59 protein-coding genes, 2 pseudogenes and 1 other annotated feature (1 of these 62 running past the window's edge) are annotated in these 57,671 nt (G+C 45.9%); of the genes and pseudogenes, 44 read left to right on the plus strand and 17 right to left on the minus strand.

Annotation, left to right across the window (positions count from 1 at the left end; translation table 11 throughout):
- The 7 genes from J0K78_RS07330 to J0K78_RS07360 form a co-directional block, all read left to right on the plus strand.
- Positions 1-318 carry the 3' portion of an oxidoreductase gene (locus J0K78_RS07330; RefSeq protein ID WP_206946073.1) on the plus strand. Its footprint begins 519 nt before the window's first position, so only the last 318 of its 837 coding nucleotides appear in the window; the start codon falls outside the window, past its left edge; its stop codon occupies positions 316-318.
- Positions 319-516: 198 nt separating this feature from the next.
- Positions 517-663 carry a hypothetical protein gene (locus tag J0K78_RS07335; protein ID WP_206946074.1) on the plus strand — a complete coding sequence of 49 codons (147 nt, stop codon included), beginning with the start codon at positions 517-519 and terminating at the stop codon, positions 661-663.
- 106 nt (positions 664-769) lie between these two features.
- Entirely contained in the window at positions 770-1,396 is a 627-nt protein-coding gene (locus J0K78_RS07340) for an FMN-dependent NADH-azoreductase (RefSeq protein WP_206946075.1), read from the plus strand.
- A 405-nt stretch (positions 1,397-1,801) separates the two neighbouring features.
- Entirely contained in the window at positions 1,802-2,374 is a 573-nt protein-coding gene (locus J0K78_RS07345; RefSeq protein WP_206946076.1) for a hypothetical protein, read from the plus strand.
- Positions 2,375-2,439: 65 nt separating this feature from the next.
- Positions 2,440-2,664, plus strand: a binding site (T-box leader).
- 44 nt (positions 2,665-2,708) lie between these two features.
- Positions 2,709-3,965, plus strand: a complete 1,257-nt coding sequence (gene tyrS, locus J0K78_RS07350) for a tyrosine--tRNA ligase (protein WP_370551089.1) — start codon at positions 2,709-2,711, stop codon at positions 3,963-3,965.
- A 4-nt stretch (positions 3,966-3,969) separates the two neighbouring features.
- Complete coding sequence (locus J0K78_RS07355) at positions 3,970-4,590, plus strand: nucleotidyltransferase domain-containing protein (RefSeq protein ID WP_242517761.1); 621 nt, start codon at positions 3,970-3,972, stop codon at positions 4,588-4,590.
- Positions 4,591-4,849: 259 nt separating this feature from the next.
- Positions 4,850-5,053 (plus strand): tetratricopeptide repeat protein, encoded by a 204-nt coding sequence (locus tag J0K78_RS07360; protein WP_370551090.1) that lies wholly within the window; start codon positions 4,850-4,852, stop codon positions 5,051-5,053.
- Positions 5,054-5,108: 55 nt separating this feature from the next.
- On the opposite strand, the gene J0K78_RS20155 is transcribed toward J0K78_RS07360, so the two are convergent.
- The 3 genes and pseudogenes from J0K78_RS20155 to J0K78_RS07370 form a co-directional block, all read right to left on the minus strand.
- Positions 5,109-5,231 carry a hypothetical protein gene (locus J0K78_RS20155; RefSeq protein ID WP_255534784.1) on the minus strand — a complete coding sequence of 41 codons (123 nt, stop codon included), beginning with the start codon at positions 5,229-5,231 and terminating at the stop codon, positions 5,109-5,111.
- A gap of 33 nt (positions 5,232-5,264) precedes the next feature.
- Positions 5,265-5,363 (minus strand): annotated as a pseudogene (locus tag J0K78_RS20210) (DUF2243 domain-containing protein); the annotation flags it as partial.
- On the minus strand, positions 5,364-5,528 hold the full coding sequence (locus tag J0K78_RS07370) for a hypothetical protein (protein ID WP_206946078.1): 165 nt from the start codon (positions 5,526-5,528) through the stop codon (positions 5,364-5,366). It abuts the pseudogene before it with no gap.
- 94 nt (positions 5,529-5,622) lie between these two features.
- Here J0K78_RS07370 and J0K78_RS07375 point away from each other — a divergent pair, with 94 nt between their 5' ends.
- From J0K78_RS07375 to J0K78_RS07385, 3 genes are all read left to right on the plus strand, one after another.
- Positions 5,623-5,784 carry a hypothetical protein gene (locus tag J0K78_RS07375; protein ID WP_206946079.1) on the plus strand — a complete coding sequence of 54 codons (162 nt, stop codon included), beginning with the start codon at positions 5,623-5,625 and terminating at the stop codon, positions 5,782-5,784.
- A gap of 13 nt (positions 5,785-5,797) precedes the next feature.
- Positions 5,798-6,673 carry an aminoglycoside 6-adenylyltransferase gene (locus J0K78_RS07380; RefSeq protein ID WP_206946080.1) on the plus strand — a complete coding sequence of 292 codons (876 nt, stop codon included), beginning with the start codon at positions 5,798-5,800 and terminating at the stop codon, positions 6,671-6,673.
- Positions 6,674-6,761: 88 nt separating this feature from the next.
- Positions 6,762-7,145, plus strand: a complete 384-nt coding sequence (locus J0K78_RS07385) for a hypothetical protein (protein ID WP_206946081.1) — start codon at positions 6,762-6,764, stop codon at positions 7,143-7,145.
- A gap of 242 nt (positions 7,146-7,387) precedes the next feature.
- Here J0K78_RS07385 and J0K78_RS07390 read toward each other — a convergent pair whose 3' ends face one another.
- Positions 7,388-7,687 (minus strand): DMT family transporter, encoded by a 300-nt coding sequence (locus J0K78_RS07390; protein ID WP_206946082.1) that lies wholly within the window; start codon positions 7,685-7,687, stop codon positions 7,388-7,390.
- 2 nt (positions 7,688-7,689) lie between these two features.
- A complete protein-coding gene (locus J0K78_RS07395; RefSeq protein WP_242517762.1) occupies positions 7,690-8,022 on the minus strand; it encodes a DMT family transporter in 333 nt (110 codons plus the stop codon).
- Positions 8,023-8,160: 138 nt separating this feature from the next.
- Between J0K78_RS07395 and J0K78_RS07400 the strand changes: the two genes are divergently transcribed.
- Positions 8,161-8,997: a LysR family transcriptional regulator gene (locus J0K78_RS07400; protein WP_206946084.1), complete on the plus strand. Its 837-nt coding sequence runs from the start codon at positions 8,161-8,163 to the stop codon at positions 8,995-8,997.
- 42 nt (positions 8,998-9,039) lie between these two features.
- Here the strand turns inward: J0K78_RS07400 and J0K78_RS07405 are convergent, their stop codons facing one another.
- Positions 9,040-9,708, minus strand: coding sequence for an HAD hydrolase-like protein (locus J0K78_RS07405; protein ID WP_206946085.1), 669 nt, complete (start codon positions 9,706-9,708; stop codon positions 9,040-9,042).
- 145 nt (positions 9,709-9,853) lie between these two features.
- Between J0K78_RS07405 and J0K78_RS07410 the strand changes: the two genes are divergently transcribed.
- From J0K78_RS07410 to J0K78_RS07445, 8 genes are all read left to right on the plus strand, one after another.
- Positions 9,854-10,831 carry a LacI family DNA-binding transcriptional regulator gene (locus J0K78_RS07410; RefSeq protein ID WP_206946086.1) on the plus strand — a complete coding sequence of 326 codons (978 nt, stop codon included), beginning with the start codon at positions 9,854-9,856 and terminating at the stop codon, positions 10,829-10,831.
- Positions 10,832-10,836: 5 nt separating this feature from the next.
- Positions 10,837-11,727, plus strand: a complete 891-nt coding sequence (gene rbsK, locus J0K78_RS07415) for a ribokinase (RefSeq protein ID WP_206946087.1) — start codon at positions 10,837-10,839, stop codon at positions 11,725-11,727.
- Entirely contained in the window at positions 11,724-12,110 is a 387-nt protein-coding gene (rbsD, locus tag J0K78_RS07420; RefSeq protein WP_206946088.1) for a D-ribose pyranase, read from the plus strand. Before rbsK ends, rbsD begins: the two co-directional genes overlap by 4 nt.
- A gap of 14 nt (positions 12,111-12,124) precedes the next feature.
- Entirely contained in the window at positions 12,125-13,615 is a 1,491-nt protein-coding gene (locus tag J0K78_RS07425) for a sugar ABC transporter ATP-binding protein (protein ID WP_206946089.1), read from the plus strand.
- Positions 13,608-14,564: a ribose ABC transporter permease RbsC gene (gene rbsC / locus J0K78_RS07430; protein ID WP_160914904.1), complete on the plus strand. Its 957-nt coding sequence runs from the start codon at positions 13,608-13,610 to the stop codon at positions 14,562-14,564. Before J0K78_RS07425 ends, rbsC begins: the two co-directional genes overlap by 8 nt.
- A gap of 10 nt (positions 14,565-14,574) precedes the next feature.
- A complete protein-coding gene (gene rbsB, locus J0K78_RS07435; protein ID WP_206946090.1) occupies positions 14,575-15,513 on the plus strand; it encodes a ribose ABC transporter substrate-binding protein RbsB in 939 nt (312 codons plus the stop codon).
- 147 nt (positions 15,514-15,660) lie between these two features.
- Positions 15,661-16,479, plus strand: a complete 819-nt coding sequence (locus tag J0K78_RS07440) for an MBL fold metallo-hydrolase (RefSeq protein WP_206946091.1) — start codon at positions 15,661-15,663, stop codon at positions 16,477-16,479.
- Between the two features lie 50 nt (positions 16,480-16,529).
- On the plus strand, positions 16,530-16,910 hold the full coding sequence (locus J0K78_RS07445; protein ID WP_206946092.1) for a VOC family protein: 381 nt from the start codon (positions 16,530-16,532) through the stop codon (positions 16,908-16,910).
- A 134-nt stretch (positions 16,911-17,044) separates the two neighbouring features.
- Here J0K78_RS07445 and J0K78_RS07450 read toward each other — a convergent pair whose 3' ends face one another.
- The 5 genes from J0K78_RS07450 to J0K78_RS07470 all read right to left on the minus strand — a co-directional run bounded on the left by J0K78_RS07450 (position 17,045) and on the right by J0K78_RS07470 (position 19,618).
- Complete coding sequence (locus tag J0K78_RS07450) at positions 17,045-17,416, minus strand: hypothetical protein (protein ID WP_206946093.1); 372 nt, start codon at positions 17,414-17,416, stop codon at positions 17,045-17,047.
- Positions 17,391-17,945, minus strand: coding sequence for an acyl-CoA thioesterase (locus J0K78_RS07455; protein ID WP_206946094.1), 555 nt, complete (start codon positions 17,943-17,945; stop codon positions 17,391-17,393). The genes J0K78_RS07450 and J0K78_RS07455 overlap by 26 nt, the downstream gene beginning before the upstream one ends.
- 198 nt (positions 17,946-18,143) lie before the next feature.
- Positions 18,144-19,028, minus strand: a complete 885-nt coding sequence (gene cidR / locus J0K78_RS07460; protein ID WP_206946095.1) for a cidABC operon transcriptional activator CidR — start codon at positions 19,026-19,028, stop codon at positions 18,144-18,146.
- Between the two features lie 215 nt (positions 19,029-19,243).
- A complete protein-coding gene (locus J0K78_RS07465) occupies positions 19,244-19,426 on the minus strand; it encodes a hypothetical protein (RefSeq protein WP_206946096.1) in 183 nt (60 codons plus the stop codon).
- Between the two features lie 12 nt (positions 19,427-19,438).
- On the minus strand, positions 19,439-19,618 hold the full coding sequence (locus J0K78_RS07470; protein ID WP_206946097.1) for a hypothetical protein: 180 nt from the start codon (positions 19,616-19,618) through the stop codon (positions 19,439-19,441).
- 79 nt (positions 19,619-19,697) lie between these two features.
- Between J0K78_RS07470 and J0K78_RS07475 the strand changes: the two genes are divergently transcribed.
- From J0K78_RS07475 to J0K78_RS07500, 6 genes are all read left to right on the plus strand, one after another.
- Positions 19,698-20,081, plus strand: a complete 384-nt coding sequence (locus J0K78_RS07475) for a VOC family protein (RefSeq protein ID WP_206946098.1) — start codon at positions 19,698-19,700, stop codon at positions 20,079-20,081.
- Positions 20,065-20,574 carry a GNAT family N-acetyltransferase gene (locus J0K78_RS07480; RefSeq protein ID WP_206946099.1) on the plus strand — a complete coding sequence of 170 codons (510 nt, stop codon included), beginning with the start codon at positions 20,065-20,067 and terminating at the stop codon, positions 20,572-20,574. The genes J0K78_RS07475 and J0K78_RS07480 overlap by 17 nt, the downstream gene beginning before the upstream one ends.
- 125 nt (positions 20,575-20,699) lie before the next feature.
- On the plus strand, positions 20,700-21,563 hold the full coding sequence (locus tag J0K78_RS07485) for a serine/threonine-protein kinase (RefSeq protein ID WP_206946100.1): 864 nt from the start codon (positions 20,700-20,702) through the stop codon (positions 21,561-21,563).
- A 51-nt stretch (positions 21,564-21,614) separates the two neighbouring features.
- Positions 21,615-22,040, plus strand: a complete 426-nt coding sequence (gene fosB / locus J0K78_RS07490; RefSeq protein WP_206946101.1) for a metallothiol transferase FosB — start codon at positions 21,615-21,617, stop codon at positions 22,038-22,040.
- 29 nt (positions 22,041-22,069) lie between these two features.
- Positions 22,070-22,915, plus strand: coding sequence for a DUF2785 domain-containing protein (locus tag J0K78_RS07495; protein WP_206946102.1), 846 nt, complete (start codon positions 22,070-22,072; stop codon positions 22,913-22,915).
- A gap of 230 nt (positions 22,916-23,145) precedes the next feature.
- Complete coding sequence (locus J0K78_RS07500; RefSeq protein WP_370551091.1) at positions 23,146-23,658, plus strand: DinB family protein; 513 nt, start codon at positions 23,146-23,148, stop codon at positions 23,656-23,658.
- 155 nt (positions 23,659-23,813) lie between these two features.
- Here the strand turns inward: J0K78_RS07500 and J0K78_RS07505 are convergent, their stop codons facing one another.
- The 3 genes from J0K78_RS07505 to J0K78_RS07515 form a co-directional block, all read right to left on the minus strand.
- Positions 23,814-24,719, minus strand: coding sequence for an alpha/beta hydrolase (locus J0K78_RS07505; protein WP_242517763.1), 906 nt, complete (start codon positions 24,717-24,719; stop codon positions 23,814-23,816).
- A gap of 317 nt (positions 24,720-25,036) precedes the next feature.
- Positions 25,037-26,623 (minus strand): M4 family metallopeptidase, encoded by a 1,587-nt coding sequence (locus J0K78_RS07510; protein ID WP_206946103.1) that lies wholly within the window; start codon positions 26,621-26,623, stop codon positions 25,037-25,039.
- Between the two features lie 334 nt (positions 26,624-26,957).
- Positions 26,958-27,185 carry a hypothetical protein gene (locus J0K78_RS07515; RefSeq protein ID WP_206946104.1) on the minus strand — a complete coding sequence of 76 codons (228 nt, stop codon included), beginning with the start codon at positions 27,183-27,185 and terminating at the stop codon, positions 26,958-26,960.
- Positions 27,186-27,476: 291 nt separating this feature from the next.
- Between J0K78_RS07515 and J0K78_RS07520 the strand changes: the two genes are divergently transcribed.
- The 11 genes and pseudogenes from J0K78_RS07520 (at position 27,477) to J0K78_RS07570 (ending at position 48,937) form a co-directional block, all read left to right on the plus strand.
- Positions 27,477-28,115 (plus strand): GNAT family N-acetyltransferase, encoded by a 639-nt coding sequence (locus tag J0K78_RS07520; RefSeq protein ID WP_370551092.1) that lies wholly within the window; start codon positions 27,477-27,479, stop codon positions 28,113-28,115.
- Positions 28,112-29,059, plus strand: a complete 948-nt coding sequence (locus J0K78_RS07525; RefSeq protein WP_206946105.1) for an alpha/beta hydrolase — start codon at positions 28,112-28,114, stop codon at positions 29,057-29,059. The genes J0K78_RS07520 and J0K78_RS07525 overlap by 4 nt, the downstream gene beginning before the upstream one ends.
- A gap of 291 nt (positions 29,060-29,350) precedes the next feature.
- Positions 29,351-30,700 carry an aspartate aminotransferase family protein gene (locus J0K78_RS07530; protein ID WP_206946106.1) on the plus strand — a complete coding sequence of 450 codons (1,350 nt, stop codon included), beginning with the start codon at positions 29,351-29,353 and terminating at the stop codon, positions 30,698-30,700.
- A 4-nt stretch (positions 30,701-30,704) separates the two neighbouring features.
- A complete protein-coding gene (locus J0K78_RS07535) occupies positions 30,705-32,216 on the plus strand; it encodes a pyridoxal phosphate-dependent decarboxylase family protein (RefSeq protein WP_206946107.1) in 1,512 nt (503 codons plus the stop codon).
- Positions 32,213-33,967, plus strand: a complete 1,755-nt coding sequence (locus tag J0K78_RS07540; protein ID WP_206946108.1) for an IucA/IucC family protein — start codon at positions 32,213-32,215, stop codon at positions 33,965-33,967. Before J0K78_RS07535 ends, J0K78_RS07540 begins: the two co-directional genes overlap by 4 nt.
- A 22-nt stretch (positions 33,968-33,989) precedes the next feature.
- On the plus strand, positions 33,990-34,538 hold the full coding sequence (locus J0K78_RS07545) for a GNAT family N-acetyltransferase (protein WP_206946298.1): 549 nt from the start codon (positions 33,990-33,992) through the stop codon (positions 34,536-34,538).
- Positions 34,513-35,850, plus strand: a complete 1,338-nt coding sequence (locus J0K78_RS07550) for a lysine N(6)-hydroxylase/L-ornithine N(5)-oxygenase family protein (protein WP_206946109.1) — start codon at positions 34,513-34,515, stop codon at positions 35,848-35,850. The genes J0K78_RS07545 and J0K78_RS07550 overlap by 26 nt, the downstream gene beginning before the upstream one ends.
- Positions 35,851-35,866: 16 nt before the next feature.
- Positions 35,867-37,675, plus strand: a complete 1,809-nt coding sequence (locus J0K78_RS07555) for an IucA/IucC family protein (RefSeq protein WP_206946110.1) — start codon at positions 35,867-35,869, stop codon at positions 37,673-37,675.
- An 18-nt stretch (positions 37,676-37,693) separates the two neighbouring features.
- Entirely contained in the window at positions 37,694-38,902 is a 1,209-nt protein-coding gene (locus J0K78_RS07560) for an aspartate kinase (protein ID WP_206946111.1), read from the plus strand.
- 265 nt (positions 38,903-39,167) lie between these two features.
- Positions 39,168-39,473, plus strand: a pseudogene (locus J0K78_RS07565) (hypothetical protein); the annotation flags it as partial.
- Positions 39,474-39,556: 83 nt separating this feature from the next.
- Entirely contained in the window at positions 39,557-48,937 is a 9,381-nt protein-coding gene (locus tag J0K78_RS07570) for a carboxypeptidase regulatory-like domain-containing protein (protein WP_206946113.1), read from the plus strand.
- Between the two features lie 232 nt (positions 48,938-49,169).
- Here the strand turns inward: J0K78_RS07570 and J0K78_RS07575 are convergent, their stop codons facing one another.
- Complete coding sequence (locus J0K78_RS07575; RefSeq protein ID WP_206946114.1) at positions 49,170-49,907, minus strand: PAS domain-containing protein; 738 nt, start codon at positions 49,905-49,907, stop codon at positions 49,170-49,172.
- A 453-nt stretch (positions 49,908-50,360) separates the two neighbouring features.
- On the opposite strand from J0K78_RS07575, the gene J0K78_RS07580 reads away from it, so the two are divergent.
- Positions 50,361-51,293 carry a nucleoside hydrolase gene (locus tag J0K78_RS07580; RefSeq protein WP_206946115.1) on the plus strand — a complete coding sequence of 311 codons (933 nt, stop codon included), beginning with the start codon at positions 50,361-50,363 and terminating at the stop codon, positions 51,291-51,293.
- A gap of 78 nt (positions 51,294-51,371) precedes the next feature.
- Here the strand turns inward: J0K78_RS07580 and J0K78_RS07585 are convergent, their stop codons facing one another.
- Positions 51,372-51,770 carry a YndM family protein gene (locus J0K78_RS07585; RefSeq protein WP_206946299.1) on the minus strand — a complete coding sequence of 133 codons (399 nt, stop codon included), beginning with the start codon at positions 51,768-51,770 and terminating at the stop codon, positions 51,372-51,374.
- A 97-nt stretch (positions 51,771-51,867) separates the two neighbouring features.
- Positions 51,868-52,710, minus strand: coding sequence for an aldo/keto reductase (locus J0K78_RS07590; RefSeq protein ID WP_206946116.1), 843 nt, complete (start codon positions 52,708-52,710; stop codon positions 51,868-51,870).
- A gap of 263 nt (positions 52,711-52,973) precedes the next feature.
- Here J0K78_RS07590 and J0K78_RS07595 point away from each other — a divergent pair, with 263 nt between their 5' ends.
- From J0K78_RS07595 to J0K78_RS07625, 7 genes are all read left to right on the plus strand, one after another.
- Positions 52,974-54,140 (plus strand): lactate 2-monooxygenase, encoded by a 1,167-nt coding sequence (locus J0K78_RS07595; protein WP_206946117.1) that lies wholly within the window; start codon positions 52,974-52,976, stop codon positions 54,138-54,140.
- Positions 54,141-54,470: 330 nt separating this feature from the next.
- A complete protein-coding gene (locus J0K78_RS07600) occupies positions 54,471-54,953 on the plus strand; it encodes a DUF2975 domain-containing protein (RefSeq protein WP_206946118.1) in 483 nt (160 codons plus the stop codon).
- Positions 54,954-54,963: 10 nt separating this feature from the next.
- Positions 54,964-55,176 (plus strand): helix-turn-helix domain-containing protein, encoded by a 213-nt coding sequence (locus tag J0K78_RS07605; protein ID WP_160912412.1) that lies wholly within the window; start codon positions 54,964-54,966, stop codon positions 55,174-55,176.
- Positions 55,177-55,186: 10 nt separating this feature from the next.
- A complete protein-coding gene (locus J0K78_RS07610; RefSeq protein WP_206946119.1) occupies positions 55,187-56,020 on the plus strand; it encodes a DUF817 domain-containing protein in 834 nt (277 codons plus the stop codon).
- Positions 56,021-56,202: 182 nt separating this feature from the next.
- On the plus strand, positions 56,203-56,442 hold the full coding sequence (locus J0K78_RS07615) for a hypothetical protein (RefSeq protein ID WP_206946120.1): 240 nt from the start codon (positions 56,203-56,205) through the stop codon (positions 56,440-56,442).
- Between the two features lie 298 nt (positions 56,443-56,740).
- On the plus strand, positions 56,741-57,178 hold the full coding sequence (locus J0K78_RS07620) for a cell wall hydrolase (protein ID WP_206946121.1): 438 nt from the start codon (positions 56,741-56,743) through the stop codon (positions 57,176-57,178).
- Positions 57,179-57,451: 273 nt separating this feature from the next.
- A complete protein-coding gene (locus J0K78_RS07625) occupies positions 57,452-57,631 on the plus strand; it encodes a hypothetical protein (RefSeq protein ID WP_206946122.1) in 180 nt (59 codons plus the stop codon).
- Positions 57,632-57,671: the final 40 nt, after the last annotated feature.

The raw sequence follows: 57,671 nt of genomic DNA on the forward strand, positions 1-57,671 counted from the left end.
GTGGTCGTTATCCAGCCTGGCAGTATTGAGAGTGAATGGACAGGGATTATGCTTGAGAACCTGCAGAAAACTTCTGGAACATCTGCCTACCAGGATATGACCCGTTCATTCATGAGTATGACGAAAAAGATGACAGGAGCTTCTTCCTCACCAGTAGTGATTGCACAAACCGTTAAAAAAGCGATGGAAGCGCAAAAACCGAAAACACGCTATGCGGCCGGTAAATATGCTAAAGCCTATATGTTCCTTAGGAAAGTGGTGGCTGATCGGATGTTTGATTCCATTTTCCATTCCATGATGAAAAGGCAGAATGGATAGAAATGGAACTTTAAAAATGAATGAGAAAGACGATGAAAAGGGTGGGACATAAGCGTGTCATCCTTTTTCTTGTCTAAAAAGAAGGGGTTCTTATTACGAAAGCGAAGGTAGAATGGACAGAAGTTTTTTTAATAAATGGTGGAATAATGACATTTTGTAAGTGGATGCTAAGGAAAATGGCGTGAAGGAGGCGGGAGAATGAAAGACAACCCTTTTCATTACGATGGACGTTCCCTTGTGAACCATGAGGGAACAACTGACGAAGCTTTTGTCATGACAGATGAAGCACGCATGAACATAGCGGGAAATCCTTATCTGCATGAGGTTACTGAAGAACAGGATTAATGGAGAAGATAAGAATTCACCTTGAACAAGGTGAATTCTTTTTTTATAAGTAAAAATGGTCGTTTTTATACAAACTATACTATCTTGAATGGAAAGGGAGGATCCTATGGCAAAGGTTTTATACATTACCGCACACCCCCATGATGAAACGGCTTCTTACAGTATGAGAGTGGGCAAGGCATTCATCGACACCTACAAAGTAGCGAACAAAGGTGACGAAATCATTCATATTGACCTGTATAGAGAAGATATCCCGCAAATTGATGCGGACATTTTCAGTGGCTGGGGAAAATTACAGTCCGGAGACCATCTTTCTGATGAAGAAAAAAGGAAGGTCGAGCGTCTAGGGGAGTTGAGTGACCAGTTCATTTCCGCAGACAAATACGTTTTTGTCACACCGATGTGGAACTTCTCTTTTCCTCCTGTCATGAAGGCATATATCGATGCCGTGGCCGTAGCGGGCAAAGCATTTAAATATACAGAACAGGGCCCGGTCGGTTTATTGACAGATAAAAAAGCATTCCATATTCAGGCGTGTGGAGGGATTTATTCGGAGGGACCTGCAGCGGGCATGGAAATGGGCCATCGGTACTTGAACATTCTTATGCAATTTTTCGGTGTCCCATCCTTCGATGGCCTTTTTGTCGAAGGACATGCGGCGAATCCGGATCAGGCGGATGAAATCAGGGAACATGCGATAGCAAGAGCGAAAGATGCGGCCCGGACATTCTAAGGTTTAGATTCAGTCCAATTGTGCCCACACGAAAACACTTTTTGGACAAGTGTTGTTGTGTGGGCGTTTTTTATGTTCTGTATCAAATATGGTAGGGTGTATATAAAGAGATTGGTTAAAGGTGGAAAAGAGACATCTTGCAGTAGAATCTTGTTTGTTTACAATTCCGTATCGAAAGGATTCAACATGAGTTATTTGATCCGTTTATTTTTTTACATACTTTTACTATCATCTGCTTCTACATTGCTTTTCTTTTTAGTTACATCCATATGGGAGGCGGAAAATCCAGGAGTTCTTTTCCTCTTATCGGTTATTTGTGTACAGCTTCTGTACAGTCATCTAGATGGAACGGGAAAGAGATACGGGAGTGGTCGGAGTTAAAAGTGAAAGAAGGGAGAGGACGAGTTGCGTGGTTTCATTGGATTATTCATCGTATTCCTTCTTTACAGTATTCCTTTGCAGGTGTCTGCTACCAGTTATGAAGAACTTCCTCCTCAGGAGGTTATCGACCGGGCAGAAGTGATCGTCGTTGGTGGCTACGATTTTAAACATCGGACTGAAACGAGCGAATTTGTTTATGATGGTTACTCTTTTGACGTAGATACTGTAATCAAAGGGGAAATTGGACAAGAGATCACAGCCGGGATCGATCGCTTTGATGTCAGCTGGGCGGATGATTTTCAGAAGGAAGGTGGGAGGTTCATGCTTCTGCTGGAAAATATCCCTGAAGCGGACTTTCTCACACCTGTGGTTGCTGGAAACGGAATGGTTCAATTGATGGGGAACACAGTGAGAGGAGACAATGGGGACAAAGTTTTTTATAGGGAATTTCTGAATGAAAACCTGCGCGAGACAAAACAATCGCCTGGATCGGGAGACTCTAAATCCTTGACAAGCGTCCTTTTCCTCGTAGGTGCTTTCAATTTAGGTGGGGTGCTTTTATTAGACAGGAGAAACCACCCGGCAGGTTATCCATGAAAAAATATTCAGAAAAAACGTTGACATCTTCTTCCTTTCCGCGTAACATAATCCTAACTTTAATACCTACGGCAATGACAGAAATCCAGTAGTGAAAAGATCCCTGTCTTCAGAGAGTCGACGGTTGTTGCGAGTCGATACACATCTCTTCATGAATTACCTTCTGGAGCTTCTTTTACGAAAACTTACGTGAGTAGTGGAAGACGGTAAATCCGTTATCTTTTTAAGGGGAAGATGAGGCATTCATTTTCAACTTGGGTGGTAACGCGTGTAGAAGACACGTCCCATGAGGGGGCGTGTCTTTTTTGTATTCTAAAAAATGGAGGGCTGTAAGATGATGGAACAACTGAATGATGTGCAAAAAAGAGAGCTGGAAAAACAGTGGGAGGTCCTGTCTTATGGCGTATCCTCCATTATTCCGGAAGGTGAGTTCAAAGAGAAGATTGCAAAGTCGATTAAAAATAAGCAGCCCTTGAAAGTGAAGTTGGGGCTCGATCCGACAGCGCCGGATGTTCACCTCGGTCATACGGTCGTATTGAATAAGCTGAAACAGTTCCAGGAATTCGGTCACACGGTTCAGCTGATCATCGGAGATTTTACCGGGATGATTGGAGATCCGACGGGCAAGTCTATCGCCCGTACGGCTTTGACGGATGAAGAGGTGAAGCATAACGCGAGGACTTACTTCGAGCAGTTCGGCAAAGTGATCGATATGGAAAAAGTGGAACTCCACTACAACTCGAAGTGGCTCTCTCAAATAGGGTTCGCAGAAGTTTTGAAACTCGCGAGTACGGTGACGGTTGCGAGGATGCTCGAGCGTAATGACTTTCATAATCGATATAAAGAAAACAAGCCGATCCACCTTCACGAGTTTTTCTACCCCGTCATGCAAGGATATGATTCATTGGCTTTGGATTCAGACATCGAACTTGGGGGGACCGACCAGGAATTCAACGTGTTGTTCGGCCGGCAGGTGCAGGAGCATTTCGGCCGGGAAAAACAAGTCGTCCTGCTCATGCCTTTGATTGAGGGGCTCGACGGAGTAGAGAAAATGTCAAAGTCGAAAGGCAACTACATCGGTGTGAACGAACGTGCGGAGGATATTTTCGGAAAAACGATGTCGATTCCTGATGCGTTGATTACGAAGTATTTTGAGCTCGTGTCTCCGTTATCCATGAAAGAAGTCCAGGAAGTGAAACGGACCCTTGATGAAGGGACGCTTCACCCTCGCGATGCCAAAATGAAGCTTGCTGCCTCTTTGGTTGACATGCTTTATGGAAAAGAAGCGGCCCACCAAAGCCAACAACAGTTCATCAACGTTTTTCAGAAAAAAGCGATGCCGGATGTGATTCCCGAAGTGATGTGGGAAGGAGAAGAGGAAATACTCATTGTCGATCTCCTAAAGGAACTCGGACTACTACCTTCGAAAAGTGAGGGGAGAAGGATGATAAAAAATGGAGGTGTCCGGATCGACCAGGAAAAAGTGATGGATGCCCTTCAGACAGTCCAGGTGACAGACGGGTTGGTGGTTCAAGTAGGGAAGAGGAAGTTTGTGAAGCTGAGAAGATCTTCAAAGGAAAAGGGGATATGAAGGGATGGAACGTCAGCAATTTTTAAATAAAGCAACCGAACATATGAAAGAGACATATAAATGTCATACCGTAATCTTGTACGGTTCCTATCAGACTGGTGATTCTACGGAAGAAAGTGACGTCGATCTGATCGGTTTCTCCGATGAGCTGGAAACGCAGAATAAAGTGGAAACGTTCAGCGGCAAGCTTTTAGATGTATGGATCCACGGGACGGATGATATGAAAAAGCCGGCCGACTTTTTGAAAGTCCATCGAGCCGAAGTGCTTGTCGATGACCATGGTTTGGCACAGCCGTGGATGACAGAGATCGATTCCATTTTTAGCAAGGGACCGGCGTCTTTGCAGCCGAAGGAGAAGCAGTTTCTGAAAGATTGGCTGATCAAGATGAAGATACGCTCGAGAAAAGGGGATATGGAAGGTCGCTACCGCTTTCACTGGCTTGTGAAGGAAAGTCTTGAAATCTATTTCGAGATGATCGGACGCTGGTATCTCGGGCCGAAAAAGTCACTAAACTGGTTACGTGAACACGATATGGAAGGGTATCGGATTTACGATAAGCTGCTGGAAGGGCCGGGAGATCGCAGACGATTGGATGCGTGGATCGATCATTTGCAGAAGCTGTAGTCTATCGTCGGGATATCGGCTGAAATGAACATATATCAACTGAACTCACAAGATATCAATTAAAATCAAAATATATCAATTGAATCAAACATATATCAACGAAATCATCTATAGATCGCAGTCAGTAAAAAGAGGGCGGGGTTTTATGACGCAAATTCAAGTATGGTTGGATGATGGCCGGATCGAGAAAGCAAGAGTGGAAGCTTAGCACCGCTTAAAGTGGGAGGAGAACAACGCAGATTTACATTATTGGTACGCGGTGTCCCATGATGCACAGGGAATGGAGCGGGAAGCCATTCCCTTTTATGAAAAAGCTGTCTGCAAAGGCATCCAAGGCGACCTTAGAGCTCAGGCTTATATCCAGTTGGGAAGCAGTCTGCGGTGTATCGGAAAGTACCACGAAGCAAGGGAAGTGCTGGAAAAGGAAAGTCGATCCGCGCTTGGTCTGCAAGCGGTCCGATGACAGCTATACCGGCACATAATACTCCTATGGACCATAAAGGAAAACGCGAATAAGGTCATTTCTTCAGGTGAGGGAAACGGTTGGAGACAAAGCCGGCTCCTATATACAAAGGAATGACCAGCAGGAAAGGAATGACCTGAATCAAATCAAAAAGGAGTCCACCATGCGCTTCATGCATGGTGGACTCCTTTTTTTCAGTACGTTTTAAAAGGAACAGGCCGGCAGCGATCATAACCACAGCAGATAGATTCCAGACAAGGTCGTATGGGATAACATTTTCCACATAGCGGTTTTGGTGCAGGCCTATCAGTTAAAATAAACAAACGTATATGGCATTAAATAGGAAGTTTGAATACGAACTGCCGATTTCCCAGAAGTCGTCAGCCAATATGTGGTCAAGCCTTTCTGTGGATTCGCGAATGCTCAATAGAAGGTGTTGGTTTTCCAGGTTCTCCAGTTCTTCCTTTAATGACATAAGGATTCTCCTTTGTGTTAAAATTTTATATGGGAATATTATACTATTGAAAAGGCTGAAGAAACGATGATTTTGTGAAGGGAGGGAAAAGACGGTGAAAGATAGGATCATCCAGCAGGAAAATCCTTTATTGGTTTACTTGTTTTTCTCCATATTATCTTGGGTCTTCCTAAAGAAAGCAGCTTACCTGGAAATGAAGAGAATGGATTGGAAGGAACGATATGAGCGTTATATAGATCATAAATATGGACTGTAAAGGAGGAAAAGAAATGAGATCAGAAAAGGAAATGATGGATTTGATAATGTCTGTCGCGGAAAAGGATCAGCGAATTCGTGGCGTTTACATGAACGGTTCCCGGACAAATCCTACATTAGAAGAAGATCTGTTTCAGGATTATGACATCGTTTACGTCGTGACGGAAACCTCCTCTTTCCTGAAAGATGAGCAATGGGTGGAGGTCTTTGGTGAGAGACTGATGATGCAGGAGCCGGATAAAAATGATCAGGGTACGGATGGGGATTTTGCTGATTTCTACGGCTATTTGATGCTTTTTACGGATGGGAACCGTATTGATTTACATATAGAAACCATCACGCATATGCAGGCATACTACGGGAAGGACAAGCTGACCGTGCCATTGCTCGACAAGGACGATATTCTGCCAGTGATTCCGGATGCGACAGACGAGGATTATCACGTACGGAAGCCGACGGAGGAGGAGTATCACGCCTGCTGCAATAATTTCTGGTGGTGTCAGCAGAACGTCGCCAAAAGTCTGTGGCGTGATGAAATGCCTTATGCACAGTTCATGCTGGAGTGTATCATCCGCAGGGACTTGGATCAGATGGTTTCCTGGTGGATTGGCATAGAGACTGGATTTCAAGTCTCGCCAGGAAAAGCCGGGAACTATTATAAGAAGCTTTTGCCGGAAGATAAGTGGGAAATGTACACATCGACTTATGCAGACGGGGATTCAGAACATATTTGGGAAGCGCTGTTTGCTGCCGGGGAATTATTCCGTACACTTGCTAATGATGTAGCGGATGAGTTTGCTTACACATATAGACGGGATGAGGATGAAAACATGACGCGTTACTTGGAGCAAGTGAGAAAATTACCTTCATCGGCTGAGCGCATTTTTTAAAAGCTTGTTTGGAAGGAAGAAAAGCTCTCGGTATATCTATCTGCAAAGACCTTCTTAGAGATTATAGAATAAACAGGGGGGATGGAGTATGAAGTACAAGAGTTTTCCATTGTTCTTAATCCTAGCTTTCCTTTTGACAGGGTGTCTTGGGCAGAAAACTTTGCACTTTGAAGAAGAAAGCGAAGATTGGAAGGTAGAATACATAGCGGATGTAAAGTCCGAAGACAGTGAATCGACAGGTCTTCACATTACCTATGCAGGTGAAGGGGAAGCTCCGGAACATATCAATTACACCCTGGCTAGTCCTGCAGGTGGTAAAGAAGGAGAGTACGTTTTGTTGAATGATGGAAGGGTCCAGCAGATGGGCAATTTCTGTTCCGGGTGTGCGGTGACGAAGGAAGATCACGACATCCAGGTTACTATCGAGTGGGGAGAAAAGGAAGAGACACTGCATTTGGAGTACATAGAATAATGATAGAAATAAAAGGGTAAGTGGGGAAGTGGAGAATGCAGGAAGTTTCGTTATAGGGGAGATGATCGCACAAATTCTTTATCGGCGTGATGTTAGGGATCGCTGCGATCTTCCTTTCGATAAAAGGAAGAAAGAGTCAGCTGGACAGAGTGGAAGAAAAAGTGGATCGCATTCTTGAACGAAAAAAAGAATGACTTCCACCACAGTGGAGAGAGGGCCTTTGCAGGAACCCTTCTCTCCTTTTATTTAATAATCATCACGCCAAGAATAATGAGAATGATAAAGAGGAACTTTCTTCGGCTTGCTTTTTCATTGAAAAGTAGAATCCCAAAGATCGTGGTGGCCATGATGGAGACCCCGCTCCAAATGGCATAAGCAATGCCGACTTCGATTGTCTGGACACTCAGCGTGAGAAAATACAGGCAGGCTCCAATGAAAACGAAGGCTGTTATGCTGGGGATGATCCGCTTGAAACCGGAGGATAATTTCACAGAAATGTTGCCGATGGTCGCAAATACTAGAGAAAGTATCAAATAACCCATGGTTATACACTCCTTTCTTTACCTGGTACTGTCAATCCCACCATTCCTGCCAGGATCAACGTCAGTCCGAGAAGTTTGGACATCGTCACCGATTCCCCCAGCAAACCAACACCTAATAATGTGACAAGCAGCGTCCCACCGCCCGACCATAAGGCGTTGATCATCCCGATTTCATGATTTTTAGTAATAAATATATAGAAGGAAACGGCAAGAGCATAGCAGAAAATAACGACAAGGCTGGCTGTGAAATTCGTAAAGCCTTCCGAATATTTCATCGCCGTCGCCCCGGCAGCTTCAAACAAAATGGAAATTCCTAATAAAAGATAGGTTTTCATCATTCCGTCCTCCTTTTTTCTTTAATCTATTCTCAGAATAAAAGAAAAAAGATGAAGTAGGAACGATCGAATTTTCATACCATCATAACCTGAGGTTATAATGGAGATACCCTACAAAGATTGAAAGGAGGAAAGTGTGTGCTGCAGAAATTAAACGCCTTTATCGAAGTCGCCAAACAACAGAGTTTTACGAAAGCAGCGGAAGCTTTGTATATTTCTCAACCGGCACTGAGTAAGCAGATGAGAAGGTTGGAGGACGAACTGGGTTTTTCGCTATTTAACAGAGCTTCCTATGGTGTGGAGCTGACGGAGAAAGGAAAAGGAATGGTGGAGGAGCTGACTCCGCTATTCGGGCGTATTCATCAGACGGTGAAACAATATCAATCCCACGAAGATAAAATCCGTTTTGGTTCCACGCCTGTCCTTACCTCGTATTATCTGCCCAAGTATTACGAAAAGCTGGCAAGAGGAAATCTTCATGTGACTAAAATCAAAGATGATAGTGAAGAACTTCTTCCCCTGTTAGAAGAAGGTGACATTGATGCGGCCATTATACAGGATACATCTTCTTATAAAACACTGCGGTCTGCCTATCTGTTCACCGATCATTTTATAGCTGCGATTCCTGTTTCTTCTCCATTAGCAGAAAAACAGGAAGTCACGCTCGAGGAATGTTTGGAGGAATCGCAAATCATCCCGACAAAAGGCCCTCTATCTGAGAAGGTGCGGGCCGTTATGCGCGAGCATGATTTCACAGGTGAAGTAATAGAATCCCAGTATCACGCTATGGCGGGGTTGGTGGCGCTTGGAATGGGAATCGCTTATCTTCCGGAGATGATGGTCCAGCAAGTCGAATACCGCGGCGTCGTGTTTTTACCGATTCAAGACAATCCCTTTAAAAGGGAGATGTATCTTTACGCACGGTCGGAAGAGAATCTTGATTACTTGAACGGTCTATTTACAGATATCCAATAAAAAAACAGCACCTCTATGAGGCGCTGTTTTTTTATGTACGTGTCAAACGTGGAGATTTTCGATTTTACGAATCACTTCGTCCAGGGAAGAAAAGTCATCAATGACATGATCGGCTTCAGCGAGCTCTTGTTCTTGAGCAAAATCAAAACGACAGCCTATGGAAGACATGTCATTTTTCTTAGCTGCATGAATATCGGAGAGACGGTCTCCGACTACTGCTCCTTGTTTGATGTTGTACTTTTCCTGAATGGTACTCACTAAATCGGCTTTGTCGAGGGAGTCGATCTGCTCAATACTGAACGTTTCGGTCACCCAGCGGTCCAGACGATAATAGTTGACGATGGCATGCAAATAATCGGTCAGTCCATTGCTGGCTATGTAAAGGGAGTATCCTTCTTTATGCAACGCTTCCAGGGTTTCTTCGACCTGTGGGTAGAGCGCGCCTTTTCCTTTTTGAATGTTGAGGATGAGCTTTTCCAGAAAGTACACGTTCGTCTGTTCTCTTATTTCCTCCGAGTGGTGGGGGAGCAGGGTTTTCCAAACAGTTGGGAGAGGTACACCCATGATTTCTTTATACTTCTGAAGTGGTGTTTCTCCGCTCCATTCACCAGAATCTCTCAAGTGATCAAACGTTTCTTCCAGTGAAACTTCAAGAATCTTTTCTGTCTGGAACAAGGTTCCATCCATATCAAAAATGATCGCATGTGGCATATGTAAGAGCTCCTTTTCCTAGATTGTGAGTTTCATCATATCAGTTTTATGATCAAACATGTCCCATCTCCATAAAAAAGTTCTTGCAAACGATTACAAGGATGTGGTACTTTATCTGTAACCGGTTACACACAGAGGTGAACGTATGGTAACAATTAAAGATGTTGCACGTGAAGCAGGCGTTTCAGTGGCTACCGTTTCACGTGTGTTAAACGATAATGGCTATGTTGGAGCAGATACGAGAAAGAAAGTGATGGAAGCCATTGCTGAATTGAACTACAGTCCGAACGAAGTGGCGCGTTCTCTTTATAAAAGGGAGTCCCGTCTGATCGGTCTGCTTTTACCTGATATTACGAACCCGTTCTTTCCACAGCTGGCAAGAGGTGTGGAAGATGAACTGAGCCAGGCTGGATATCGGCTTCTGCTTGGGAATAGTGATGAAAATATTCAAAAGGAACTGGAATATATACAAACGTTCGTCCAGAATAATGTGGTCGGAATCATTACGGCAACCAATCATGTCGATTATCAAATTTATGAGGCTCTCGATCTGCCACTCGTCCTCCTGGACCGGGCATCGGAAAACTATCCAGCGGTTTACGCGGATGGAAGAGAGGGTGGTCGCCTGGCAGCGAAAACCCTTATTGAAAAAGGGGCAGAAAGGATTACGCTCGTGAAAGGACCGGCGAATATCAAGCCCGCCCAGGATCGCTTCCAAGGAGCGATTGAAGAGCTGAGTCAGGCGGATGTTGATTTTTCTGTACTGTCCACGACCTCCTATTCTTTTGAAGAGGCACAGGGTTGGGCAGAAGAACTGTTTGATAAGTTTTCAGATACAGATGGAATTATTGCGAGTAACGACATTGTCGGGATTGCGATCGTTCATGAAGCCCTGGAGCGTGGAAAGCGCATTCCGGAAGATGTACAAATCATCGGCTATGACGATATTCCGCAAAGCCGTTTGTCCTATCCGACTCTTTCCACGATCCGTCAGCCCGCCTATGAAATGGGAAGGGAAGCGGCAAAGCTGTTGATACGGACGATAAAGAAAGAACCAGGCGTTGAACAGACCATTCAAATGCCTGTGGAATTAGTAGAACGAAAGACGACACGAAAGGAATGAAACGTATGAGAAAACCTAAAATAGCTGTGATCGGCAGCTCGTCCATGGATTTAGTTGTGACATCCAAACGGCGGCCGGGCGCGGGCGAAACGGTTCTTGGTGAAACTTTTGAAACGGTACCTGGAGGCAAAGGGGCGAACCAGGCTGTTGCCGCCGCCCGTCTCGGAGCAGACGTGTATATGATCGGCAGAGTGGGAGAGGACGCCTACGGGGAAGCGATCTTAAATAATTTCAAATCGAATGGCGTTCAGACGGATTATGTGGAACCGGTTACATATGAAAGGAGTGGAACGGCTCACATTATTTTAGCGGAAGGAGACAACAGCATCGTTGTCGTCAAAGGAGCCAACGATCACGTCACTCCTGCCTATGTGAAAGAAAAGAGAGACTTTATTGAAACGTGTGACCTTGTGATGATCCAGCAGGAAGTCCCAGAAGAAACCGTGATTGAAACAGCCCAACTGTGCCAGGAGCTTGGCGTGCCCTTGCTATTGAACCCGGCACCAGCCAGGGAAATCCCTGATACGGTGGTGGAACAAGTAAGTTACCTTACGCCGAATGAACATGAAGCTGCCCTCCTTTTTCATGGAGAAGAACCAGCCACAGCATTAAAGAAACATCCGAATAAGGTGTTCATTACGGAAGGAGCAGCAGGCGTCCGCTATTTTGATGGAAAAGAAGAGGTGCTCGTTCCGTCTTTCCCTGTGAAACCCATAGACACCACGGGTGCAGGGGATACATTCAATGCAGCCTTCGGAACAGCAATAGCCGAAGGGATGGACTTGAAAGAAAGTCTGCGCTTCGCGAATCGAGCGGCTTCCCTATCCGTTACAGGGTTTGGAGCCCAAGGCGGCATGCCTGGGCGGGAAGAAGTAGAAAGGGGACTCACGGAATGAAAAGACACGGCATTTTGAACAGTCATCTATCCAAAGTTTTTGCAGATCTCGGGCACACCGATACCATCGTTGTTGCTGATGCGGGGCTTCCCGTGCCGGACGGAGTGAAAAAGATCGACCTCTCTTTAAAACAGGGGGTCCCTTCTTTTCTTGACGTCGTGGAGGTATTGAAAGAAGAAATGGTTGTCGAACGTGTCACCGTTGCAGAGGAAATGGAGCAGAACCCCTCTGTTCTTAAAGGGATGAACGAATGGTTTGGCGAAATGGATTCTCTCACTCATGAAGCACTCAAAGATCAGTTGAAACAGGCCAAAGCGGTGGTGCGGACAGGGGAGATCACCCCCTATGCAAATTGTATCCTTCACGCTGGAGTAACTTTTTAAAGAGGTGAGCAATCATGGAAATCCGTATGAACGAGATTCATAAAGCTTTCGGTAAGAATAAAGTCCTTGAAGGCGTTGATATTCACATAAAAGACGGAGAAGTTCATGCCCTGATGGGCGAAAACGGTGCAGGTAAATCTACGCTCATGAATATCCTGACAGGGCTTCATAAGAAGGACAAAGGTACAATCGAAATCGATGGCAAGGAAAAAACGTTTGCCAACCCAAAGGAAGCGGAAGAATTCGGCATTGCTTTCATCCACCAGGAGTTGAATGTGTGGCCGGATATGACGGTGCTTGAAAATTTATTCATCAATAAGGAACCGGTTACACATTTTGGTCTCATTCAAACGAATAAAATGAAAGCGATTGCGAACGAACAGTTTGATAAGCTGTCTATTTCGATCCCACTCCAAAAAGAAGCGGGCCAGTGTTCGGTCGGTGAACAGCAGATGATCGAGATTGCTAAAGCGCTCATGACAGATGCAAAAGTGATCATCATGGACGAGCCGACAGCCGCTTTGACAGACAGGGAAATAGAGAAACTTTTTGAAGTCATTCGCTCCTTGAAAAAATCCGGCGTATCCATCGTTTACATCTCTCACCGGATGGAGGAGATCTTTACAATCTGCGATACGATTACGGTCATGCGTGATGGGCAGACGGTGGATACCACACCAATCCCTGAAACGAATTTTGATGATGTTGTCCGGAAGATGGTCGGTCGTGAACTGACCGATCGTTTTCCTGCGAGAGAAGCAAAGCCTGGAGAAGCTGTGTTGGAAGTGAAAAATCTTACGAGGAAAGGCCTCTTTGAGGATGTAAGCTTTCGTGCCCGTTCAGGTGAAATCGTCGGTGTGGCGGGATTAATGGGTGCGGGGCGTACGGAAATTATGCGCACCATTTTCGGTTTGGATGGCAAGTATCAGGGTGACATTTTCATCAATGGAGAAAAGGTTACGGTGAAAAGCCCGAGTCAGGCAGTCAAGCTCGGCCTCGGTTTCATTACCGAAGACCGAAAAGAAGAGGGACTCGTTCTTGATTTCCCGATTCAGGACAACATTGCGCTTCCGAGTTTGTACAGTTTCACAGACAAAGGCCTCATTGGAGAAAAACGCGAACGCGAATTTGTCGATATGCTGATCAAAAGGCTGACGATAAAAACCGAATCTGCCAAAACAGAAGCAAAGAACTTATCCGGTGGAAACCAGCAAAAGGTTGTCATTGCCAAATGGATCGGGATCGGTCCGAAAGTTCTTATCTTGGATGAGCCCACTCGGGGTGTCGATGTTGGTGCGAAACGGGAGATTTATCAATTGATGAATGAACTGACAGACAGAGGAGTAGCCATCATCATGGTTTCTTCTGAGCTGCCGGAAGTATTGGGAATGAGTGATCGTGTGCTCGTCGTCCATGAAGGGACCATTGCTGGGGAACTTTCCAAAGACGAAGCCGATCAGGAAAAAATTATGACACTGGCAACAGGAGGTACAGTCAATGATTAATGCAATCAAAAAAACGAATCATGTCGGAAACGTGATGCAGAAGTTAGGGCCATTCGTTGGTTTACTTGTATTGATGGCGACAGTTTCTATTATTAACCCTAGTTTTCTTGAACCCTTGAACTTATTGAATCTATTAAGACAAGTCGCGATCAATGCTCTGATTGCCTATGGAATGACATTCGTCATCTTAACCGGGGGCATCGATTTATCCGTCGGATCGATTCTCGCCTTATCCAGTGCCTTGATGGCCGGAATGATGGTCTCAGGGGTGGATCCGATTTTAGCGATATTGATTGGATGTTTGCTTGGAGCACTCATGGGCGCGGTTAACGGTCTTCTTATTACCAAAGGGAAAATGGCTCCGTTCATCGCGACACTTGCAACGATGACGATGTTCCGCGGACTGACACTTGTTTATACGGATGGAAACCCGATTACAGGGCTTGGCGACAGCTATGCTTTCCAACTGTTTGGAAGAGGATATTTCCTTGGGATTCCGGTTCCAGCGATTACGATGCTGCTTGCTTTTGCTGTCCTATGGGTGATTTTGCATAAAACCCCATTCGGCCGTAAAACGTATGCCATTGGAGGAAACGAGAAGGCTGCCCTTATCTCAGGTATCAAAGTCTCTCGGATCAAAGTGATGGTCTATTCTCTTGCTGGTCTGCTTTCAGCGCTTGCCGGGGCTATCCTTACATCACGATTGAACTCGGCGCAGCCGACAGCGGGTACATCGTACGAACTAGATGCGATCGCTGCTGTTGTTCTTGGCGGGACAAGCCTTTCCGGCGGACGTGGTTTGATTATCGGCACATTGATTGGTGCCCTGATTATCGGGACATTGAACAACGGTTTGAACCTTCTCGGCGTGTCGTCCTTTTTCCAAATGGTGGTCAAAGGTGTCGTCATCATCATCGCCGTACTCATCGATCGAAAGAAAGCAGCATAGGAGGGGTAACATGAAAAAGCTAGTCGTATTACTGATGAGTTCATCCCTGGTATTCCTTGGTGCCTGCTCGCTGCAGCCACCGGAATGGGCGAAACCTAAAGGGGATAAAAATCCGGATGATATTAAAATCGGCCTGTCTGTATCTACGTTGAATAACCCATTCTTCGTTTCTATGAAAGAAGGGGTAGAAAATGAGGCCGCGGCTCAAGGGATGGATGTCGTAGTTGTAGATGCGCAAAATGATGCAGCTAAACAAATCAATGACGTGGAGGATTTGATCCAGCAAGGCGTCGATGTATTGCTGATCAACCCTACCGATTCTTCGGCTATTTCGACGGCCGTTCAGTCATCCAACAGCTTAGGCATTCCAGTCGTGACGCTTGACCGTTCGGCAGAAAAAGGGGAAGTCGCGACATTGGTCAGCTCAGATAACGAAAAAGGCGGCGAAATGGCAGGGGAGTATTTGGTTGAGCAGCTTGGTGAAGGTGCCAAAGTAGCTGAACTTGAAGGTGTCCCCGGCGCATCCGCGACACGTGAACGCGGCGCTGGTTTCCACAACATTGCCGATGAAAAACTGGATGTTGTAGCCAAACAAACGGCGAACTTTGACCGGACGGAAGGTTTGAATACGATGGAAAACATCATCCAGGGAAATCCGGACATTGAAGCTGTTTTCGCTCACAATGATGAAATGGCGCTCGGAGCCTATCAGGCCATACAAAGTTCAGGTCGGGATGTTCTGGTCGTCGGATTTGACGGGAACGATGATGCGATCACTAGTATTCAAAATGGAAACCTTTCGGCTACTGTTGCTCAGCAGCCAGAGGAAATTGGCAAGCTTGCCGTTCAGGCAGGGGCCGATGTGCTGCAAGGCGAGGAAGTTGAAGATACGATTCCGGTACCTTTGAAGCTCGTCACGCAGGAGTCGGATTTGGAAACAGAAGAATAAAGATAAGAAGAGAGACTCGTAATGAGTCTCTTTTTTTATACTCCGAAAGTTGTAGGAATTCTTCCATCCATGGCATGTGCTCTCTTTTCCATTTTCCAGCTAAGCTGAAGATAGAACAAAAGCGGAGCAATCCAAGGAGGAAGATTCATGGAGAAGTATATTTGCCAGACCTGTGGCGTTCAGTATTCAGAAAGTGAAGAAGTACCAGATCGATGTGAGGTATGCAGCGAAGAAAGGCAGTATGTAAACCCGGAGGGACAGACATGGACCACACATGAAGACCTCGTTCAGACAAAACGTTATCAAAACATCATTAGAGAAGAGGAAAAGGGACTGTACAGCATTACCACCACTCCAAGAGTAGGGATTGGTCAAACGGCCTACCTCATCCAAAAAGATGGACGGAATGTGCTTTGGGACTGCATCACTTACCTTGATCAAGAGACGGTGGATGTCATTCGCGGTCTCGGCGGCATTGATGCGATCGCCATTTCTCATCCGCACTACTATTCAAGGATGACCGATTGGGCAGAAACGTTTGATGCTCCCGTGTACCTTCACGCGGATGACGAGGAATGGGTCATGGAAGAAAGCCAGTCCCTTCATTTCTGGAACGGGGAATCTATGAAACTCTCAGAAAATCTTTCTCTTCATCGTTTAGGTGGACACTTTAAAGGGGGAGCGGTCCTGCACATCGAAAATGGTACGGAAGGGTTGCTGATGACTGGAGATATCATCCAGGTCGTTGCAGATAACCAGTGGGTGAGCTTCATGTACAGCTATCCGAACCTGATTCCCCTCCCGGTAGCAAAAGTCGCAGAAATAGCAGAGAAAGTTGATGGTCTTGCTTTCAACCGTATTTATAATGCTTTTCACAACATCGTAACAACAAGTGCGGATAAAGTGGTCCGAGATTCAGCCGAACGCTATATTCGTGCCATTCAAGGCACATTATTTACGACGTAAAAAGTGTTCGGCAGGTTTCAATGGTTTGAGACGAAAGGGAGTTTACTAGTATGAATGTTGATGAATTCGGTTTGATTTTGTTTGTAGAGCGTTTTGAACAGTGTGTAAGATTCTATCAGAAACTTTTACAATTACCTGTAAGAAGGAGTCAGGACACGCTCGTCTGTTTCGAACTGCAGACCGGTTATCTTATGGTCGAAAAGGGCGGGGTGGCTCAACCGGGGGAGAAAACGAGGGTCCATAATCCGACCGTCCTTCGTTTCGATGTGAAAGATCTCAGTAAACAAGTCTATCACCTAAAAAAACGCGGCATTCAATTTTTAGAAGAGCGACGTGTATTTGACTGGGGGACGATCGCGGTTTTACTTGATCCGGATGGAAACCGCATTGAAATAGGGGAAGTGAATGCAACGAGTGCATCCTATTCGTAAGTAACAGGAGTATATGGGATAGGGGTTCCAAAGGTTTGGCAGTCATGATTTGGGATAACCATGAAAGGGCCTCAGCCCCGTCCAGTTGCTGTTTAAGCTGAACGGGGCTAAGGGGCAAAAGATATCCACGTCGCTTATTTAATGAACGTGGACCCTTTTAACAGCTCCGGCTTAGCTCCCAGTATCAATAGGAAGAGTTTCGCATCTCCCACTTCTCTGTGTTGATGTAACACGTTTTTGACGACAGGGAAATCTTCGTGTTTTTTCAGCTTATCCACTTCTTTCTTATAAACAGAGAGGATCGATCCTTTGATGAAGGATGGATGCGTGGTGGTCAATTCTTCTTCCATCAACATGGCCCCCATGTAGCCATATTTAATTTGGAGCTGGCGTGTGAAGCTGACCACATGAGTTAACGTTTCATAGACGTCGGGGTAGCGGCGGCTGACTTCTTCCAACCCTTTTTTAGCTTCGTACAATTCATCCAAGCTGGCTAACTTCAACATGTGGATCCGCTCCTTCTTCCCATGGTTTTTCAAGGCCGATAATCTTCGTGAGCTGGGCGCTGTGTTCCCTGCGTATTCGTCTTGTTTTGGCACGATCTTCACCAGATTGATAGAGGAATTTCTCTTCCTCCGTCTCTGGAATCACTCTTGGAACTGTGATTGCTTTTTTATTTTCATCGAGAGCTACGAAAGTCAAGAATGCCGTCGCGGCCATGCGGCGGTGACCGGTAATCATGTCTTCGGCAATGACTTTGCAGAAGATCTCCATCGATTTGTTTCCTGTATAGGAGACAAATGATTCTACACAAACCGAATCGGTTTGATGGATCGGATGGAGGAAGTCGATGGAATCGGTCGATGCGGTGACGCATTCTTTCACCCGTGCATGGCGCCTTGCGGATATGGTGGCATTATTGTCCAACTTTTTCATGAGCACCCCGCCGAACAAGGTGTTGTAATTGTTTAAATCGTTGATCATCACTTGGTCCGTGTTAATGACTAGACTTTCTTTGGTACGTTTCGCTTCCATGAGTCTGCCTCCTGTTTTGTTTGTTTTCAACATCAAGATATGTCTTTGTGTTCGTTGATAATTTCAGTGTACGAGCGATGTCTTTATAAGTGAAATAGCAAATCGTCATGAGTTGTATAGCTTTTATCAATGGAAGTGTTTTCACAGATTGATTTCATGCATGAAAAAGACCAGCTTCCTAATGAAGCTGGTCCGCCTTTATTCTATACTCAATCGATCCTGCGTATAAGTGAGCCATTCTTTCGTGGCATACGATATGTACTGGGTTTTCGGCCAAATAATGGCGAGTTCCCATGCAATGATTGGCTGGGTGACCCTGAGTCGCTTTACATCTTGAGTAAGCAGACGGGCGACGCTTTTAGGCAGGATGGAAATGCCCAGATTGGAAGCGATCATTTTGCCGATAAAATCCCACTGCGAGCTTTCGGAAATGACTTTTGGTATAAACCCGGCTTCCTTACAGGAGGAAGTGATCCGGTCGTTTAACACGAAGTCTTTACTGAAGAGGATGAATGAATCGTCTTTGAGCTCCTCCAGCCGGATCTGCTTTCGTCCAGCCAGCGGGTGGGCAGGAGGGAGGATGACCTCAAGCTCTTCACTTAAAAGGAAGAAGTGGTCAAATTTATCCTCCTGTGTAGGCAGCACGGTAATGCCGACATCCAGTTCCTCCTTAAGGATATTCTCTTCGATTCTTTTCGCGCCATCCTCTACGAGTTGATAGGTAATGTGCGGGTGCCTGGCATGAAAGCCTCCGATAATGTTGATAATCTGTTCGGCGTCCATAATCGGGGGCAGCCCTACTCGAATATGGCCTTTTTTCAACCCCAGCAAATCATTGAGCTGAGTATTGAGGTTTTCGAATGCTTTATCAATGGTTTTCGCCTGCATAAGGATCAGCCGCCCGGCATCGGTAAGGATGACTTTTTTTCGTGTGCGTTCGAACAATTCCACACCAAGATCCTCTTCCAGGTTCTTGATCATTTTGCTGATGGTTGGCTGTGAGATGAATAAATGTTCAGCTGCTTTCGTAAAACTTTGAAAACGCGCGACCTCAATGAAGTATTGCAAATGGCGGATGTCCATGGTTATGTACTCCTTTATATACAAATCTTACGGGTTATGTACCATCATAAAGAGAGGGATGCATCTTATCAATAGAAACTTCTTTCGGAGGGGAGAGTTTGGGAGGGGCTCTCTGAAGCATGAGAGATTCAGGACTCAGGAGTGCCATGGACGTTCAATTGGAAATCATATACTATTAAACTATAATGAGGGAGGATGGCCATGGAGAGGGAAAATTAACTTTCCCGCCATTTCTTTGGCGGAGGATTCAGGTAAGCAACCCCGGAAATGAAACCCCATGAAGTCAGTCCTAAGATAAGGCTTAGGTTGGGTTCTCCAACAATTAAATAGCTGAAAACCAATGAAATGATCAAGTAACCTAAAGCGGTGATGAATCCCCATTTCAGTCTTCCCCACATAGCCATACCTCCTTATCCATGATTTCCCCTTTTGAAAAACCATTGCATCACGAAACGGGTAATGAATCCACATCCCAGAGCGATGAGAATGACGACAATCCATTGATTAGAAACAGACAAACCCAGTAAGAAACCTAAGAAAATAGCGGAACCAAGGGCGAGGCCAAGAATGATTTGTTGAGTTCGGGTCATTGAATCAGCTCCCATAAAGGTTTACTTCCTGTTATTACCTTTTTTATCAAACCGAAAACATGAAGAAAGGATGATGGATATGGAATTGACTCATGTACGATTACTGGTGGATGACTACCAAAAGTGTTTTTACTTTTACCGGGACAAGCTCGGCTTTGAAGTGACTTGGGGAGATGAGAACTCCAACTATGTCGATTTTGCATTCCAAGGGGTGACGCTTGGCGTCTTTCAACGGAAGCAGATGGTGGAAGCACTTGGAGATGATTATACAGAGAGTGGCACGAGAGACGACAGAGCGGCGCTCATTTTAAAAGTGGATGACGTAATGGAGACGTATCAGGAGTGGAAGGATAAAGTGACGTTTATTACCGAACCCGTGGAGCAGAAGGATTGGGGCATCAAGGTCGCGCACTTCAGGGACCCCGATGGTAACCTTCTGGAAATCTATGAATCCATCATGTGAGTGGGTGGAAACAGAAAGGTTATCCTTTCGAAAGTATGAGGACGGAGATTTTCCTTTCTTATTATCTATGGTAACGGACCCCGAAACGGTAAGCTATATCGGGAATGGGAAGGTGAAAAGCGACAAGGGAGCCGTGGAGTTTTTGCAGTGGATCTACCGTACATATAAAACTTCGCAAAATCATGGACTGCACGTGCTCGTCCGTAAGGCAGATGGTGTGAAAATCGGACATGCCGGGCTTGTGCCTCAATCCATGGCAGGAAAACAAGAGCTTGAAATCGGCTACTGGATATCCCGGCAGTATTGGGGCCATGGGTATGCGACAGAGGCGGCAGCCGCCCTCCTGAAGCAAGGAAAGAGGGAGCGGGACCGGTTGATTTCTATGATCCAGTCCGGAAATACCGCCTCTCAACGCGTGGCTGAAAAAATAGGAATGGTGAAAGAGAAGTCGGTCGTTCTGGGTGGTAAAGACGTCTGGATTTATACCGTTTAAGAAAAGAGCTTGAGAGGAGTTGTTGTTTTATGAAAAACAATAGAAGGCATGTCGGGGTCATTTCAAGGGAGAGCGTATCATAGCCCCTATAAACTACGTGGGATCCCTATTACAGGGAGGATTTTATGAAAATAAACAAGATAGGAGATGTGTCCTTTTCTTTGCAGGAGGACCATAATTTCAGTTGGTTAGAAGAGATGGGACACGTGTTTTGTGTCTTTGATGAACAGGATTCAGGAAACATCAGCTTCGGTGTGGAAAATGAAGAGGGGAAGTTCTTTATCAAATATGCCGGGGCAAAACCGATGGACTTCACAGGAGATCCGGATGATGCTGTTCGGCGTTTGAAAACAGCCGTCCCTGTTTATGAACAGTTGGAGCACCCGTCCTTGATCAAGCTTAAGGATCATTTTCCAATAAGGGAAGGGTATGCCGCTGTTTTTCATTGGGCAGAAGGGGAATGTCTCCATTCGCATTGGTCTCATGGCGGACCGGCGAAATATACAGATCCTACCTCTCCTTATTACCGTTTCAGAAAGCTTGATGTTATGAAGCGCTTGAAGGCGCTGGATACGATTTTTACTTTTCATGCCTTTGTCGAAGAACGAGGATTTGTGGCTGTGGACTTTTATGATGGCAGCATTCTTTATGATTTTAAAAACGATGTCACGACCATTTGTGATATCGATTTTTACCGAACATCCCCGAGCGTTAATGACATAGGGAAAGCATTTTGGGGAGCGGATCGGTCCAAGTCTCCGGAAGAATATGAGCTCGGGTCTGTGATTGATGAGCGGACGAATGTGTACACCATGGGAGCGATTGCGTTCGGAGTATTAGGAGGAGAGACCGATCACTCGTTTTCGAGATGGGAAGCTGGTGAGGGGCTTTATGAAGTGATTAAAAAAGCAGTGAGTGGAGATAGAGAAGCAAGATATAGGAACGTTCGAGCATTTATGGAAGCATGGAAAGCGGTAAAGGAAGCTTGAAAGGGTAACGGCTGCACGTTGAAACCAATCGCTTTCGAAGGAGGTGCTGCAATGGAAATCCAAGGCCTCAATCACTTTCTGTTCTCGGTATCTGACTTAGATACATCCATCACTTTCTATGAAAAAGTTTTTGGCGCCGAGTTACTGGTCAGAGGAAAGACGACCGCCTACTTCGATCTGAAGGGGATGTGGCTCGCATTAAATGAAGAGAAGGATATACCCAGACATGACGGGGCATCTTCTTATACGCACACGGCTTTTACGATCAAAGAGAGTGACTTTGATGACGCCTATGACGAATTGAAAAGCCTCGGAGTGAATATTCTTCCGGGGCGGGAGCGTGACGAGAGGGATAAACGATCGATTTATTTTATGGACCCAGATGGTCATAAGTTCGAATTTCATACAGGAACAAGGAAAGATCGGCTCGACTATTACAAAGAGGCTAAACCTCATATGACTTTTTATGATTCATAAGAGTACCTAGTCAGAAAAGGGGACGTTTGATGATCCATGTAAAAGCTGCACCTTTGAATGAAGAGCAATTGAAGAGGGTTTTATCGGGAGTGAAAGCGGGAGAGATTCCATGGACCGAGGTTCATGAACAGGAGGTCATCTCCTCGATGATGACTCACATCGGCTCGCTGGATGCTGAGCTTCGAGATGATTTGATTTTCTCTATCTTCGCTCAGTTGATTGTAGAAAAGAATCAGCTGAAAGCGGAGCTGATGGAAGAAATGATGGATCTGTGTCTGCAGGATCTGCTTTTCAAAGGGATTGGAGAAAAAGGAACAGACACCGTGTTCACCAGAGCTTTTACTTCATTACTGATGGCTCTGCTACTGTATCGGGATAAGGAAGATGACTTTTTGAACGCAACGAAAGTGGTCGAGGTGAAAGAAGCGTTTCTGCGTTACCTCTCGTTAGAGGAAGACTACAGGGGATATGTCAAAGTGAAAGGCTGGGCTCACAGTATGGCCCATGCGGCTGATGCCGTTGATGAACTTGTCAGAAACGAAAAAACGGACAGGGACGCATATCCTGAGCTTTTCCGCGCTTTATGGTCAAAGGCCCTCATCTATGATCATGCCTATATCCATGGGGAAGAGGAGCGGATCTTGACGCCGATCATGGAAATGTTGAACCGTGGATTGGCTATCACACTCGTGGAGGGTCACATGAAAGAGCTCTCCTTCGATTGGCACGAGCATAAAAACAGCGCCACTATGGAGCAGTATTTAGTATTCCGAAACAACGCCAAAGCTTTTTTGAAGAGCCTGTATATCCAATTGGATCAAAACTCTCCATTTGACCGCCTTCAACGACAAGTGGAGGTATTGCTCGGGAAATGAGTGATTCGGGTGAAAGTCAGCATATCACCCACCGAACGGGATGAAGTTTATTTTGTGAATCTTGTTTTCGATTGCCGGAAATTGAAGTATTCGCTTCTGATTCCCTGCCACCACTGACGGCTAGTAATGAACCGATCGTTGCTACTTATTTCGGGAATGAGGCCACGGCTAATAAAGATGAAAAACAGAGAATCGATGATTGTTAGTTTTAAGAATAAGGGGTGTTTGATGTGAAAGTGAAAGTAGAGCCGCTGAAGGGATACTCCCCGCAAATAGGTCTGCTGGTCTCCCAAATGAACTATGCTAGAAAAACAACACGACAAGCTGTAGAAGGACTGACCACTGCTGAACTGGATTTTTTACCTAGTCAGAACGGCAACAGTATCGGAGCGTTATTGTTACATATCGCAGCGGTGGAGAAAGGGTTCCAAATCGAAATTTTTGACGGTCGAACGCCGAGCGAGCAGGAAATGCTGGAATGGGGGGCTGCTTACAGCCTTGGAGAAAAAGGAAGAGAGGAGATTAAGGGGTACCCGCTGGAATACTATCTTTCTAAACTTGAAGAAGTGAGAGAAAGAACCCTTCAAGAGCTTTCACAGCGGAAGGATGAATGGTTATACGAAGACCATATGTGGGATCATCACCCTTCGAACAACTATTTTATCTGGTTTCATGTGTTGGAAGATGAAATTAATCATAGGGGGCAGATGAGAGTGATTAGAAAAATGCTTCCTAAAGTATAACGAGTAATTTTATGTACGCTATACTTTCCTTCTTTGTTCCCAAAATATCAAGTGGCAAGAAGGCAACCCCAGAACATATTTAGTATTTTTCTGTCTTTTGGACCACACCCCAGCTGTTTTTGCTGAGGTGTGGCTTAAATGAAATCAAAAAAAGTTTAAATCGCTGCTTCATGATTTAAGAATTTTTTCGTTTCCGTTGCAATTTTATGGTAGTCAATATTGTGAACGGAATGAGAAGCATTTAAATGTACCATTTTTCCTTGTCTTGCATCCTGGATAAACTCCGACTGCCTTTTAGACCAAGTCTGCTCGTTCCAACCCGTTCCCTGTCCGTTGGAAGCAAATAATAATATGGGGACGTCAGGTATGGGCAGTGATCCAACCTTCTCAGAATTTGATTGGATCTGTTTCACTTCATTCAACATATTCTTCGTAGCGGTTCTTCGATAAAAGATGGCTCGATTTATCTCCTTGTCCTTCTCCGTCAACGTCCCGCACTTCATAGCCCAACTTTCTGACGCGTTGGGGATCCATCTGGTCATTCCTATTCTTGCTAAGAATGATGCGAAACGGAACAATAGTAGACTTACCTTAAGATCTTCATAAGCTTCCGGGACCGCCATATCCAGTCCGATGATTGCCTTTATTTCCTCGGGGTGCTTTTGCGCCCAATATAAGGCTTCGATTCCTGAAGCCGAATGTGGAACCAGAATATAAGGGGCACGAATACCTGCTTCACCAAGTGCTTTCCGTGTTTGTGACATGATGGTTTGGATGTCCCGGGGGCTGTCGGTGATGTCACTTAACCCGTACCCTTGCTTCTCTACGACAACTATTTTGTAATGGTCACTTAAAAGTGTGTAAAGGGATTTAAAATCCATGACTGGAGAACTTGTGCCATTTCCTGACATGAAAACCAGCGTCTCTTGCCCTCTTCCTTCCTGATAAACGTGCATCTTTTGATGATCAACCTCGACCATTCTACCCATAGGGAGAAATAATTCTCGTTCTTTTGCTAAACGAAACTTGTGATAGCCAGCACTAGCTGCAATCACCAACATCACGGCACCAATTAAAATGAGCAGGACATTTATTATGATCTTAATCCCCTCCTGAATTTAGAGCTTCCATCCAAGAAACATTTCTTTTATGTTACGAAGGGGACTGATTTTTGGTTTCATTTATTTATTTTTTACATTTATTATTGTGTGAAAAAGGTTAACACGAGGTTCTCCCCCTACTAACGTAAAAAAAGGGGAGGAGGATGAGAACAGCTGATAAAATTAAAAGCGTCTAAGGTTTCCCTTAGACGCTTGGCTGTGAGTACTCTCTTTCTATGGTCTTCCCACACGAAAGATGATAAATTGTGCGATTTCGTTTAATAAACCCCTACATTATCCCACGCTTGAGATACTGCGTTTGATGCAGACGTACCATAAAGGTCCAGAGCAGATTGTTCCAATGCTTCTCTAGCATTTGTAAAGGTGCTGCTCGGTGTCAAATAGACGGTCAATGCACGGTAATAGATCTGTTCGGATTGTGCAATGCCTAAACTGTTGATCGTATAATAGGCGGCTTTGTTCGGGATACCACTGTTGATGTGCACGCCACCCCAGTCACCGGCTTCTGTGTTCGGAAGGTTCTGGTATTCATTCATATGATCCGGCTGATTATAAGCGTTCGGATTGGACATGGAGCGTAAGGCATCTCCAGGTTGTCCTGGTGTATAAACATCTTCACCCATCAACCAATCCTCTGAATCTACAAAGTACCCAAACACGTCAGAGAAGGATTCATTCAACGCACCGGATTGGTTTTCGTAAACCAGTTCGGCCGTCGTATCCGTTACAGCGTGTGTCAATTCATGAGCGACGATATCATCAGCTCCTGAAAGATAAGTGAAAGTAGAGCCATCGCCATCTCCGTAAATCATCTGGTTTCCAGTCCAGGCCGCATTGTTGTAATTGCTGCCGTAGTGGACAGTGGAACGGATGTCTGCTCCCTGGTCATCATAACTCACACGTCCGAACTGATCATAGTAATAATCAAAGACTTCCCCTGCATAATAATGAGCATCTACTGCGGCCTTTTGTCGTTCACTGTAAAAGGTGTTTCCAGAGTCTGTGACATAAGAACCAGGCAGGCTGTAATACTCGCCGCCATAGTTATCAAAGGTTTCAATGACGCCGTTCATCGGTTTTGTCGTATCAAAAAGATAATACGTATTGTTATAGAAATAGGTATTCAAAGATTTCGAATCTCCTAGAACACCCGTGCCTGTCCCTGTCGCTTCATGAACAAGGTTCATAGATTTAATGACCTCTCCATTTTCAGCGTTGATATAGATCTGCCAGTTGGCAGGGTAGGGCTTGGAGAACTGCAGTTCCACATGATAGGCCAGTGTGTACGTGCCATCTTCATAATGAACGACAAGGTTTGAGTTCTCTGTTAACGTTTGAAAGTCTTCACCCTTCAGACTCTTCTGAACATGGTCAGCTTCTTCACGGGAGACATCAATTTGATCCCAAGCTAAATCCAGCGCTTCTTTCTTCTTCAATTCTTTTGTTTGTTTGATTTTCTTTGGAGCATCTTCATGAAGTTCCCCGTTTACAGCCGTCACTTGTCCATCCTGATCCGTATGAACGACAACCTTGGCATTCGCCACGGGTACCTTACCGACCAATCGTTGGTATGTATAGTGCGTCATTCCAAGATCATCCGTTTCAGTTTTCAGCAATTCTAAGTCACTGCTTGGGTTGAGTTGAGAGAGTTTCTCGTTGTATTTGAAGAACTCTTTGACTCCCTTTTCAGACTTGACCTTTTTTCCCTGCAGGTTTTCTTTCATGAAAACCGGGTTTTCCGCTTTGTCGTTTCCGTTATTTCCAACCTCTGCGTGAGCCATGGTTCCGCCAGTCACCAGGCTCGTACCTAAAACAAATGTAGCTACTGTGTGTTTCCAGTTCATCGAATCCCTCCTGTATTTTTAACACAAATTCAATGTAACATAATATTCTGAATTCGTGTTTGGGATATACAGGGGGCAAAAGGCGGACTTAAATGGTCCTCATTCTGGGGACTTGGGAATTCTATTATTTTGGTTGAAAATGTCGATGGGAGCGTGTATGGGAAAGGGTTGTTTCACCTGAAATCGGTTTGCTTTTCCTATGTTTCCTGGTCCCTTTCAGGATGCCTTTGAAAGTTCATTGGTGAGGAAGAGAGGAAAAAAACGAGGGTTTCTTCCTGTACTTTTTTCATCCATCGTCTACCGTTGGCAATAAACTCCTAGAGACTTGATGAAATCAATGGAATCTTATAAGGATGATCAATTGAGAAGGCCTGTTCATATGTTCTCTGAATCTATAATAGGAAAGGGTGAATCCCCTTTTTGCAGCAATAGATTCTAATAAATCTACTTCGTTAAACATGACATCAGACAACGTACCATTGAAGATGTCGGTTAAGAATTTGTAGTACATTCCAACAATTCTTTCATTGTTAAGGCGGTCGTAACCCGTTTTTATATCCATCATATTCCTCCCCCAGGCAGGTCAATTTCGTGTAGATCAGTCTACTTCACATTCTACTCTGCTCCTCTTTGTTCGTTAAGTACATGGTGGATCTTTTTACATTCTTTTAACTTCTAAATTCTATCTTTACCTTTTTTTACACTAGTGTTTCTCTATGGATTTCGTGTCAATTTCCAGCTGGACGCCTGGTATAGGTCAAAAGATCCGTTGACCTCAGCCATCTGACTTCTTTATAATCATTAATTAATGATAATGAAAATCGTTATCAATTATTAATGAGGGGGAGTTCGTGTGAACGATAGGAATTCTATAACGGAACTAAGGATGAAGGAGGAAGGGAAGGAATCGAATTTCTCGTTTCGTCCCCTGGATGAAGAAAATGATGTGGAGCTGCTTTACGAATGGATGCACCAGAAGCACATATCGCCATTTTGGAAGCTGAACCTGCCAGTGGAAGAGCTCCGTTCATGGGTGCGTAAGTCTGTAGAAGCTGACCATAAGGATGGTTACATAGGTACATACAATGGAGAGCCTGTTTGTTATTTGATTGCTTATGCGATTGAAAAGGATCCAATTAAAGACTATTACCATGATCAAAGTGGTGATTTAGGTATGCATCTGTTAATTGGACCTCGTCACTTGTTGAATAAAGAGGACGGTTTGTCGCTTGTTCGTGCGATGATCTATTTCCTGTTTGATCGTTACCAGGCTAAAAGAATCATTGGAGAACCTGACCGACGGAACAGGATTGTGATTCCGATACTCGAAGAAGTTGGAGGAGAAAATCTGGGCCGTATAGATCTTCATGGGAAACAAGCATCTTTAATCGTTGGAGCGAAAGAAGCATTTGAACAATCATTGTGGGCTAATGCCGTTGAAATTGAAATGCTGAAGAGGATGGATACGTCCAAAAGTGAGCTGGTGGTATGAAAGTAGATCCACAAGTCCTCCGTTTACTCCAGACCATTGGAAACAGGATGGTCGAGCTTGAACATCCTCCGCTTGATCAATTAACTCCGAAACAGTCCAGAGATTACTACGAAGTGGCTCGAGAATATTTTAAAGAGCTGCCTGTCGAAGGTGTGACCGTGGATGATTCTTCCTTCAAGGGAAGATCAGGAAATGATATTCCAGTAAGAATCTATACGCCTGAAGGGGAAGGACCTTTTCCTGTGCTCGTCTATTTTCACGGGGGTGGCTGGGTATTCGGGAATATCGACAGTTCAGACAACATCTGTCGTTATTTTTCGTGTCATGCGCAAACCGTTGTCGTTTCTGTGGATTACCGCTTAGCGCCTGAGCATAAATATCCGGCGGCTTTTCACGATGCTTTGGATGCAATCACGTGGGTTTCCAATGAGGCCGGTCATTGGAATACAGACCCTCATCGACTGGCTGTAGGAGGGGAAAGCTCAGGAGGTAACCTGGCAGCTGCTTCAGCGATCTATTTTATGGACAATCACGGCATTGAGATTGCCCATCAGTTCCTGATCACCCCTGTATTGGATTATAACTTCGACACGGATTCGTACAGGGCGAATTATACGTACAACCTGACCAATGAAAAAATGAAGTGGTTCTTCCAGCATTATTTGAATAGGGAGGAAGAGGGGCGGGATGTGTTTGTTTCCCCTCTAAGGATCAAAAAAATGGCCGGGTTACCGCCAACATTAATGGTCACCGCAGAGTACGATCCTCTCAGGGAAGAGGCGTTTGCTTATGCTGAACGGCTTCAAGCGTCCGGTGTGTCCGTAACTCATCACCATTTTGAAGATCTCGTGCACAGTTTTATCAATATGTCGGGCGTGGTCGACCGTTCTGCAGAAGCGTTGGAGAGTATAACAAGGACTTTAAAAGAAATGCTCCATAGATAACGTGTTCCACCTCCATTCCAGGAGGTGGTCTTTTTTTGTCCAATTTTACACAGGGGAAGAAAATACTAGCAAAGGAGGGGGGATAGTTAAAACCGCCTGTTTTCATTCATGACGATTTCCCTAATTATCAGAAAAATAATCACCATCTTTTAACGGCGAAAACCGCTCTATACCAGGAAGTAAGGACATAGTTGAGAATGATAATAGTTTTCAATTAGTGTTGACATTGATAATCATTATCAAATAGTATAGCGGTAGGCTATTAAGCAAGACGAAAAGGAGTGGAATCACATGAGTGTAGATATAAAAAAATCCAACCAGGAATTATTGAATCAACAGAAACAACGAGAGTCGAATGCACGATCCTACCCGCGACGGTTTCCGTTAGCGATACAGGAAGCAGAAGGGATCTACATCACAGACATGGAGGGGAACCGTTACATCGACTGCCTGGCCGGTGCGGGAACATTGGCTTTAGGACATAATCATCCGGTCGTCATTGAAGCGGTGGAAAAAGTGCTTCACGATAAATTGCCATTACATACGCTCGACTTAACGACAGAAGTGAAAGAACAATTTGTGGATGAGCTGTTTTCCAGTCTTCCGGAAGGGTTCCGTGATCGTGCGAAGGTTCAGTTTTGTGGACCGACGGGAGGCGATGCAATTGAAGCGGCATTGAAACTTGCCAAAACCGCGACAGGTAGACAAAGCATTCTTACTTTCCAGGGAGGATATCACGGGGCGACCCATGGCACGATGGCCATCAGTGGAAACCTCGGGCCGAAAGGGCGTGTACAGGGTCTGATGCCGGATACGCACTTCCTTCCTTACCCATATGATTACCGCTGTCCATTTGGAAAAGGGGGAAAAGAAGGAGCTGAGCTGAGTGCCACTTACATTGAACAATTGCTGGACGATCCGGAAAGCGGAATTCTTCCTCCGGCGGCCATGATATTTGAAACCGTTCAAGGAGAGGGAGGTTCCATTCCAGCCCCTATTGAATGGCTGCAGGAAATGCGCCGGATCACCAAAGAGCGTGGAATCCCGTTGATCATCGATGAAGTCCAAACGGGGATCGGCCGGACGGGAGAACTCTTTTCCTTCGAACATGCCGGCATTGTGCCGGATGCTTTCGTCCTTTCGAAAGCCATAGGCGGCAGTCTTCCGTTATCGGTGGTCGTTTATGATCGTGACCTTGATGCATGGGAGCCTGGTGCTCATATCGGAACCTTCCGGGGCAACCAAATGGCGATGGCGGCAGGAACAGCCACCCTTAAATATATTAAGGAGCACCAGCTTTCTACTCATGCTAAAGCAATGGGCGAGAAGATTTTCAGGTCGTTAACAGAACTGCAGAAGCATTACCCGCAGCTTGGGGATGTTCGCGGCCGCGGCTTGATGCTTGGAGTGGAAATCGTCGATCCTTCCGGGAAGCCTGGGTTGGCCGGCAGTTATCCAGCAGATCCAGCATTGACGAACCGCATCCAGAAAGCTTGCTTTGACCGTGGATTAATTCTTGAGAGTGGAGGCCGTCATGGGGCAGTCCTCCGTTTCCTACCACCCCTCGTGATTACAGAAGCACAGGTCGATACCATCGTATCCATCTTCAACGAAGCCGTAGCTGCTTCCGTGACGGAGTGAAGATATGATAACAACAACGAATAAATCAGCAGCTGCCCCATTCGATTCGTTTTTCCTTCAACACGGAGAAGAGGCGGGAGAGCATTTTCGAAACCATGTCGACCTCGTCGTCGATACCCTCGCCAAAGTTTTTCAGGACCTGGATCGACCGTTTGAAGGGAAGTCTGTTCAAGACATCCAACAGGAGCTTCGAATGGTCATGGGTGTTCAAGAAGAACCGCAGTCGCTTCATGAAGTGCTCTCGGAAATCAAAGGGCCGGTGATAAACAACAGCCTCCACGTTTCCCACGAAAGGAGCATGGCGCATTTGCACTGCCCGCCGGTTTTACCCGGGGTGCTGGCAGAACTGATCATCGGGGCTCTGAATCAATCGATGGATTCGTGGGATCAGAGCCCGGCAGCGACTTACGTCGAAGAAGAACTGACACGTTACTTTTCAAAGCTTATCGGTTTTTCAAAAAGTGGAGACGGAGTCTTTACAAGTGGAGGGACGCAGTCCAACTATATGGGAATGCTGCTCGCGCGCGATTCTTTTTGTCTATCGAAATGGAACCATGCTGTCCAGAGGGACGGGCTTCCTGAGTCGTTTAAAAAGATGAGAGTCCTTTGTTCTGCGGAAGCTCATTTCTCTGTGAAAAAATCAGTGGCGCAACTAGGTCTTGGTGAACAGGCGGTCGTTCCGGTTCCCGTCAATGAGTACCACCGGATGGATCCGGAGGAGGTCATAAGTATAGTTGAGCAGTTGGAGCTGGAAGGGCTTCTCCCTTTTGCGATTGTCAGCACGTGCGGCACGACGGATTACGGGAGCATCGATCCGCTAGAGAGTCTTGCTGATCTTTGTGAAGAAAAAGGTCTCTGGCTTCATGTGGATGCCGCCTACGGAGCAGGACTTCTGCTTAGTGAGGAGCATGGAGATAAGCTTGCTGGAATAAACCGGGCGGATTCGGTGACCCTTGATTTCCATAAATGGCTGTATCAGCCGATCAGCTGCGGGATGTTTCTCGTCAAAGACAGAAAGCACCTGCGGCTTTTATCCCATCATGCCGATTATTTGAACCCTGTAGAAGATGAAGAAGAAGGCATATTGAATCTTGTGAATAAAAGCATTCAGACGACGCGCAGGTTTGATGCGCTGAAGGTTCTTATGACCTTGAAAGTCCTCGGTACGCGTTTATTAGGGAGGATGGTGGATAGGACAATGGAAGTGGCATGCTTTGCTGCAGAAGAATTGGAGCATCGCAATCATTTCCATGTAGAAAACCCTTTTCCTGAACTTTCGACGGTCGTGTTTCAATACCAGCCGCATGGGAGCCGTACAGTGTGTGATTTGAACCGTCATATCCAACAGACGCTTTTTAATAAAGGAGAAGCTGTTATCGCGAAAACATCGGTCAGAGGAGAAACATACTTGAAATTTACACTCTTGAATCCTCGTACGACGGAAGAGGATGTTATAGCCGTAATCGATGAAATTGAACATACAGCGAAACAGATTTTAGGAGGGACACCTCAGTGAATAAAGCAAAAGAAATTGCCGAGAAGGCGACGATGCAAAGCTTCCTTAATTGCTATTTAAGAGAAACAGGCAACTATGAGTGGATGAATGCGAACGATAGCGATGAGAAAATACTCCGCATCTATTTGGTCAGACAGCATGTGTTCATCCATGTACCTGTGAACTACTGGTCGTTAACCGGGAGGCACCTGTTTGACTTTCCAATCACTTATCAGACCGAAGGAAGCGAAGAATCCCATACTCTTGACTATGTCACGATGACGACCCTTCTTGTGAAGGAATGGCTCATCGGCAACGGGCAGGAATGGGCAGAGGATGAACTCGTCCTGCGTGTGCTGCTCAGTTGTAAGAAAATGAAGGATTATGTAGTGGCAAGGTACGAGGATCGTCACACACTGATGGAAGAGGATTTTACCTTTATCGAGGCGGAGCAGTCGCTGTTATTTGGTCATTTGCTGCATCCGACTCCGAAAAGCAAACAAGGCCTGACCGATGTCGAGGACCGGGAATATTCCCCTGAGTATAAAGGGAGGTTTCAGCTCCACTATTTCAGTGTGAATCCCGAGCTTGTTGAGGAAGACTCCAGTTTGGGACGCTCCGCATCCGCCTGCATCTTTGAAGATGTCAAGGAAAAGGAAGGGGCGGAACCGCTTGTGGAGGAATGGAACAAAGGACGCGTTTTACTTCCTATGCATCCACTGCAAGTGCCTGTTGTTTTAAAAGATCCGGAAGTTCAAAGGTATTTGGCTTCTGGGGATGTTACACATCTTGGGTCGGCGGGTGCCCACTTTACGGCAACCTCATCATTCCGGACGCTGTACAGTGAATCTTCACGGTTTATGTACAAATTTTCTGTACCGGTGAAAATTACGAATTCCTTGAGGATGAACCAGCCGAAGGAACTGGCCCGGGGGGTGGAAGTGTCCCGTTTGCTCGATACAGAACTGGGGGAGCAATTGAACCATCATCATCCCAACTTCCATATGATGAAAGACCCCGCGGCGATCAATATTCCTTTATCGAAAGAAACGTCAGGGTTTGAAGTTTCCTTGAGGGAGAATCCTTTTGATCACGATAAGGAGCAAGTGACTCTCATCGCCGGACTTGTTCAGGATCATGCCTACGAAGGGCCTTCCAGACTTTCTGCCATCATCCATAGTCTTGCGGTAAAAGAAGGGCGCGAAGTGGAAGAGGTCAGTCTGGACTGGTTTGACCAGTATTTGACGATCAGTCTGGATCCTATTCTATGGCTTCATCACACATATGGTATCGCCCTTGAAGCCCATCAGCAAAACTCCGTTGTCCGTTTAGAAAATGGCTATCCTTCGGCTTTTTATTACAGAGATAACCAGGGCTATTACTTCAGCCGCTCAAAAGCGGATCACCTGATGGAACTGCTACCTTCGTTAAACAGCAAGAGCGATACGATCTGTGAGGATGATGTCGCTGATGAACGACTTCGCTATTATTTCTTTTTCAATCATTTATTCGGACTGATCAACGGATTCGGTGTCAGTCGATTAGCCGATGAAGAAAAATTGATGGACCTTCTTCGTAAACGTTTAATGAACCATCATCCATCCTTGTTTGTTCAAACGCTTTTAGAAGAAAGGACGCTTCCATGTAAGGCCAATCTGCTGACACGTTTGTATGATATGGATGAACTGGTCGGACCGATGGAAGCGCAGTCGGTTTATACAGCCGTTGAAAATCCGCTTGCTGTAAAGGTGGGAGTCCTTCATGAGCGTTGATTTTGAAGTGTATGATGAGACAATCCGGCGCACGATTTCGTTTCGGAGGGCTCGGATGGACGATGTTGCGCTGGTTCACAAGTGGATGAATGAAGATCATGTGCATCCGTTCTGGCAGTTGAATTTTTCGTTTGACCGCTTTGAAAAGCATTACCGGAAGGCACTGATTGACACCCACCAGACGCTTTACCTCGGCATGGTTGACGGGGAAGTGATGAGCTACTGGGAAGCCTACTGGGTTGAAGGGGATGTCTTAGAAAACGCATACTCTCCAAAGGCTTGCGATCAGGGCATCCATCTGTTGATCGGGGAAAAAGACTACCTCGGCTCAGGCTTTGCCCTGCCTCTTCTGAGAGCGATGGTCCGTTTCCAGTTTCAGCACGAAGCGACAACGAAAGTGGTGGCAGAACCGGATATCCGGAACGACAAGATGATCCATATTTTCGAAAGGTGCGGGTTCGCGCCGATTACTCCCATACAGCTCCCGGATAAAAAGGCACAGCTGATGTTTTGTGAACGAGAAGTATTTGAATCGAGGTGGAACGATGAATACAAAAAAGCAGATCTTTGATGTGATCGGCATCGGACTTGGACCGTTCAACTTAGGAATGGCTGCCCTCCTGGATACGGTCGATGATGTGTCGGTTCTCTTTCTTGAAAAGGAAGAAGAATTCCAGTGGCATCCTCATCTGTTGATGGAAGGAACGACGCTGCAGGTGCCTTTTTTCGCAGACCTTGTCAGCATGGTGGATGTCACCAATAAACACAGCTTTTTAAATTACCTTCAGGAACATAACCGTTTGTATAATTTTTATTTTCTGGAAAAGTTCCATATCCCGAGAAAGGAATACAATCATTACTGCCGCTGGGTCAGTGAACGACTGGACAGTTTGCGGTTCGGAAGCGAGGTGACCCGTGTCACTACTACTGATCTCGGAGGAAAGACCCTCTATCAAGTGACCGCTCACGACTCTTCCACGGGAAAGGAGCACACGTACATCGCTGAAAACATCGTGATGGGCATTGGCACGGAGCCGCGGGTACCAGAGGCACTTCAAGATGCACTTGGAGCATCCGTTTTTCATACGTCCGAATATTTGAAAAGAAAACCATCGAGTGACTTATCCAAGTCTGTCGTAGTGATTGGATCTGGCCAGAGCGCGGCGGAAGTTTTCCTTGATGTGGCGAAACACCAGGAGGAGACAGGCGGCTCGCTTCAATGGTACACAAGGTCGCAGGGGTTCTTTCCTATGGAGTACTCAAAGCTTGGGCTTGAGTATTTCTCTCCGGATTACATCGACTTCTTCTATGAGCTGCCTCAATGGAAGAAAGACGAGCTTTTACATAAGCAGGACCTTCTTTACAAAGGCATCAGTTCAGAAACGATCGCCGCCATTTATGACCATCTGTATGAACGGACGGTCGGCAATGCTGATCCATCAATCCATCTTCAGGCAATGACAGAAGTGACGTCCATCGAACAGAAAGCAGACCATCTGAGCTTAAAAGGTTATCAGAAAGTCACAGATGAGACTATGGATATGGAAGCGGATGTGGTCATTGTAGGAACAGGATATCAGCCGCGTGTGCCTGCCTTTTTCTCAGGCCTAAAGGAGCGCATCATTTGGGATGATCATGGCAGATTTACCGTGAACAAAGGATATGACCTCGCTACAAATCTTACGGCAGAGGGACACATTTTCATCCAAAATGGCGAAATTCACACCCATGGCGTCGGCGCACCTGACCTTGGGCTTGGTGCACATCGCAATGCGGTGATCATCAACAGAATTGCTCAAAGAAACGTGTATTCCATACAGGAAAAAAACGTCTTCCAAACGTTTGGAACGAAAAAAGCCTTGGTCGCACAACATCAATCATAAGAAAGAGGGGATCTGTGTGTTATTTCAACCGGACATTCATGAACAATTGAACAGAGAGAATTGGAAAAAGGCCAATCAACAATTGATGGCGAAAATGTTCGCTGAATATATGTATGAGGATATGATTCAGCCGGACGTTCTACGTGCAGAGGGGAAAACGAGAGCATATGAACTGTCCGTCTCTGCCGATAAATCGTACAGGTTTGCAGCTGAAAAACGACTGTTCGACAGTTTTGATGTCTCTTCTGACAATCTGAAAAAGGTCGAGGGAGGATTGGAAGAAGAAGCGGACAATGCCATCGAATTGCTGGTTGATTTAAAGGAAATCATCGGCATGTCTGCAGAAACAATTGGTCATTTAATCAAAGAGATGAACGCCACGTTGATCGCGGATGTTCATCTGATGGAAAAAACAGATGTGTCATCTGATGAGCTGATTGATCTTGATTATGCCGAGTTGGAAGGGTATATGAAGGGGCATCCGTGGATCACCTATAATAAAGGAAGGATCGGCTTCGGTTATGATGACTACCTGCGTTTTGCTCCTGAGCATCAGCAGGAAGTCAAGCTTAACTGGATTGCGGCACATAAGAATCTAGCAACCTTCCATTCGGTTCAGAACCTCAGCTATGAAAAGCTGTTGGATGAGGAGTTGAGTGATTCAGAGAGGGAACGTTTCTTTTCCGAAGTGAGGAAACTGAACCGTGATCCGGAAGACTATTACTTTTTCCCTGTCCATGAATGGCAGTGGAAAAACCAGCTGATTCAAAACTTCCCGGAAAAAATCGCAAAAAAGGAGATCATTGCTGTGGGAGATGGTGACGATGCGTACCTTCCTCAGCAGTCGATCCGTACGTTTGTAAATAGAAGTTTCAAAGAGAAGCATCATGTCAAGCTTCCGATGAGCATCCTGAATACTCTTGTATACCGCGGCCTGCCTTCCGAGCGGACTGTGATCGCACCAAAAGTCACGGAATGGATCAAAGGACTTTATGAACAGGACGACTTCTTAAAGAACGAGTGCCGGGTGATTCTGCCAGGGGAAAATGCCAGCATCAATGTCGATCATAAACATTATGGTGCGGTTAAAGATGCTCCGTATCAATACTTGGAAATGCTGGGGTCAATTTGGCGTGAAAGCATCTATACGTATCTGGAAGTCGGTGAACAGGCCATTACACTTGCAGCACTGGTTCACGAAGATCATCACGGGAAACCTTTCATTAAATCGTTAATTGAGTCTTCTGGACTGGATGCGGAAGATTGGATGAAGAAGTTTTATCAAGTGGTCATGGATCCTTTACTTCATTACCTATACAAATATGGCACGGTTTTCTCACCCCACGGGCAGAACACGATTCTCGTACTGAAAGATCATGAGCCGCATCGTCTTGCCGTCAAGGACTTTGTCGATGACGTGAACGTGACCGACCAGCCATTTCCTGAGCTTGCGCACGTAACGGAAGAGATGAAAACTGTCCTGCGTACAGAGCCACCGGAAGGATTGACCCAGTTTATTTTTACTGGATTATTCATCTGCCATCTTCGTTATTTAAGCCATATCTTAGAAAAGCATCAGCTGTTGGCAGAAGAAGGCTTTTGGCAGCTGCTGGCAGAATCAATCCGCGATTACCAGCGCAGGTTCCCGGAATTGAAGGAACGCTTTGAGCTTTTCGATTTCTTCACACCGGAAATGACGAAGCTTTGCCTCAACCGCAACCGCATGGTCGATTATGGATACGCGGATGGAGATGATCGTCCGCATGCATCGGAATTCGGCCACGTAACCAACGCACTGGCTGTTTTTAAAGAACAGAAGGTCTGACGAAAAGAGGGATGGATCATGGCGATCATAGTACAAAAATACGGCGGAACTTCATTACAAACAATCGAGAAAATCAAACAGGCTGCCGATCGGATCATTGGTGAACAGGCAAAAGGGAACCAGATGGTCGTGGTTGTCTCAGCGATGGGCGATACAACCAATCGACTGGTGCAACTCTCCCGCGAAGTCTCTTCCTGTACAAATGGGAGAGAGAAGGATCTGCTTTTATCTACAGGAGAACAAGTGTCATGCGCTCTGATGGCACTCGCCCTTCAGGAAAAAGGACAGGCATCCATCGCCATGACAGGCGAACAGGCAGGGATTGAAGTGGAACACCACCACGGGAATGCCGAAATTACGTCTATGAATACAAGTAAGATTAAGAAAGAGCTGCAAGAAGGTAAGATTGTTATCGTAGCTGGCTTTCAAGGTGCAGCGGCAAACGGGGAAATTTGCACGCTGGGCCGAGGTGGTTCCGATACGACAGCTACTGCCTTGGCTGCAGCGTTGAAGGCGGATCGTTGTGACATCTGCACCGATGTTGATGGGGTGTATGCGGCAGACCCTCGTATAATTCCGAACGCACGGAAATATTCCTCCATGGATTACGACAGCCTGCTTACCATGGCTGAAATGGGGGCGGGCGTGATTCATCCACGGGCGGTCACCCATGCAAAAGCATATCAAGTTCCGCTTCTTATTCGATCCAGCTTCTGTGAAAAGCCAGGAACCTGGATATCCTCTGATCCGTCTCGCACTTCTGTCGCCGGGGTCACGTATCAAACCAACCTCTGTCACCTTCGTCTTTCGGGAAGCCGGTTGAAAAAGGAAAAACTGAGGAGGTGGTTGAAAGATACGGATGTAATCGGAACCACGTCTGTTCATTCACAACCTGAGGAATTTATCGTCGTTATCAAGGAAGATGATCTTGACCAGATAATCACACGCCTTGATCAATTCAAAGAACAGCTGGGAATAAAAGCCATCCAAACGGAGGCTGAAAAAGCGGCCATTCATATGCTTTTCGGTCAGGAAGAAATGAAAAGGAAGCAGAACGCTCCGTTGAATGAAAAAGAGTGGATGCCTCTGGAAGAGATTCATCATATCGACAGTCATCCCGCCGTATGGAGTGTTTCGGTCCCTGAAGAACATGGGAAAGATTTGGCTCGACGGCTGTATAACGCCTTTATGAATGTAAACCAAAACAAATTCCCGCTTGCCTATTGAACGTCACTCGAAAGCCTGCCTCCTGCTGGATTTAAACAGGGGGCAGGCTTTTTTATAAACATAGGTTTCAAGATTTTGAATGAAAGATATATTTACTAGAGAGGGTGATGACTGGTTTATAAGTCTCGTCTATAACTATAAAGGGATGGTAAATAGGATCGATATTCATAACTATTTTAAAAATAACTATGAAGAATCAAGAGTAAAAGGGGCTAAACGGGTAGCCACTTACTTGACTCAATATGAAGACTAAAAAAACCGTGAAAAGAAGCTTTTAAGCGAGTTGTGGAATGGCGCAAATAAGGGAGAGCGCGAACATATGGCTACTGTATTGGTTAAATTAACAGATCAAACCATAAGAAAAGAGCCCTTTGGATGGGCGCTTTTCTTATGGTTTGAAATGCATCTTTATCATTACTCCTTTTTCCTTGTGAATTTATATACTTCTCTTAAGGTGTATGACCTTCTGTTTCATTGGACGTATCCTACTTACTCCACCGGTAACGCGAAAGGAAAAGGTGAAGGGATATTTAAATATCATAAGAAATGGACCACTTTTTTTATTGAATAAGCAAGATTAGGCGAGAGGACACACCGAATAAGCTAGAAGATATAGACTATTAGGATAGAGTACAACAAGGGGGAAGGGGAAGGATGGCATTTCCGTCCAATCAACAATATCAACCGCTTTTATTAGGCTCACAGCCTATTTTCGATGTGCTTGGGGATGAGTCACCGAGCTCTACGGATATTGTAGGAAACTCACAATTTCCTGCGGGTTACTTCGCCTATGATGGGCAAACCATTTATTTTCGAATTCGTCTGAATACGAATCCAGTAAACTCACAACTAACAGGATTCCGGAATTTCGCCTGGGGGATTTTGGTGAACACTTCAGGGACACCGGGAGTTTATGACTGGCTGGTGAACGTGAACGGGTTGAACAATACGATCAACCTGGTTCAGAACACAGTCAAGCAGGTGAACTCATGGAACGATCCTGCTGAGGGTACGAACGGGCAGGGAGCACCCAATTATTCGCGTCCAATCGTCAATTTTGATGTCGCCCGTTCAGTACTGACGAACGATGGTTCTAACTTCGGGGGAAATCCGGATTACTTTATTGAGTTTCAATTTTCGGCAAGTGATTTTTTTCAGACATTAGGGATTGCTGAGAGCACACCGCTTCAGTTCATCATTTTCTCGTCTGCGAACGCGAACAACTATAACAAGGACTCTTTAAGAACTAGTGAAGGATTCCATTTTTCTGATGCGTTAACGGATCCGGTCACACCGGATGAGGTGGATGTTCGCGCTGAGCTTACCGTCAGCAAATCCATTACTTCAGGTCCGGCCAGTATTCTAAATGGAAATGAAGGGTCCTGGACCCAGCAGGTCACCGTAACGAATATGGGACGATCGCTTGCGAGGCAGGTGTTTGTGAATGATCTCTTCCAAGTGGATCAGCTGACGAGTGTGAATGCAATTGTGACGTCTGCAGGGACAGCGGCTTATAATTCTTCTACGAGAACGATATCCTGGAATATCGGCAATTTAAATCCCGGTCAGACGGTTACTCTGACTTACGGGGTTACAGGAACGTTTACATCATCAGGGACGAGGAATTTGAACACGGTTACGGCTTCTGGAATTGATGATTTTACCGGAGGGCAGCTTCCGGTTCAGACGGTTTCCAACACAGTCGGCGTCGTTTCTGCAGCCTCCATTACCGGCCAGGTATTGTCAGGTGTAAGTGGACTTCCGCTCACGGGAGTGACGGTAGAACTGCGGAATGCAATGAATGTCTTGATTGCAACAACGACTACCAATGGGAATGGACAGTACAATTTTACCTCTTTGACACCGGGGTCTTATTCTTTGAGCTATCTATTGAATAATTACATGACCGCTACAAGGTCTGTAACTGTGACAGCGGGGCAGACAGAAGTAGTCAATGTACTGTTGACGCCGGACCCTGGATCCATTACGGGGACGGTCAGGACAACTGGAAATGTAGTTATACCAGGGGCGGAAGTTCACTTGGTTAATAATTCCAACGTTGTTCTTTCTACTGCAATAACGGATGCACAAGGGGAGTACACCTTTAACGGAGTAACACCAGGAAGTTATGTCTTGACGGTCAGCGCGTCGACTTACCAATCGGAGACGAGAGGAACGACGGTCCAGTCGAATGCGGCGACGGTGGAGGATTTTCAACTGCCAGGGTCTCCAGGTACGGTGGCAGGGACGGTCAGGAACGAGGCCAATGTTGTTATTCCGAATGCGACCGTAGAAGTGCTCGATCTTGCGAATAACGTCATTGCTACAGCCACAACGAATCCCATGGGCATGTACACGATTGACCAACTGGCCCCGGGGACCTATACGCTCAGGACCTCCGCCCCTCTATATCAGACCAGTCTGCTGGGGTTTACGGTAGCACAGGGGCAAACGGTTACGCAGGATGTTATCCTTCTTGATCAGCCAGGAACGTTGTTCGGAGAAGTCACGGATGATGAGACGGGAAATCCTCTCGAAGGGGTAGCAGTTCAAGTTATTCATCAAAGTGGAGTGACAGTTGCCACCGCACTTACAGATGCCGCAGGAAATTACTCGATCACCAATCTACCGCCGGGTTCTTATACTGTCACCATCAGCCAGCCAGGGTATGCCGATGCAACCATTGGAACCATCATAACACCGAATGGAATGACGATGTTGAATGTGGAACTTGTCCGCAGCGCCGGTACAATTGAAGGTGTGGTGGAAGACGAGAACAATCAGCCGATCAGCGGAGCTTTTGTACAGCTTCTAGTGAATGGTGTTGCAGTTGCCTCTACAGTGACGAATGGATCAGGTCAGTACTCTTTTCAAAACGTGGCTCCTGAAAGTTATTCGGTCCGTGCCTCTGCTGGAAATTTTCAGACCCAGGTCCTTGGCGCGCAGGTCATTGCATTTGTAACCACTGTCGTTAATTTTACCTTGCCCGCAGATCCGGGCATCCTGGAAGGTACTGTAACCGATGGAATGGATTCTATACCTGGTACGATCATTACCGTTAGAACGAGTGTTGGTGATGTCGTGGTGGCGACGGGTGTTACTGATGAAAATGGATTTTATACGGTCTCTGCCTTGGCTCCAGGTTTTTATACCGTTACAGCCACAGCGGTAAACTTTCAATCCTCTGCTCAAGGGGTTTTCATCCAATCGAATGCAACGACTACAGAAGATTTTACGCTGCTGCCTAATCCAGTTTCCATTATCGGAACAGTCATTAACCAACAGACGGGTGATCCGATTACGGGGGCGCAGATTGAAGTTCGTGTGCTTGATGTCAATGGGGTCCTGGTGCAGACAACATTTACGGATACCAATGGTGAATTTCTCGTTGATCAACTGTCCCCAGGTACGTACACCGTCGTCGCTTCTTCGCCATCTTTCCAGACGAATTTTGCTACGGTCACGGTTCCGCCGGGCGGGCAGGAGAGTATCACTCTTTCATTAATACCGAACCCAGGGACGCTCACGGGCACGATTACTTCAGAAACTTCAGGAAGCGGAATTGCCGGCGCCATCGTGCAGGCCGTCAATCAGAGCAATGTTCAAATAGGAACGGTTGTTACAGATCAAAATGGTCAATATACGTTCACAGGTCTGCCTCCTGGGAACTATAACGTCATAGCCAGTGCGGAAGGATTCCAGACCAAAATCGGGGGTGCGCTCGTTCTTGCCGATACGACAACGGTCGTGGACCTTGCCCTAGTGTCTTCTCCAGGGGTAATCAATGGTACGGTGACCCCCGTTCAGGCTGGAACAATTATTCAGCTCTTTACAGCAAATAATGTTTTTATTGCCAGTGTGCTGGCTGATGCTAATGGAGATTATCAATTCTCAGGTCTTGCTCCAGGAAACTATATCCTTACAGCGGGTGCGCCTAATTTTTCTACGGTGACGGCCGGGGCAGTGGTGGTCTCGAATGAAGTGACGACCATTGACTTTGTACTGACTGCCAACCCTGCTTCTTTTTCCGGGGAAGTTGTGGCTGAGGGGGGGCTGCCGATCCCTAATGCAACGATTGCCGTCTACGATGCCAATGAAGTGCTTCTTAGTTTAGCGGGCACGGATGCTGACGGATTCTATTCGGTCAGCGGTCTGCCTGCAGGATCCTTAACGATCGTGGTTACCGCTCCCGGGTATAGTCAGGTGATAGCAGGAATCCTTCTTGAGGCCGGAGACGATCTTCAAAATGTGGATTTCACACTGATTGCTAACCCGGGATCCATCAGCGGATTCGTAACGGATGCCGATAATGGTAATCCTTTGGCTAATACAGTTATCGTTATCCGCAAAGCGGGAACCGTGGATCAGGTTGTGGCTACGGTGACGACAAGTCCGTTCGGTAACTATACAGTTGGTGGATTAGCACCGGGCAGCTATACGGTGACCGCTTCTCTTGAAGGTTACGGTACCCAATTGGCTGGCGCGGTAGTCGTCAGTGATACAACGACAAATGCGAATGTTGCACTGTCTGTATTGAGGGGTTCCATTGAAGGGCAGCTGGTGGATTCCATAGGTAATCCGATTACCGGTGGAAACCTTCAGGTCAGGTTGACGAGTGATTTGAATGTTGTCATTGCTACCATTCTTGCCCAACCGGATGGCAGCTTCTTATTTGAAAATATTTTTCCGGGGACGTATTTGGTTACAGCGACGGCGCCGGGGTACCAGACGGGCGTGGTCGGGGTGCTTGTTGAAGCGGGAGAAGTGACCCAGACAATCATTTTGCTGAACGCATCCCCTGCGGTGCTAACAGGTCAGGTCCTCAGTGCACAGACGAGTGCGGGTATCAGTGGAAGCACTGTGACTGTTACGCATCCGCTGACTGGAGGTGTCGTCGGTACCGCTTTTACAGATCCGGATGGGAATTTCAACATCGATAATCTTCCTGCGGGTACGTATAATGTTTCCGCATCTGCGCAGGATTTTGGTTCAGCCTCTTCGGCTGTCTTTTTGGAAGCTGGAGGAACGTCGTCGGTCACGCTTGCTTTATCCCCGAATCCTGGGGATGTTTCTGGAACGGTGATTGATCGAATTACAGGAGCTGTCCTTTCCGGTGCCGGTGTTCAAATTTTTGACGCTACAGGGGCGTTTGTATTTTCGACGGCCACGGATGCACTGGGGAATTATGTGGCTTTAGGACTTTCGCCGGGAACGTACACGGCAGTCGCAGGTTTCACGGGATACAGCAATCAGCTGATCAGTTTTACTGTCAACTCAGGAGAGACAGCGGTAGCCAGTTTCGCTCTGGATCCCAATCCATCCACCTTAAATGGAACCATTACAGATGAGGGTGGAAATCCGATTATCGGCGCAGAGATTATCGTCCGTCAGTTTACTGCGACAGGACCGGTCATTGCTACAGCGGTCTCACACGCCGATGGGGGTTATTTAATCACTACGCTTCCTCAAGGGTCGTTTACGGTTATCGTAACCGCTCCTGGATTTGGAACAGAAACCGCTTCCGTGTTGCTGACGCCTGGAAGCACGTTTACAAGAGATTTCGTTTTGGAACAAATCGTTTCGAATGTCGAAGGTGTTGTAATCGATGCAGGGACGGGGGATCCACTACCGAATGTTTTGATCCAACTATTCAATGACAACGGGGTTCTGATTGGAACGTTCCAAACAGGTACGGATGGATTCTACAAAATTGAAGACTTTACCCCTGGCAGCTACACGATTACTTTCACAAACCCGAATTATCAAACCCTCTCCATCGGATTTACTACAGCAGCTGGAGAAACCGCTGCCATTAATCCAGCTTTGACTGCCGATCCTGGAGTGATCAGTGGTCAGGTTTTGGACCTTGAAGGAAACCCACTGATCGGAGCATCGGTAAGGGTATTTCCTGCTTTAGGGTTGTTACCGATCGCTACCTTGATCACAGATGGAACAGGGAGCTTTTTATTAGAAGGTGTGGCCCCTGGACCTTATGTCCTTGTGGCATCGTTCGAAGGGTATGCGAACGGAGAGACGGGAGTCACGGTTACATCGAATCAAACGAGCATCTCGACGATTTTACTGGCACCGAATCCTGCCACGATTACAGGAAACGTAAGCTCCTCATTGGGAGGGGGTATTCCGAATGCCTCTGTCCAGGTTCTTGACCAAAATGAAACTGTACTCGGGACCACAGTAACCGATGATTTTGGGAATTACGCTTTATCCAATCTGCCACCTGGGAATCATCAAGTAATTGTCAGTGCGCCGGGATTTGCGACGCTTATTGCCGGGATTATCCTGGAGCCTGGGCAGGTGTTGGAAAATAATGATTTCGTATTAACCCCGAATCCGGGAAGAATCACAGGACAGGTGACCGACAGTACGTCAGGACAGCCGGTTGTCGGAGCTGTGAATGTGGTGCGTACGGTAGCTGGTGTTCCGGTCATCGTTGCTTCAGCGGTTACGGATGTTGACGGTAATTACGTCATTGAGGGGCTTGCTCGAGGCTCCTATTCCATTTCGAGTACTGCCGTTGGTTATGGAATCACTACGGTAGGGGCCATCGTGGAGAGTGGGCAAACGACAATGGTCGATATTTCTTTATCTCCTGAAGTCGGTACCCTATCAGGAGTTGTGACTGACGAGAACGGAATGCCAATTCTGAATTCCCAGATTGAAATTAAAGTATTTGATCAGGCAGGGAACTTAATACTAACTGTCTTCGCTGATTCTGAAGGAGAGTTCATCATTCCGGAACTATCTCCAGGATCGTACTTGCTTTCTATTGCAGCGCCCATGTTCCAGACAACAACAGTCGGAGCAATCGTTGAAGCAGGAGAGACAACGTTTCTAACAGTACCGTTGAGACCAAATCCTGCTATAGTCATTGGTCAAGTCATTGATGCGGACACCCTTGTTCCCATTGCTGGAGCAGTCGTAAGTGTCACTGACGTCAATGGACTGCCAATTACAAGTACAGTAACTGATGTAAATGGAGAATTCGCCATCTCTGGTCTTCCGGCAACAACCGTCACTGTCTCAGCAACTGCGCCTGGATACGGAACAGCTTCGACGGCTGTCATCTTGACGGCTGGTGCCACTGTAGAGACGACATTGTCGCTGGTCCCGAATCCAGGCGGGGTCTTCGGGGCCGTATTTGCCCAAAGCACTGCGGATCCTATCCCTGGAGCTGTCGTACAGATCTTCGATGAAACGAGGGCACTGGTCGTCACCCTTGTGACTGACCCTGACGGAAGCTATCAGTTTAGCAGTCTGGCTCCAGGGACGTATCGTGTCGTCGTTACGGCCGTTGGTTTCGGTGCGGCTGTCCAGGATATTGAAGTAATAGCAAATCAACAGACTCAGTTGGATTTTGCGCTTCAACTGAACCCTGGAAACATTCGTGGGATGGTTTTCAATGCAGTCACTGGAGATCCGTTGATTGGTGTGTCCGTTGTTGTTCGTCAATTCTCTCCGACAGGACCGATCATTCAAACAACAGCTACGGACAGTAACGGGGAATTTTTAGTGATAGGACTCACGCCGGGGAGTTATTCCGTTACGGCATTCACACCGGATTTTGGATCGCAAACGGCTTCTGTTTCAGTTGCTCCTAATGCAACTACTGTGGTTTCATTAGGGCTTTTCCCTGACGCAGGAAGCATAGAGGGTCTAGTCACTTCTTCTGTTACAGGAGAAATCCTGAGGGATACGAGAGTTTCAATCTTTGATAATCTTGGTGTCCTTGTGGTAACGACTCAATCAGACATTTCAGGAAGATACCGTGTGGATGGGCTCAGCCCTGGTGATTACACTGTGGTCTTCTTCCATCCTTCTTTCCAACTGTTGACGATCGGAACAATGGTGCTGGCCAACCAGGTATCTACCGTAAATGCTGCTCTTCTATCAAATCCGGGGACGGTTCAGGGGGGTGTGCTGAATGCAGCTGATGAATCTCCGCTTTCCGGCGCAGTCGTACAATTATTCCCGGCTCAGAGCCTTATTCCTGTAGCTAATGCAGTCACAGACGAGACTGGTTTTTATTCCTTCAGCTCCGTTGCTCCGGGGGAATACGTGGTCACAGCAACCTTGACGGGCTATGCGAGGGGAGCAGTCGGTGCGACAGTCATTGAAAATGAGGTGACGATGGCTGATCTGTTCTTGATTTCTAATCCGGCATCCATCAGCGGTACGGTCAGGTCCAGTGAAGGATCGCCGATTCAAGGAGCCACAGTTCGGGTGATTGATGACAATGAGATCGTCTTAGGAACAGGAATTACAGGATTAGACGGCACCTATTTTATAGGCAATCTTCCGCCTGGTTCCCACGAGGTCATATTCAGTGCCTCTGGATTTGGCACGGTGGTCTCAGCGGTGATCCTCTCTCCGGGAGAAGAAGAGACAGGAGTGGACGCAACACTGCAAGCAAATCCGGGAGCTATTTCAGGAAGGGTGTTCGATTCTAGTACAGATGAGGCGATTGCGGGCGCGGACCTTGTGGTAAGGCGGGTCATTGGGGATTCTTCATTCATTGTAGCCAGCTCCACGACAGACTCAAGTGGAAGGTACACCATCGCTGGCCTTTCACCAGGTCTCTATACGATTACAGCAAGTGCTGTTGGATACGGTCCACGCACCTTTGCGGTGGTCGTGGCAGCCAATCAGGTTTCAAGGGTGGATATACCTTTAGTACAATCGACGGGATTACTGGCTGGTGAAGTTGTCGATTCAGATGGTATGCCTATTACCATTCAGGGCATCAGTGTGCAGATATTCGATCAACAGGGACGCATCGTCGAAACTCTGCTTGCTGATAACTTCGGGGAGTTCTCGGTGTTGAATTTGGCACCGGGAAGTTACAGAGTTGTCGTATCAGCTCCGGGTTATCAAGCTGCTTCAGTATCTGTAGACATTAGGGCAGGGGAAACAACGAGGATTACGGTGGTGTTGGAGGATGACCCGGGGACAGTAGCTGTGAATGTAAGGGATGGTATAACAGGACAGCCGATTCCAGGTGCAAGTGTAACAGTTACCCTCCCTGATGGCACAGTTGTTGCATCAGGAGTGACGGATATCAATGGGGATGTCATTCTGCCAGGACTGCCAACAGGTGAATTGATCCTCGTTGTGGCTGCAGAGAATTACCAGTCTGAAACTGAAATGATCGGGATCCTTCCGAATCAGGTGCTGGAATTGAATGTCACCTTGCAACGGATTCCACTTGGAAGAGTGATTGGTCAAGTGGTGGACGAAGAGACGACTTTTCCTGTCTCTGGTGCGACTGTAGAGATCATCGATACTACTGGCAGAGTCATTCGTTCCACAGTGACAGATGGAGAAGGTTTGTTCCGTTTTGAAGATGTTCCTGAAGGGGTTTACCGACTGCGTATTATTAGAAGAGGTTATCGAACAGAAACGGTAACGATCGAAGTTTTGAACGGGGAAACAACCTACGTCCGCATCGATGTAAGTCCCGGTGACCCTTGCCTGCTTGAGAACCAGGTCGCTTCCTGTGAAGTTGAAAATATCAGTTTTAAAGAAGTAGGAAATCCTGAAGACAGAGAAAGCGTGAGGGTATCTTTACCAAATGGAGAAGAAGTAGAGCTGAAAAAAATCGCAATTGCTATTTCTTTGAACATGACTTTGATCATCGAAGGTTCAAATGGGGTTTGCGTAAGTGAACCGGTGGAGCGCATCATCTGCCATCAAGTAGTGATGTACGCACCTCCAGGAACAGTCATCAGTGGGTCAGTCACCGGCAGTAAATGCCAAGTGGATCTTGAGTGCAGGAACGGAAACCTGGAGGCTGTCATTTTACGGTTGTTGTTGAATCAAAGTCTGCAAACTCAGGTCAATGCAACCATTCAATTGAACGGATCCTCTAGTGTAATGGGAGTCAGTGAGGTGGAGCCGCAGGAAGCAGGGCCTGTATGTGTGAACGTGACGCGTGTGCTTGATTGGGTCCAGTCCTGTATTGAAAAAGAGATAAGGATTCGTTCAGGTGAAATTGCTTTCAATTGCAGCATTAGTTGAGTTGAGTTGGGCGAAGTCCCAATTATAATGAAAAGAAGCCCTCCGAATGGTGGAAGATCGACCACATTCAGAGGGCTTCTTTTTAGCGATTAAAACTAAAGGGAGAGTGAATAGATGGAGGCGGAAGCATAACGAAAGGGGTATAAAACAACAACAGGACTGAATCGAATGGCGTTCCTTCCTATTGTTGTTCATTGGTGTGGTCCAGGCACCGTAAGAGGGAGAGCACGCGTCACGCATTTCGTTTATTGTATAATTCCTTTAATGCTACTTGTAAATTCGTATAAAACTTTACATGGAGTAGTGGAAGGTTGGAAGACACCCAAAGTTTGGATAGAACGGGCTTCATTCCAGAAATTATCGTATGGGTCCCCATTAAAGAAAGAGATTGGATAAGTTTGGAAAGTTTTTCAAAGAAGACAATGTCTACCATGCTGATGGTTGAACAATCAATGATTACTTGATGGGCACCCATCTGGGTTACGTTATGTAAGCCCCTATCCAGGATGTATTGGAATTCGACTTGATCCATGATTGGCTGTAAGGGTAAAAGAGCAATCCCTTCGGATAAAGGGATCACATTCACAGACATATCCTCCATCCATTTCCGCATACGCTGTTCTTTTTCATAATAACTGGTCACATCACTGTATTCGACCATCGCCCCATAAACCTCTCCATCCTCTTCTAAAACACGGGTGCGGATGGATAAATACAAATTATATTTGCCCCATTGATAGGGGATCGCATCAAAGGTGAGCTCTTCAGATGTTCGTATTGTCCGCTCCACATGCCGCACTTCTTCAGGTGCATCAGGAAAGAGGTCATATACATTTTCTCCTATAACATCTTTTTCCTCTATTTGTAAAAGGCTTTTGCCTTGTTGATTGATATGAGTAATTCGATAGTCTAAGTCAATCGCCATCACACCAATGGACAATTGATCGAATGTTTCGTTTAACGGCGTCATATTGCTCCCCCTTAGAACAGAATTGATGAAGGACTCTCTACTCTATTAAATTCTATTTCTTATAGTGAAAATCCTTTTTGTATATTTGTATAATATTAGAACGATTGAATCTCTTAAATTCCTCCGTAACGTCCATCATTCATCATATACATAGGAAAGTCAAAGCTTTTATATAAATATAACTTTATAAATCCGCTTTTTTTCTTCAAAACTGAGGAACAAACAGTTTGGAATGGTCTTGTAATCGGAGCGATTATTCTTGTGAGTTTTCTTGTTCCTCTGCTCTATATCTAAAAGTTAAGAATAGGGAACTTGGAAGAAGGGACCTCAGAGTAGAGGAGTGAATGATTAAGGACATCAACCGCATGCATATGTTCCGCTTCTCTTAGAACGGCATAAGTGGTCATTATCCATGAATAAGATAAGAGGAAGAGCGGAACAGGAGGCAAGCTTATGACGAAAAAAATTTTGTTGTTCTGTGACCCTGGGATCGATGATTCCTTAGCGATTATGTATGCCATGTTGGATCCTGAACTTGATATAGTCGGTATTGTTACCGGTTATGGAAACATAACAAGAGAACAAGCCACGAAAAATGCGGCTTATTTGGTGCAATTAGCGGGGAGAGATGATATCCCTATCATCCCTGGGGCATCGAATCCAGTGCAGCAGGAAGAAGTATTCTTTTACCCCGAGATTCATGGGGAAGAAGGCATCGGGCCCATCCGTCCTCCTGAAGATATGACCTATGAGGTCGCCCCTTTTGATACCATCCGGATGCTTATGGAAAAGTACAAGGATGAGCTGATCATTGTAAGTACGGGACGACAGACGACACTGGCCACTGTATTTATTTTATTCCCGGAACAAATCAAATTCGTTCAGTCTTTTTTTGTTATGGGAGGCGCTTTTTTCGTTCCTGGAAATATAACAGCTCTCGCGGAAGCCAATTTCTACGGGGATCCGACATCTTCCAACTATGTCCTAACATTTGCTAAAAATCTGACAATAACCCCTTTGAATGTCACGCGTTCTGCTGTCATTACGCCCGATGTTGTAGAGGAAATCGCTCGATCTAAGAACAATATATATTGCTTCATCCTCGCTCCGATCTTTAAATACTACTACCGCTTCTATAAAGAAAAAGTTCCCGGCATACAGGGTGCTCCCATCCATGATTTACTGACAGTGATGCTTGTGAAAAATCCTGATTTAGTCGATTACATATACTACGATGCCAACGTAGCTGAAGGAATCGAAACGAGAGGGCTTTCCTATATTGACGTTCGGCCTTCCAGTCCAAAAGGGGATACGAAAATTGCCATCGATCTTCATTATCAAAAGTTTATGGAAGAGTTTAAGAAAGTAATGGTACAAAAGGAATAATGACAGAAGTGGAGGTTCTGAAAAAATCGGTGAAATGAAGCAAGGGAAAACATGGTATGTTTTCCCTTGGTCATGTTTCTATTTTTCTTTATCTTCTTCTTCATACGGAAAAAGTTCTTCCGAAGCCTCCGTTTGCAGTTGGCCAGTAGAGCGTACTTCGTGATTTTCTTCCTTTTCCTGATCGAGGCTTCTTGCAACCGACTGGTGGAAGAAATATTCGAAAACCGCTAAGGAAATCGCCGAAATCAGTGTGGCTTCAAATACATCATCCCCGAGTGTGAGTGCATCTTTCATAAAGTATATTACTGCGAAGCTAAGCACGAAATCCCCGACCGTAGCCATTGTATTGTTGGATTTCTTTAGAATCGTCACGTCTCCTAAATAACCAAGAACACTGACAACAAGGGATATGAGAAAGACGTTTCCGAAAGAGACGTCAAATCCTAAACCTAAGATGATAAACAGAATGCCTAAAATGCTCTAAGGTGCACGATCGAGTGAACAACTATACCTGAAGAATGGATTCTTTGAAGAGGAAGCAGTCCATTTAACTTGAGGTCTGCTTTTTTTATTTCTAAAATTCCTGGTAAGTGGCAGGATCCTGATCTTTCATTCTGCCATCCGGTCGAGTCAATTGATTGATACGGTCCATTTCCTCTTCATTTAGCGAAAAGTCGAAAACTGACCGATTCTCTTTCTGCCGTTTGGGAGAAGATGACTTAGGGATAGCAACAGAACCGAGTTGATAATGCCAGCGCAGAATAATCTGGGAAACCGTCTTTTCATGTTGTTCAGCTACGGATTGGATGGTCTCATTGTCGAGGATATTCTGGACACGGGCTAGCGGACTCCAGGACTGTGTTTGGATCTGTTTTTCCTCGTGATAGGCTCTTTGTTCTTCCTGATTGAAAAAGGGATGGAGCTCCACCTGATTCATGCTCGGTATGATGCCTGTCTCCTGTTCGAGACGGTCTAAGTGTTCAGGGAGAAAATTACATACACCGATGGAACGGATCAATCCCCATTTTTGGGCGTCAATCAATGCCTGCCATGCTTCTACATACCTATCTTCTTTTGGATTCGGCCAATGGATTAAATAAAGATCATAATAGTCCAGCTGTGCACGGAACAGAGATTCCTGGATGGCCGTTACGGCTTTGTCGTATTCATGGTATCGACCAGGAAGTTTGGATGTGATTCTTAATTCATTTCTCGGTATGTTACTGCGGCGGATCCCTTCTCCTACCGTCGCTTCATTTTCATAGTTATAAGCGGTATCAATTAGGCGGTAGCCTGTGTCTATGGCACTTTGAATAGCTGAAGCACCGCGGTTTCCGTTCAGGCGGTACGTACCAAATCCCAAGGCAGGAATGGTGAGACCATCGTTCAGTTGGATTTCAGGAATAGATTGACTCATTCTACATGCACTCCTTTTAGTTCTTTCCTATTAGTAGACGGAATTAGATTAAACATTTACTCTTTTACCTTGTCAGCAGAACTGTAAACCAATGTCAGCGTTTACAAAAGAAATGATCTTAAGAAGGGAAAGGAATTGAAGTAGACGAAGTGGATGAAAAGGGAGTGCAACCCTTTTATAAAGCGCTTACAAATTGTGTTAGGATAAAAGGGAATATTAGGTAAATATACGAGTTGAAACGATATCGTTAAGGAGGATAAAGAATGTCCAATTACGGAAATCAAGTTCAATTTGAAGTTTATCGGACTATGACTCAGCCTGATCCTGACAGGCTTCCCGTATCCTATGAAGATTGGGAAGCGAAAGCGAGAGAAGTTCTGGAGGATGGTCCTTTCTATTATGTAGCGGGAGGCGCAGGTGGTGAAGAGACGATGAAAGATAATCTTCACAGCTTTACCCGTTGGAAAATCGTCCCGCGGATGCTTAAAAATGTAGAGGATCGTGACTTAAGCTTTGAATTATTCGGGAAAAAGTACGAGACTCCCCTTCTGCAGGCGCCTATTGGTGTGCAGTCGATTATTCAAGAGGGAGGAGAATTAGCTTCAGCCAAAGCGTCTGCAGCATTGAATATTCCCTACATTGCAAGTTCTGCTTCTACAAAAACGATGGAGGAAATAGCCGGAGTGATGGGGGAAGCTCCTAAATGGTTTCAACTGTATTGGAATAAGGATCCAGAAGTGACGGCAAGTTTTGTGCGGCGGGCAGAAACAGCAGGATATGATGCGATTGTCGTCACCTTGGACACGCCCATGATGGCTTGGCGGGAAAAAGACTTGAAAAATGTGTACCTGCCCTTTTTGATTGGCGAGGGTGTCGGAAACTACTTTACCGACCCTGTCTTTCGTTCTCGCCTGTCATCACCTCCTGAAGACGATCCCACGCAGGCAGTGATGCAGTGGACGAAAACGTTCGGGAACCCGGGATTGACTTGGGAACACCTGCTTTTCCTAAGAGAGCATACCGATTTACCGATCCTGCTGAAGGGCGTTCTTCATCCGGATGATGCTAAGCAAGCTTTGGAATACGGCGTGGATGGAATCATCGTATCCAATCATGGTGGACGGCAGGTGGATGGAGCCGTGAGCTCTTTGGAGGCTCTTCCGCCTATTGTTGAAGCGGTAGGAAAAGAGCTCCCTGTGCTGATGGATGGTGGAATCCGTCGGGGAGCTGACGTGATCAAGGCCCTATCACTAGGAGCAGAAGCTGTCCTAGTAGGACGGCCTTGCATGTATGGCCTTGCTGTTGCCGGAGAACAAGGGGTGCATGAGGTGTTGAGAAATTTACTGGCAGACACGGATATCGCCATGGCTTTAAGCGGCTGTTCGTCGGTGACTGAATTGAATCGATCCGTCCTGCTTGAGGGCAGGTGACCGACGCATCCTGACAGGTGGCGAATCGCGCCAAAAGGGTGGTGAATCGCGCTAAAGGGGTGGTGAACCACGTCAAAGGAGTGTCGAGTCGCGCCAAAGGGGAGGCGAACCGCACTAAAGGGTGGCGAAACCGCCAAGAGCCCTCCCAGGATCCACAAATAAAAAGCGCAGATCTCTGAGTTACAGGAGGTCTGCGTTTTTTATGGGTACAGCCAAAAGTTATGTGTGTCCAAATCGATAATAAAATATCTATAAATGATATATATTTATTGATAAACAATAAATATAATTGTATGATAAGAAAAGATATTAGGAGATGAGGTGCTTTTTATGAAACGTGGATCTACACTCTTTTTGAAGCTGGCGGTCTTTTTGATTGGTCTGCCTGTTCTTGCGTTGTGTATCTTTTTTGTTCCTGAATTTGCGGAATATGCGGGCGTGCTGCTGTCTGATTTTCCAATCATTGAACCGGTGGTCTTCATTTATATGTATTTGACAGCCATCCCTTTTTACTTTGCGCTGTATCAAGCGTTTAAGCTTCTGAATTATATTGACAGCAACAAGGCGTTCTCAGACTTATCGGTCAAAGCACTGAGGGTCATCAAATTTTGTGCCGTCACCATCAGCGTTCTATACGTTGTGCTCATGCCGGTGATCTATACGGTCGCTGAACTCGATGACGCTCCTGGTCTGATTGTCATTGCGATGGTCATCATCCTCGCTTCTGCCGTCATCGCCGTCTTTGCTGCTGTCCTGCAAAGACTCCTGAAAGAAGCCATTACTATTAAATCTGAAAATGATCTTACGGTCTGAGGTGATCCATATGGCGATTATTATCAATATTGATGTGATGCTTGCGAAAAGAAAAATGAGCGTGACCGAGCTTTCGGAGAAGGTCGGAATCACGATGGCAAACCTCTCTATTTTGAAAAATGGCAAGGCGAAGGCCGTGCGTTTTTCTACATTGGAAGCGATTTGTCAGGCACTTGACTGTCAGCCGGGGGACATTCTGGAATATCAGGAAGACGAAGATTAGGAGGGGTCAGATGAGAGCGGTGAAACAACTCTTACACTTTGGCTGGGAGCAAGCGTTGTCCTGCTTGTTTCCTGTCGTTATCTTTGCTTCTTTGGCGCTTACACAATGGATTCCGCTGCCTTTGCTTCCGAGGTATGATTGGCTGCTGATCATTTGTCTACTCATGCAGTGGTGGATGGTACGCTCCGGACTTGAAACAAGAGATGAACTGAAAGTGATTACGTTGTTTCACGTGATTGGGCTTGCCCTCGAACTATTCAAAGTTCATATGGGCTCCTGGTCTTACCCAGAAGAAGGCTACTCGAAATTTTTCGGGGTCCCATTATATAGCGGCTTCATGTATGCAAGTGTGGCGAGTTATCTTTGTCAGGCGTGGAGAAGGCTTAAGGTTGAGTTGGTACGCTGGCCTTCAGTGTGGCTTGTCGTTCCTCTGGCTTCAGCGATCTATTTGAATTTTTTCACCCACCATTATTGGGTCGATATCAGATGGTGGCTGTCAGGCCTTGTCCTTCTTGTTTTTTGGAAAGCATGGGTCCGCTACGAGGTGAACGATACGCGTTACCGGATGCCCCTTGCGCTTTCTTTTGTGCTGATCGGTTTTTTCATATGGGTCGCAGAAAATATCGCGACTTATTTCAGCGCGTGGGAATACCCAAACCAGGCGGATGCCTGGAGTCTCGTTCATCTGGGGAAAGTGAGTTCATGGCTGTTATTAGTTATTGTTAGTTTTCTAATTGTAGCAACTTTGAAACGGGTCAAGAAACACCCTGCAAAAAGTCGCGGCATCAGTGGTGAGGAGAAACGTCCAAGGGTTCAGAAGCGTTATGGGAAGTTATATTTGTGAGTCACAGAAGGCAGGGGTATGATAGAGGCCTTTCATTTCTTGGAAGAGAGGAAGTGTGATGAATTGGGATATCTGTAATACTTCTTGTACTTTTTGTAGTGGTGGGATTCTTAATGGTGCTTGTCCCCTTACATATTGTGAAAAAACACGGAAGAGGACCTTTACCATTTAAGAGTTCTTTGGTGATTGGGAGCTTACTGCTTACCCAATGGGTTTTATGGTTAACAGGCTTCTATGGTTGGATGCCTTTAAGAGTTGCAGACGTGCTTTTCCTTCCGGTATGGGTCGTTCTCTGTGGTTTGGGTGTGATTTTATCAGGATTAGAGATGAAGAATAATGCCGCATTCGCCATTCCTCTAGCCGGATTTACTTTGGTCAGCTTGATTTTTGCTCTCTTTTTGGACGGAATATCACAGATGTGAACCATCCTGCCGCACGTATTTAAGGTCCATGTTTTGAGTATGACTGTCGGATCAACGACTTGGAACTTGAACACCTTAATATCAATGATTATCTTGTAAATGGCAGTTGGTGGAGTGATTCGCACACCTTAATTGGTAGTAATAAAAGGTTCTCCGGCTTTTATAAGTAGGGGGCCTTTTTCGCTTCCTGATTAAAACTTGTCTCCTTTACCCAGCGAGGCATTCCAGAGCTCATCCATTGATGAATCATGACATGAACCCAGCTTTTTTTCATAGAATATGTTGGGGTGAGTAAAAAATGGTGAGAGTAAAATATACAGATTCAGATGTTGCTTTGATGGCTCGGATGATGCGGGCGGAAGCCGTGGGTGAAGGGAAACAGGGGATGTTGTACGTCGGCAATGTCATTGTGAACCGGGCGGCCGCGGACTGCCTGGATTTTACGGATGTAAGAAACATCCGGGATGTCATCTATCAAGTACAGGGAGGGAATTATTCTTTCGAAGCGGTCCAGAAAGGAAATCTTTTTTATAACCGGGCTCGATCAACTGAAAAAAGGTTAGCCAAGAAGAATCTGGATTATTGGAGGATGCACCCGGCAAAATATGCCCTATGGTATTTCAATCCAAATGCCACATGCCCTCCTACATGGTACGGACAGCAATTTACAGGCAGATATAAAAATCATTGCTATTATGAACCTGTAGCTGGAACATGTGCCAGTGTTTACATTTAGGAAACCAGTGATGGCAAGGGATGGAAAGACTAGATGAAGCGCAGTCCTGCATAGGATTGCGCTTTTAAAATACCCCTTGAGTACTAGGAAGGGGTCTGAAATAATGGGAATGGAGAAATGATGGGCAGGGAAAGAAAAGAAACAAAATCCGCCAATACATAGGTATCGAATCCATTTTCAGGGTGAACGATCACTTGATTTGATCATTTGCGGAGGACCCCATTTTGGTTGGTCTTAAGGAACACTGAAGAGCAAAGAGGAGGTGTAGAAAGCATGAATTGGAAGAAAGCCGTTCTGCTGTTTTTTGCCGTGCTTTTTGGTTTAATCCTTACTAACATGTTCACCCACTCCGGTTTTGATGGGGGACAGTTGTTATTGACTGTTGTTGGAGGTAGTCTTGGATATAGTCTCGTCCTTCTGTTCCTTTCGAAAAGACAAGGGAGAAGATATTAAAGCAGCACAGGACCTTTTTGAATCGAGAGTATAACCCTGG

The sequence above is a fragment of the Halobacillus sp. GSS1 genome (assembly GCF_017307035.1).
GTDB classification, from domain to species: domain Bacteria; phylum Bacillota; class Bacilli; order Bacillales; family Halobacillaceae; genus Halobacillus; species Halobacillus litoralis.

Bases quoted from the DNA above. Each gene is read 5' to 3' on its own strand.
- J0K78_RS07335 (WP_206946074.1), top strand. From the start codon at position 517: ATGAAAGACAACCCTTTTCATTACGATGGACGTTCCCTTGTGAACCAT.
- J0K78_RS07340 (WP_206946075.1), top strand. From the start codon at position 770: ATGGCAAAGGTTTTATACATTACCGCACACCCCCATGATGAAACGGCT.
- tyrS (WP_370551089.1), top strand. From the start codon at position 2,709: ATGATGGAACAACTGAATGATGTGCAAAAAAGAGAGCTGGAAAAACAG.
- J0K78_RS07355 (WP_242517761.1), top strand. From the start codon at position 3,970: ATGGAACGTCAGCAATTTTTAAATAAAGCAACCGAACATATGAAAGAG.
- J0K78_RS20155 (WP_255534784.1), bottom strand. From the start codon at position 5,231: ATGCATGAAGCGCATGGTGGACTCCTTTTTGATTTGATTCAGGTCATT.
- J0K78_RS07370 (WP_206946078.1), bottom strand. From the start codon at position 5,528: ATGTCATTAAAGGAAGAACTGGAGAACCTGGAAAACCAACACCTTCTA.
- J0K78_RS07380 (WP_206946080.1), top strand. From the start codon at position 5,798: ATGAGATCAGAAAAGGAAATGATGGATTTGATAATGTCTGTCGCGGAA.
- J0K78_RS07385 (WP_206946081.1), top strand. From the start codon at position 6,762: ATGAAGTACAAGAGTTTTCCATTGTTCTTAATCCTAGCTTTCCTTTTG.
- J0K78_RS07390 (WP_206946082.1), bottom strand. From the start codon at position 7,687: ATGGGTTATTTGATACTTTCTCTAGTATTTGCGACCATCGGCAACATT.
- J0K78_RS07395 (WP_242517762.1), bottom strand. From the start codon at position 8,022: ATGAAAACCTATCTTTTATTAGGAATTTCCATTTTGTTTGAAGCTGCC.
- J0K78_RS07405 (WP_206946085.1), bottom strand. From the start codon at position 9,708: ATGCCACATGCGATCATTTTTGATATGGATGGAACCTTGTTCCAGACA.
- J0K78_RS07410 (WP_206946086.1), top strand. From the start codon at position 9,854: ATGGTAACAATTAAAGATGTTGCACGTGAAGCAGGCGTTTCAGTGGCT.
- rbsK (WP_206946087.1), top strand. From the start codon at position 10,837: ATGAGAAAACCTAAAATAGCTGTGATCGGCAGCTCGTCCATGGATTTA.
- rbsD (WP_206946088.1), top strand. From the start codon at position 11,724: ATGAAAAGACACGGCATTTTGAACAGTCATCTATCCAAAGTTTTTGCA.
- J0K78_RS07425 (WP_206946089.1), top strand. From the start codon at position 12,125: ATGGAAATCCGTATGAACGAGATTCATAAAGCTTTCGGTAAGAATAAA.
- rbsC (WP_160914904.1), top strand. From the start codon at position 13,608: ATGATTAATGCAATCAAAAAAACGAATCATGTCGGAAACGTGATGCAG.
- rbsB (WP_206946090.1), top strand. From the start codon at position 14,575: ATGAAAAAGCTAGTCGTATTACTGATGAGTTCATCCCTGGTATTCCTT.
- J0K78_RS07440 (WP_206946091.1), top strand. From the start codon at position 15,661: ATGGAGAAGTATATTTGCCAGACCTGTGGCGTTCAGTATTCAGAAAGT.
- J0K78_RS07445 (WP_206946092.1), top strand. From the start codon at position 16,530: ATGAATGTTGATGAATTCGGTTTGATTTTGTTTGTAGAGCGTTTTGAA.
- J0K78_RS07450 (WP_206946093.1), bottom strand. From the start codon at position 17,416: ATGTTGAAGTTAGCCAGCTTGGATGAATTGTACGAAGCTAAAAAAGGG.
- J0K78_RS07455 (WP_206946094.1), bottom strand. From the start codon at position 17,945: ATGGAAGCGAAACGTACCAAAGAAAGTCTAGTCATTAACACGGACCAA.
- cidR (WP_206946095.1), bottom strand. From the start codon at position 19,028: ATGGACATCCGCCATTTGCAATACTTCATTGAGGTCGCGCGTTTTCAA.
- J0K78_RS07465 (WP_206946096.1), bottom strand. From the start codon at position 19,426: ATGTGGGGAAGACTGAAATGGGGATTCATCACCGCTTTAGGTTACTTG.
- J0K78_RS07470 (WP_206946097.1), bottom strand. From the start codon at position 19,618: ATGACCCGAACTCAACAAATCATTCTTGGCCTCGCCCTTGGTTCCGCT.
- J0K78_RS07475 (WP_206946098.1), top strand. From the start codon at position 19,698: ATGGAATTGACTCATGTACGATTACTGGTGGATGACTACCAAAAGTGT.
- J0K78_RS07480 (WP_206946099.1), top strand. From the start codon at position 20,065: ATGAATCCATCATGTGAGTGGGTGGAAACAGAAAGGTTATCCTTTCGA.
- J0K78_RS07485 (WP_206946100.1), top strand. From the start codon at position 20,700: ATGAAAATAAACAAGATAGGAGATGTGTCCTTTTCTTTGCAGGAGGAC.
- fosB (WP_206946101.1), top strand. From the start codon at position 21,615: ATGGAAATCCAAGGCCTCAATCACTTTCTGTTCTCGGTATCTGACTTA.
- J0K78_RS07495 (WP_206946102.1), top strand. From the start codon at position 22,070: ATGATCCATGTAAAAGCTGCACCTTTGAATGAAGAGCAATTGAAGAGG.
- J0K78_RS07505 (WP_242517763.1), bottom strand. From the start codon at position 24,719: ATGTTGGTGATTGCAGCTAGTGCTGGCTATCACAAGTTTCGTTTAGCA.
- J0K78_RS07510 (WP_206946103.1), bottom strand. From the start codon at position 26,623: ATGAACTGGAAACACACAGTAGCTACATTTGTTTTAGGTACGAGCCTG.
- J0K78_RS07515 (WP_206946104.1), bottom strand. From the start codon at position 27,185: ATGGATATAAAAACGGGTTACGACCGCCTTAACAATGAAAGAATTGTT.
- J0K78_RS07525 (WP_206946105.1), top strand. From the start codon at position 28,112: ATGAAAGTAGATCCACAAGTCCTCCGTTTACTCCAGACCATTGGAAAC.
- J0K78_RS07530 (WP_206946106.1), top strand. From the start codon at position 29,351: ATGAGTGTAGATATAAAAAAATCCAACCAGGAATTATTGAATCAACAG.
- J0K78_RS07535 (WP_206946107.1), top strand. From the start codon at position 30,705: ATGATAACAACAACGAATAAATCAGCAGCTGCCCCATTCGATTCGTTT.
- J0K78_RS07550 (WP_206946109.1), top strand. From the start codon at position 34,513: ATGAATACAAAAAAGCAGATCTTTGATGTGATCGGCATCGGACTTGGA.
- J0K78_RS07560 (WP_206946111.1), top strand. From the start codon at position 37,694: ATGGCGATCATAGTACAAAAATACGGCGGAACTTCATTACAAACAATC.
- J0K78_RS07570 (WP_206946113.1), top strand. From the start codon at position 39,557: ATGGCATTTCCGTCCAATCAACAATATCAACCGCTTTTATTAGGCTCA.
- J0K78_RS07575 (WP_206946114.1), bottom strand. From the start codon at position 49,907: ATGACGCCGTTAAACGAAACATTCGATCAATTGTCCATTGGTGTGATG.
- J0K78_RS07580 (WP_206946115.1), top strand. From the start codon at position 50,361: ATGACGAAAAAAATTTTGTTGTTCTGTGACCCTGGGATCGATGATTCC.
- J0K78_RS07590 (WP_206946116.1), bottom strand. From the start codon at position 52,710: ATGAGTCAATCTATTCCTGAAATCCAACTGAACGATGGTCTCACCATT.
- J0K78_RS07595 (WP_206946117.1), top strand. From the start codon at position 52,974: ATGTCCAATTACGGAAATCAAGTTCAATTTGAAGTTTATCGGACTATG.
- J0K78_RS07600 (WP_206946118.1), top strand. From the start codon at position 54,471: ATGAAACGTGGATCTACACTCTTTTTGAAGCTGGCGGTCTTTTTGATT.
- J0K78_RS07605 (WP_160912412.1), top strand. From the start codon at position 54,964: ATGGCGATTATTATCAATATTGATGTGATGCTTGCGAAAAGAAAAATG.
- J0K78_RS07610 (WP_206946119.1), top strand. From the start codon at position 55,187: ATGAGAGCGGTGAAACAACTCTTACACTTTGGCTGGGAGCAAGCGTTG.
- J0K78_RS07620 (WP_206946121.1), top strand. From the start codon at position 56,741: ATGGTGAGAGTAAAATATACAGATTCAGATGTTGCTTTGATGGCTCGG.
- J0K78_RS07625 (WP_206946122.1), top strand. From the start codon at position 57,452: ATGAATTGGAAGAAAGCCGTTCTGCTGTTTTTTGCCGTGCTTTTTGGT.